At 71.9% G+C, this 55425-nt stretch carries 53 protein-coding genes (1 of these 53 only partly in view); 26 read left to right on the top strand and 27 right to left on the bottom strand.

The window, feature by feature from the left end:
* Nucleotides 1–61 precede the first annotated feature (61 nt).
* Complete coding sequence (gene ilvA / locus ACIRJR_RS07795) at nucleotides 62–1291, bottom strand: threonine ammonia-lyase (RefSeq protein WP_403775385.1); 1230 nt, start codon at nucleotides 1289–1291, stop codon at nucleotides 62–64.
* A 157-nt stretch (nucleotides 1292–1448) separates the two neighbouring features.
* On the opposite strand from ilvA, the gene ACIRJR_RS07790 reads away from it, so the two are divergent.
* A complete protein-coding gene (locus tag ACIRJR_RS07790; protein ID WP_403775381.1) occupies nucleotides 1449–1979 on the top strand; it encodes a MarR family winged helix-turn-helix transcriptional regulator in 531 nt (176 codons plus the stop codon).
* Between the two features lie 78 nt (nucleotides 1980–2057).
* Nucleotides 2058–2249: a DUF1059 domain-containing protein gene (locus tag ACIRJR_RS07785; protein WP_329232216.1), complete on the top strand. Its 192-nt coding sequence runs from the start codon at nucleotides 2058–2060 to the stop codon at nucleotides 2247–2249.
* Between the two features lie 53 nt (nucleotides 2250–2302).
* Here the strand turns inward: ACIRJR_RS07785 and ACIRJR_RS07780 are convergent, their stop codons facing one another.
* Entirely contained in the window at nucleotides 2303–3448 is a 1146-nt protein-coding gene (locus tag ACIRJR_RS07780; RefSeq protein WP_403775378.1) for a cystathionine gamma-synthase, read from the bottom strand.
* A gap of 79 nt (nucleotides 3449–3527) precedes the next feature.
* Between ACIRJR_RS07780 and ACIRJR_RS07775 the strand changes: the two genes are divergently transcribed.
* The 4 genes from ACIRJR_RS07775 (at nucleotide 3528) to msrA (ending at nucleotide 8306) form a co-directional block, all read left to right on the top strand.
* Nucleotides 3528–4631, top strand: coding sequence for a hypothetical protein (locus tag ACIRJR_RS07775; protein ID WP_403775375.1), 1104 nt, complete (start codon nucleotides 3528–3530; stop codon nucleotides 4629–4631).
* Between the two features lie 153 nt (nucleotides 4632–4784).
* Nucleotides 4785–6374, top strand: coding sequence for a M48 family metallopeptidase (locus ACIRJR_RS07770; RefSeq protein WP_403775372.1), 1590 nt, complete (start codon nucleotides 4785–4787; stop codon nucleotides 6372–6374).
* 43 nt (nucleotides 6375–6417) lie between these two features.
* A complete protein-coding gene (locus ACIRJR_RS07765) occupies nucleotides 6418–7506 on the top strand; it encodes a hypothetical protein (RefSeq protein WP_403775369.1) in 1089 nt (362 codons plus the stop codon).
* Nucleotides 7507–7595: 89 nt separating this feature from the next.
* Entirely contained in the window at nucleotides 7596–8306 is a 711-nt protein-coding gene (gene msrA / locus ACIRJR_RS07760) for a peptide-methionine (S)-S-oxide reductase MsrA (RefSeq protein WP_403775366.1), read from the top strand.
* 18 nt (nucleotides 8307–8324) lie between these two features.
* On the opposite strand, the gene ACIRJR_RS07755 is transcribed toward msrA, so the two are convergent.
* The 3 genes from ACIRJR_RS07755 to ACIRJR_RS07745 form a co-directional block, all read right to left on the bottom strand.
* The gene (locus tag ACIRJR_RS07755; RefSeq protein WP_403775363.1) at nucleotides 8325–8678 is read right to left on the bottom strand and encodes a helix-turn-helix domain-containing protein; all 354 of its coding nucleotides are present in this window, start codon (nucleotides 8676–8678) and stop codon (nucleotides 8325–8327) included.
* 101 nt (nucleotides 8679–8779) lie between these two features.
* Nucleotides 8780–10243, bottom strand: coding sequence for an RICIN domain-containing protein (locus tag ACIRJR_RS07750; protein WP_403775360.1), 1464 nt, complete (start codon nucleotides 10241–10243; stop codon nucleotides 8780–8782).
* 49 nt (nucleotides 10244–10292) lie between these two features.
* A complete protein-coding gene (locus tag ACIRJR_RS07745; RefSeq protein WP_403775357.1) occupies nucleotides 10293–11726 on the bottom strand; it encodes a pectinesterase family protein in 1434 nt (477 codons plus the stop codon).
* A gap of 290 nt (nucleotides 11727–12016) precedes the next feature.
* Between ACIRJR_RS07745 and ACIRJR_RS07740 the strand changes: the two genes are divergently transcribed.
* On the top strand, nucleotides 12017–14179 hold the full coding sequence (locus ACIRJR_RS07740) for a sigma-70 family RNA polymerase sigma factor (protein WP_403775354.1): 2163 nt from the start codon (nucleotides 12017–12019) through the stop codon (nucleotides 14177–14179).
* A 26-nt stretch (nucleotides 14180–14205) separates the two neighbouring features.
* A complete protein-coding gene (locus ACIRJR_RS07735) occupies nucleotides 14206–14583 on the top strand; it encodes a YrdB family protein (protein WP_403775351.1) in 378 nt (125 codons plus the stop codon).
* 67 nt (nucleotides 14584–14650) lie between these two features.
* Here ACIRJR_RS07735 and gdhA read toward each other — a convergent pair whose 3' ends face one another.
* The 5 genes from gdhA to ACIRJR_RS07710 all read right to left on the bottom strand — a co-directional run bounded on the left by gdhA (nucleotide 14651) and on the right by ACIRJR_RS07710 (nucleotide 20520).
* Entirely contained in the window at nucleotides 14651–16030 is a 1380-nt protein-coding gene (gene gdhA / locus ACIRJR_RS07730; RefSeq protein ID WP_403775348.1) for an NADP-specific glutamate dehydrogenase, read from the bottom strand.
* A 286-nt stretch (nucleotides 16031–16316) separates the two neighbouring features.
* Nucleotides 16317–17000, bottom strand: coding sequence for an ABC transporter ATP-binding protein (locus tag ACIRJR_RS07725; RefSeq protein ID WP_403775345.1), 684 nt, complete (start codon nucleotides 16998–17000; stop codon nucleotides 16317–16319).
* 42 nt (nucleotides 17001–17042) lie between these two features.
* Nucleotides 17043–18521, bottom strand: a complete 1479-nt coding sequence (locus ACIRJR_RS07720) for an ABC transporter permease (RefSeq protein WP_403775342.1) — start codon at nucleotides 18519–18521, stop codon at nucleotides 17043–17045.
* A 144-nt stretch (nucleotides 18522–18665) separates the two neighbouring features.
* Nucleotides 18666–19937, bottom strand: a complete 1272-nt coding sequence (locus tag ACIRJR_RS07715; protein ID WP_403775339.1) for an Ig-like domain-containing protein — start codon at nucleotides 19935–19937, stop codon at nucleotides 18666–18668.
* A gap of 181 nt (nucleotides 19938–20118) precedes the next feature.
* Nucleotides 20119–20520, bottom strand: a complete 402-nt coding sequence (locus tag ACIRJR_RS07710; RefSeq protein ID WP_403775336.1) for a hypothetical protein — start codon at nucleotides 20518–20520, stop codon at nucleotides 20119–20121.
* A gap of 108 nt (nucleotides 20521–20628) precedes the next feature.
* On the opposite strand from ACIRJR_RS07710, the gene ACIRJR_RS07705 reads away from it, so the two are divergent.
* Complete coding sequence (locus tag ACIRJR_RS07705; protein WP_403775334.1) at nucleotides 20629–20949, top strand: hypothetical protein; 321 nt, start codon at nucleotides 20629–20631, stop codon at nucleotides 20947–20949.
* A gap of 46 nt (nucleotides 20950–20995) precedes the next feature.
* Here ACIRJR_RS07705 and hutH read toward each other — a convergent pair whose 3' ends face one another.
* The 5 genes from hutH to ACIRJR_RS07680 form a co-directional block, all read right to left on the bottom strand.
* The gene (gene hutH / locus ACIRJR_RS07700; protein WP_403775330.1) at nucleotides 20996–22546 is read right to left on the bottom strand and encodes a histidine ammonia-lyase; all 1551 of its coding nucleotides are present in this window, start codon (nucleotides 22544–22546) and stop codon (nucleotides 20996–20998) included.
* Between the two features lie 58 nt (nucleotides 22547–22604).
* Nucleotides 22605–23771 carry a diguanylate cyclase domain-containing protein gene (locus tag ACIRJR_RS07695; protein WP_403775327.1) on the bottom strand — a complete coding sequence of 389 codons (1167 nt, stop codon included), beginning with the start codon at nucleotides 23769–23771 and terminating at the stop codon, nucleotides 22605–22607.
* 61 nt (nucleotides 23772–23832) lie between these two features.
* On the bottom strand, nucleotides 23833–24645 hold the full coding sequence (locus ACIRJR_RS07690; protein WP_403775324.1) for an enoyl-CoA hydratase/isomerase family protein: 813 nt from the start codon (nucleotides 24643–24645) through the stop codon (nucleotides 23833–23835).
* A 94-nt stretch (nucleotides 24646–24739) separates the two neighbouring features.
* Nucleotides 24740–25936, bottom strand: coding sequence for an adenylate/guanylate cyclase domain-containing protein (locus ACIRJR_RS07685; RefSeq protein WP_403775321.1), 1197 nt, complete (start codon nucleotides 25934–25936; stop codon nucleotides 24740–24742).
* 152 nt (nucleotides 25937–26088) lie between these two features.
* Nucleotides 26089–26958: a biotin--[acetyl-CoA-carboxylase] ligase gene (locus ACIRJR_RS07680; protein WP_403775318.1), complete on the bottom strand. Its 870-nt coding sequence runs from the start codon at nucleotides 26956–26958 to the stop codon at nucleotides 26089–26091.
* Between the two features lie 171 nt (nucleotides 26959–27129).
* On the opposite strand from ACIRJR_RS07680, the gene ACIRJR_RS07675 reads away from it, so the two are divergent.
* The 4 genes from ACIRJR_RS07675 to ACIRJR_RS07660 all read left to right on the top strand — a co-directional run bounded on the left by ACIRJR_RS07675 (nucleotide 27130) and on the right by ACIRJR_RS07660 (nucleotide 29765).
* Nucleotides 27130–28710, top strand: coding sequence for an acyl-CoA carboxylase subunit beta (locus tag ACIRJR_RS07675; RefSeq protein ID WP_403775315.1), 1581 nt, complete (start codon nucleotides 27130–27132; stop codon nucleotides 28708–28710).
* Between the two features lie 14 nt (nucleotides 28711–28724).
* Complete coding sequence (locus tag ACIRJR_RS07670; RefSeq protein ID WP_403775312.1) at nucleotides 28725–28931, top strand: acyl-CoA carboxylase epsilon subunit; 207 nt, start codon at nucleotides 28725–28727, stop codon at nucleotides 28929–28931.
* A gap of 72 nt (nucleotides 28932–29003) precedes the next feature.
* The gene (mmpB, locus tag ACIRJR_RS07665) at nucleotides 29004–29132 is read left to right on the top strand and encodes a morphogenic membrane protein MmpB (RefSeq protein ID WP_403775309.1); all 129 of its coding nucleotides are present in this window, start codon (nucleotides 29004–29006) and stop codon (nucleotides 29130–29132) included.
* 21 nt (nucleotides 29133–29153) lie between these two features.
* The gene (locus ACIRJR_RS07660) at nucleotides 29154–29765 is read left to right on the top strand and encodes a nucleoside triphosphate pyrophosphatase (protein ID WP_403775307.1); all 612 of its coding nucleotides are present in this window, start codon (nucleotides 29154–29156) and stop codon (nucleotides 29763–29765) included.
* A 12-nt stretch (nucleotides 29766–29777) separates the two neighbouring features.
* On the opposite strand, the gene ACIRJR_RS07655 is transcribed toward ACIRJR_RS07660, so the two are convergent.
* A complete protein-coding gene (locus ACIRJR_RS07655) occupies nucleotides 29778–30215 on the bottom strand; it encodes a hypothetical protein (protein WP_403776403.1) in 438 nt (145 codons plus the stop codon).
* A 378-nt stretch (nucleotides 30216–30593) separates the two neighbouring features.
* Here ACIRJR_RS07655 and ACIRJR_RS07650 point away from each other — a divergent pair, with 378 nt between their 5' ends.
* Nucleotides 30594–32348 (top strand): acetyl/propionyl/methylcrotonyl-CoA carboxylase subunit alpha, encoded by a 1755-nt coding sequence (locus ACIRJR_RS07650; RefSeq protein WP_403775304.1) that lies wholly within the window; start codon nucleotides 30594–30596, stop codon nucleotides 32346–32348.
* 93 nt (nucleotides 32349–32441) lie between these two features.
* The gene (locus tag ACIRJR_RS07645) at nucleotides 32442–33071 is read left to right on the top strand and encodes a TetR/AcrR family transcriptional regulator (protein ID WP_403775301.1); all 630 of its coding nucleotides are present in this window, start codon (nucleotides 32442–32444) and stop codon (nucleotides 33069–33071) included.
* 32 nt (nucleotides 33072–33103) lie between these two features.
* Here ACIRJR_RS07645 and ACIRJR_RS07640 read toward each other — a convergent pair whose 3' ends face one another.
* Nucleotides 33104–34072 carry a DeoR/GlpR family DNA-binding transcription regulator gene (locus ACIRJR_RS07640; RefSeq protein WP_403775298.1) on the bottom strand — a complete coding sequence of 323 codons (969 nt, stop codon included), beginning with the start codon at nucleotides 34070–34072 and terminating at the stop codon, nucleotides 33104–33106.
* Between the two features lie 121 nt (nucleotides 34073–34193).
* On the bottom strand, nucleotides 34194–35633 hold the full coding sequence (locus tag ACIRJR_RS07635; RefSeq protein WP_403775295.1) for an NAD(P)H-quinone dehydrogenase: 1440 nt from the start codon (nucleotides 35631–35633) through the stop codon (nucleotides 34194–34196).
* 253 nt (nucleotides 35634–35886) lie between these two features.
* Here ACIRJR_RS07635 and ACIRJR_RS07630 point away from each other — a divergent pair, with 253 nt between their 5' ends.
* From ACIRJR_RS07630 to ACIRJR_RS07620, 3 genes are all read left to right on the top strand, one after another.
* Nucleotides 35887–36324 (top strand): gamma-glutamylcyclotransferase, encoded by a 438-nt coding sequence (locus ACIRJR_RS07630; protein WP_033297850.1) that lies wholly within the window; start codon nucleotides 35887–35889, stop codon nucleotides 36322–36324.
* 105 nt (nucleotides 36325–36429) lie between these two features.
* On the top strand, nucleotides 36430–37254 hold the full coding sequence (locus ACIRJR_RS07625) for a purine-nucleoside phosphorylase (RefSeq protein ID WP_403775292.1): 825 nt from the start codon (nucleotides 36430–36432) through the stop codon (nucleotides 37252–37254).
* 325 nt (nucleotides 37255–37579) lie between these two features.
* A complete protein-coding gene (locus ACIRJR_RS07620) occupies nucleotides 37580–39226 on the top strand; it encodes a phospho-sugar mutase (RefSeq protein ID WP_403775289.1) in 1647 nt (548 codons plus the stop codon).
* Between the two features lie 82 nt (nucleotides 39227–39308).
* Here ACIRJR_RS07620 and ACIRJR_RS07615 read toward each other — a convergent pair whose 3' ends face one another.
* Both ACIRJR_RS07615 and ACIRJR_RS07610 read right to left on the bottom strand, forming a co-directional pair.
* Complete coding sequence (locus ACIRJR_RS07615; RefSeq protein ID WP_403775286.1) at nucleotides 39309–39977, bottom strand: hypothetical protein; 669 nt, start codon at nucleotides 39975–39977, stop codon at nucleotides 39309–39311.
* A gap of 239 nt (nucleotides 39978–40216) precedes the next feature.
* Nucleotides 40217–40855, bottom strand: coding sequence for a PH domain-containing protein (locus ACIRJR_RS07610; protein WP_403775283.1), 639 nt, complete (start codon nucleotides 40853–40855; stop codon nucleotides 40217–40219).
* Between the two features lie 124 nt (nucleotides 40856–40979).
* On the opposite strand from ACIRJR_RS07610, the gene deoC reads away from it, so the two are divergent.
* From deoC to ACIRJR_RS07595, 3 genes are read left to right on the top strand one after another with little or no spacing between them, the layout of a single operon-like run.
* The gene (deoC, locus tag ACIRJR_RS07605) at nucleotides 40980–41927 is read left to right on the top strand and encodes a deoxyribose-phosphate aldolase (protein WP_103515426.1); all 948 of its coding nucleotides are present in this window, start codon (nucleotides 40980–40982) and stop codon (nucleotides 41925–41927) included.
* Nucleotides 41928–41932: 5 nt separating this feature from the next.
* Complete coding sequence (locus ACIRJR_RS07600) at nucleotides 41933–43369, top strand: aldehyde dehydrogenase family protein (RefSeq protein WP_403775280.1); 1437 nt, start codon at nucleotides 41933–41935, stop codon at nucleotides 43367–43369.
* Complete coding sequence (locus ACIRJR_RS07595) at nucleotides 43362–44255, top strand: aldehyde dehydrogenase family protein (protein ID WP_403775277.1); 894 nt, start codon at nucleotides 43362–43364, stop codon at nucleotides 44253–44255. The genes ACIRJR_RS07600 and ACIRJR_RS07595 overlap by 8 nt, the downstream gene beginning before the upstream one ends.
* A gap of 58 nt (nucleotides 44256–44313) precedes the next feature.
* Here ACIRJR_RS07595 and ACIRJR_RS07590 read toward each other — a convergent pair whose 3' ends face one another.
* Nucleotides 44314–44739, bottom strand: a complete 426-nt coding sequence (locus ACIRJR_RS07590) for a hypothetical protein (RefSeq protein ID WP_403775274.1) — start codon at nucleotides 44737–44739, stop codon at nucleotides 44314–44316.
* Nucleotides 44740–44802: 63 nt separating this feature from the next.
* Between ACIRJR_RS07590 and ACIRJR_RS07585 the strand changes: the two genes are divergently transcribed.
* On the top strand, nucleotides 44803–45507 hold the full coding sequence (locus ACIRJR_RS07585) for a uridine kinase (protein WP_403775271.1): 705 nt from the start codon (nucleotides 44803–44805) through the stop codon (nucleotides 45505–45507).
* 207 nt (nucleotides 45508–45714) lie between these two features.
* Here ACIRJR_RS07585 and ACIRJR_RS07580 read toward each other — a convergent pair whose 3' ends face one another.
* Nucleotides 45715–46461, bottom strand: coding sequence for a SigE family RNA polymerase sigma factor (locus ACIRJR_RS07580; protein WP_403775267.1), 747 nt, complete (start codon nucleotides 46459–46461; stop codon nucleotides 45715–45717).
* Nucleotides 46462–46630: 169 nt separating this feature from the next.
* Here ACIRJR_RS07580 and afsQ1 point away from each other — a divergent pair, with 169 nt between their 5' ends.
* The 4 genes from afsQ1 to ACIRJR_RS07560 all read left to right on the top strand — a co-directional run bounded on the left by afsQ1 (nucleotide 46631) and on the right by ACIRJR_RS07560 (nucleotide 50201).
* Nucleotides 46631–47308 (top strand): two-component system response regulator AfsQ1, encoded by a 678-nt coding sequence (gene afsQ1, locus ACIRJR_RS07575; protein ID WP_015578482.1) that lies wholly within the window; start codon nucleotides 46631–46633, stop codon nucleotides 47306–47308.
* Nucleotides 47305–48840, top strand: a complete 1536-nt coding sequence (locus ACIRJR_RS07570) for an ATP-binding protein (RefSeq protein WP_403775264.1) — start codon at nucleotides 47305–47307, stop codon at nucleotides 48838–48840. Before afsQ1 ends, ACIRJR_RS07570 begins: the two co-directional genes overlap by 4 nt.
* Nucleotides 48840–49502, top strand: coding sequence for a hypothetical protein (locus ACIRJR_RS07565; protein WP_403776400.1), 663 nt, complete (start codon nucleotides 48840–48842; stop codon nucleotides 49500–49502). Before ACIRJR_RS07570 ends, ACIRJR_RS07565 begins: the two co-directional genes overlap by 1 nt.
* 66 nt (nucleotides 49503–49568) lie before the next feature.
* Nucleotides 49569–50201, top strand: coding sequence for a DUF402 domain-containing protein (locus ACIRJR_RS07560; RefSeq protein WP_403775261.1), 633 nt, complete (start codon nucleotides 49569–49571; stop codon nucleotides 50199–50201).
* Here ACIRJR_RS07560 and ACIRJR_RS07555 read toward each other — a convergent pair.
* The 5 genes in view from ACIRJR_RS07555 to ACIRJR_RS07535 are tightly spaced (at most 31 nt apart) and all read right to left on the bottom strand, a layout consistent with a single transcriptional unit that may run on beyond the window.
* Complete coding sequence (locus ACIRJR_RS07555) at nucleotides 50195–51322, bottom strand: iron-containing alcohol dehydrogenase (protein WP_403775258.1); 1128 nt, start codon at nucleotides 51320–51322, stop codon at nucleotides 50195–50197. The two genes, ACIRJR_RS07560 and ACIRJR_RS07555, sit on opposite strands and share 7 nt — an antisense overlap.
* A gap of 31 nt (nucleotides 51323–51353) precedes the next feature.
* Complete coding sequence (pgk, locus tag ACIRJR_RS07550) at nucleotides 51354–52577, bottom strand: phosphoglycerate kinase (protein ID WP_403775255.1); 1224 nt, start codon at nucleotides 52575–52577, stop codon at nucleotides 51354–51356.
* A complete protein-coding gene (argC, locus tag ACIRJR_RS07545) occupies nucleotides 52567–53667 on the bottom strand; it encodes an N-acetyl-gamma-glutamyl-phosphate reductase (RefSeq protein WP_403775252.1) in 1101 nt (366 codons plus the stop codon). Before argC ends, pgk begins: the two co-directional genes overlap by 11 nt.
* Nucleotides 53664–54755: a zinc-binding dehydrogenase gene (locus tag ACIRJR_RS07540; RefSeq protein WP_403775249.1), complete on the bottom strand. Its 1092-nt coding sequence runs from the start codon at nucleotides 54753–54755 to the stop codon at nucleotides 53664–53666. The genes argC and ACIRJR_RS07540 overlap by 4 nt, the downstream gene beginning before the upstream one ends.
* Nucleotides 54756–54757: 2 nt before the next feature.
* Nucleotides 54758–55425, bottom strand: the 3' portion of a protein-coding gene (locus ACIRJR_RS07535) for an NAD(P)-dependent oxidoreductase (protein ID WP_403775246.1). Its footprint extends 283 nt past the window's final position; the window shows 668 of its 951 coding nt (coding positions 284–951); its start codon lies beyond the right edge, outside the window; its stop codon occupies nucleotides 54758–54760.

Genomic DNA, 55425 nt, shown 5'->3' with positions numbered 1-55425 from the left:
GCGATGCACGGTAACGCGATACATCGCGACCCACAACAGGTTTGTGAGGGGACCCCGCCGCTCAGGTCCTTACCAGGTACCCTGCGGCCCGCAGGTCGGAAGCCACCTCGTCGCAGTGCTCGGGTCCCTTGGTCTCCAGGTGGAGTTCCACCTCCGCCTCGGTGAGTCCGAGCCGGGGATCGGTCCGTACGTGCTGGATGTCGAGCACGTTGGCGTCGGCGACGGTCAGGGTGGCGAGCAGCGCGGCCAGCGCCCCCGGACGGTCGGTGAGCCGGAGCCGCAGGCTCAGGTAGCGGCCCGCCGCGACCATGCCGTGCGTCAGGACGCGCTGCATCAGCAGGGGGTCCACATTGCCGCCCGACAGCACGGCGACGACGGGGCCGCGGAACGCCTCCGGATCGCTGAGGAGCGCGGCGACGGGGCTCGCCCCGGCCGGTTCGACGACCATCTTCGCCCGTTCCAGGCACAGCAGCAGCGCACTGGACAGCTCGTCCTCGGTGACCGTGCGGACCTCGTCGACCAACTCCTGGACCAGTGGGAACGTGAGGTCTCCGGGGCGTCCGACCTTGATCCCGTCGGCCATGGTCTGCACCGCGTCGAGCGCCACCGGGCGGCCGGCGGACAGCGAGGGCGGGAAGGCGGCCGCGCCCGCCGCCTGGACACCGACGATCCGGACGTCGGGGCGCAGCGCCTTCACGGCGACCGCGATCCCGGCGGCGAGGCCGCCCCCGCCGATGCCGACGACGATGGTGCGGACCTCCGGGCACTGTTCGAGGATCTCCAGGCCCACGGTCCCCTGGCCCGCGATGATGTCCGGGTGGTCGAAGGGGTGGATGAAGACGGCCCCGGTCTCCTCGGCGTACTCCTGGGCGGCGGCGAGCGTCTCGTCGACGACGTGCCCGTGCAGCCGCACCTCCGCCCCGTAGTCGCGGGTCGCCGCGACCTTCGGCAGGGGTGCGCCGACGGGCATGAAGACCGTCGAACGTACGCCGAGCAGCGAGGAGGCGAGTGCTACACCCTGCGCATGGTTTCCGGCGCTCGCGGCCACCACGCCGGACGCCCGCTCGACGGGCGTGAGGCCGGCGATCCGCACGTAGGCGCCGCGCAGTTTGAAGGAGCCGGTGCGCTGGAGGTTCTCGCACTTGAGGTGGACCGGTGCGCCGACGAGGGAGCTGAGATGGCGGCTGCCCTCCATCCCGGTCGTCCGAGCGACCCCGGACAGCATCTTCTGCGCTCCTCGGACGTCGTCGAGGATGAGCGGAGGAAAGGGGCCTGACGTACTGAAGGTCATGACAGCAAGTCTTGCAGCTCGGAGCGGTCGGGGCCGTCGCATCTCATGGCGGCCTGCGGTGGTGTCCACAGGTTTGTGCAGCGCTGGTACACGTTGCCCCGGGGCCGCGTACTCTGTCCCCCACCCATCCGACACCGCACGAAGAGAGCCCCCGGCCATGCCCCCTCAGGACATGACGACTGCTGCGTCTCCTTCCGGAGGCGCTGCCCCCGGACATCCGGGAACGGACCACCTTCTCGACGCTCTCCAGCACCAGGTGGCCGTCTTCGCCCGCCGTGCCGAGCAGACACGCCTCGGCGGTGTCGGCCAGGTCCGCAACTCGATGGACCGGGCGGCCTACCTGCTGCTCAACCGGCTCGACGTGGAAGGCCCCATGGGCGTCAAGGCGCTGGCCGCGGGCATGGGGATCGACTCCTCGACCGTGACCCGGCAGGTCGCGCCGCTCGTGGACACCGGTCTGGTGAAGCGCACCTCGCACCCGGAGGACGGGCGCGCCGTCGTGCTGCAGCTGTCACCGCGCGGCCAGGCCCGTCTGGAGGAGGTCCGTGCCTCGCGGCGTGAGCTGATGTCCCAGGTGACCGACGGCTGGAGCGAGGAGGAGCGTGACACCTTCTGCGCCCTGCTGACCAGGTTCAACGGCTCGCTGGCGGCCCGGCAGGCGGCGAACCAGCCCGCACAGGAGAGCTGACGGGCGCTCCCGGCCTGTGGGCGCTCCGTTTCGGATCTACGCTTGAAGTGCGTGCACTCGTCCATCGAGGAGGCCGCCATGACACGGAAAGTCGCCGACTGCCGCAAGTACCCGAGTGTGTCGAACTGTTCCCTCACCATTTCCGGTGAGGAGGACGAAGTCGTCCGGGCCGCCGTGGAGCACGCGGTCTCGGTCCATGAGCACCAGGACAGCCCCGAGATGCGTGAGCAGATCCGGGGTTCCCTGGAGGACGAGAAGGCAGCGGTCTGAGACCGCACGGTCCGCCCGGCGGGGATCTCCCGGCCGGGCGGACGCGCCGGCCGTCAGCCGAGCGCCTGCGTCAGGTCGGCCAGCAGGTCGTCGGCGTTCTCGATGCCGACGGACAGCCGGACGAGGTCGGCCGGCACCTCCAGCGGGGAACCCGCCGCCGAGGCGTGCGTCATGCGGCCGGGGTGCTCAAGGAGCGATTCGACACCGCCGAGCGACTCACCGAGTGTGAAGAGCTTCGCGCGGTTGCAGACCTCGACCGCCGCCTCCTCGCCGCCGGTGACGCGGAACGACACCATCCCGCCGAACGCCTTCATCTGCTTGGCGGCGATCTCGTGGCCCGGGTGGTCCGGAAGCCCCGGGTAGAGGACCTGGGTGACCTTGGGGTGCCGGGTCAGGAGGTCGGCGACCTTGGTGGCGTTCTCGTCGTGGCGGTCCATGCGGACCGCGAGGGTCTTGATGCCGCGCAGCACCAGCCACGCGTCGAACGGCCCGGCCACCGCGCCCATCGCGTTCTGGTGGTACGCCAGTTCCTCGGCCAGCTCCGGGTCGCTGACGACGAGCGCGCCGCCGACGACGTCCGAGTGGCCGCCCATGTACTTGGTGGTGGAGTGCACCACGACGTCGGCGCCGAGCGAGAGCGGCTGCTGGAGGTAGGGGCTGGCGAAGGTGTTGTCGACGACCAGCCGCGCGCCCGCCTGCCGGGCCACTCCCGCGACGGCGGCGATGTCGGTGATGCCGAGCAGCGGGTTCGACGGTGTCTCCACCCAGATCGCCTTGGTGCGCGGGGTGAGCGCCGCGCGGACGGCGCTCACGTCCGAGGTGTCGGCGACCGAGAACTCCACGCCCCAGCGCGAGGCGACCTTCGCGAACAGCCGGAACGTGCCGCCGTAGGCGTCGTTCGGGATGACCACGTGGTCGCCGGGCGTCAGCAGCGTGCGCAGGAGGCAGTCCTCCGCGGCGAGGCCCGACGCGAAGGCGAGCCCGCGGCGGCCGCCCTCCAGCGCCGCGAGGTTCTCCTCGAGCGCGGTGCGGGTGGGGTTGGCGCTGCGGCTGTACTCGTAGCCGCCGCGCAGTCCGCCGACGCCGTCCTGCTTGTACGTGGACACCTGGTAGATCGGCGGGACCACGGCGCCGGTGAGGGGATCCGCCGTGTTGCCGGCGTGGATCGCGAGGGTCTCGAAGCTGTGCTGGTCGCTCATGGGGCCCGAGCGTAGTTCGTCGGGAGCGGAGTCACAGGCCACTCGCCGCCCCGTTACCCGTCCGGGGACAATGGACCGCATGGAGATTCTGTGGTTCCTGCTCGCCCTGTGCATGCTCGTCGCCGTCGTCGGCCCGCTCATGCTGCGGCGCCGTGGCGGTATCCGCCAGGTCGCCCCCGGTTCGCCCGACGCCGCCGACCCCGACACCTACGGCTTCGCGCGCCAGGAGGAGCTGGACGTGCGGATGCCCGGTCCCGACCAGGATCTCCTCGACGTCCTGGACGTCGTGCAGGCCAGCGGTGGCTGGAAGGCCGCCTCGCAGCTGCTCGCGGGGACGCCCAAGGAGAGCGAGATCCGCTGGCAGCGGGTGCAGGCCTTCGCCGGTGCCGCGTCGCTGGAGCTGGCCCGGCAGCCCGGTGCGGGCGGGGCGTGGCTGCGGGCGTGGCGGGCGGAGGCCCCGAAGGACGCGGGCGGTGCCGCGGTGCACGCGGAGTTCCTGGTGCAGCAGGCGTGGCGTACGGGCACCGTGGGCACGGACGACTTCCGCATCATCCTGGAGGAGGCGCGCACGGTCTGCGGCGAGGCGGCCCTGCTGGCTCCGGGCGACCCCGTCCCGTACCTCGTGGAGCTTGCGGTCGCCCGTGGACTGGGCTACTCCCACGAGCAGTTCGACCAGCTCTGGGCGAAGATCATCGACCGTGCCCCCGCGCACATGGGCGCGCACATCGCGGCACTGCACTTCTGGTGCGAGAAGTGGCACGGCTCCCGGGAGGAGGCCGACCGCTTCGCGACGACGGCCGCCGCCCGCGCCCCGCAGGGCTCGCTGCTCGCCGCGCTCCCACTGTTCGCGGTGTACGAACACCTGCCCGAGGTCAATCTGGTGCAGGGCTTCTACCGGGGTGTCGTCGTGACGAAGGCGGTCGAGGGCGCGATGTTCGCGGTGCACGCGGCCCGCGCGGACGACCCGATGCTCGCGCACGTCCGGCACCTGCTGGTCCTCTTCCTCGTCCGGATGGAGCGCTGGTCGGAGGCGATGCACCAGTTCGTCCACGTCGACGGCCACGTGGGCGCGCTGCCCTGGACCCAGAACAGCGACCCGGCCGCCGAGTACACGGTGTACCGGGCGCTCGCCGTCGCCGGGTACGAGGCGAACGGCGGCAGCCCGGCGACGCTGCTCCACTAGCGCGGCACCCGGGCGGAAGCACGTTGCCGCACAGCCGTTCGGTAGGTCATACTCCGGTTCCCCCCACATGCTTCGACCTGCCCGTATTCACGCGTCGCCTCGCCCAGCACTCCGGGCGGGGCGACGTCGCCTTCCCGTGGGGGGAACCGCCCGATGGGCCCATCACTGCGTGCTGTGCGCGCACTCGTCCTGCTCGCAGGCTTCTATCTGCTCAGCCTGGTCATGCTCGCCGTCCTGGCCGCCGCCGACTGGGCCGCCGCCGTGTGGACGCCGGGCAGCGTGGCGGTGAAGATCTTCCTGGTCAGCGCCGTCCTCGCGATTCCGATCGTCCGGGGGATGTTCATGCTCCGCACGCCCAGGGGCGAGAGCATGCCGGGTGTGCGGGTCGACGACACCCAGGAGCCCGGACTCTGGCGCTCCGTACGCGACATCGCCCAGCAGGTCGGGACCCGCGCGCCCGACGAGATCCTGCTGACCGGCGATGTGAACGCCGCGGTGAGCGAGGACGCGCGCTTCCTCGGACTGGCCGGCGGCACCCGGCGCCTCTACGTGGGGCTGCCGCTGATGACCGGCCTGTCCGAGTCCCAGCTCCGTGCCGTGCTGGCCCACGAGATGGGCCACTACAGCAACGCCGACACCCGGCTTTCGGCGATCACCGTGCGCGGCCGTGTCCAGGTGATGCGCACGATCGCCCACTTCCAGGAGCGGGCCGGCCGCAAGGTGGACAAGGAGCGGGCCCGGCAGGAGGCGAAGTCCGCCAAGGCCGTCGCCAAGGGGAAGAAGGCCAAGGAGGTCGACACCACCGGCGCGGGCATCTCCTACCGCCTCATGGCGAAGGCCTACACGGCGTACGCGAAGTTCTACATGCGCGCCACCCTGTCCGGATCGCGCCGCGCGGAGCTCGCCGCCGACGTCGCGGCGGCACGTATCGCGGGCCGCGACGCGACCGCGTCGGCCCTGCGCGAGATACCGGTCCTGGACTCCGCCCACGGCTTCTACATGGACGCGTACGCCACGCTCGGCGTCGGTGCCGGGCTGCTTCCCCCGCCCGGTGAGGTCTTCGGCGGCGTGCGGCATCTGCTGGCCGCGCGCCAGGAGGAGCTGGACGGGATGCGCGCCTCCCTGCCCGAGGAGCCCTCCTCGCCGTACGACTCGCACCCGGCGATCGCCGAGCGCGTCGCCCGGATCGAGGCCCTCCCGGACGACGGGCGCGCCTCGGAGCCCGTACGGCCCTCGCTGTCGCTGCTGGCCGACCCCGGCCGGGCCCTCGCCGCGGTCGAGCAGGCGGTCCTCACGCCCGAGGCGCTGGCGATGCGCCGGGTGGACTGGCCCGAACTCGTGCACGTCTCGATGACGGCCTACACGCAGGAGTCGGCCGACGGATTCAGCGCGCTGGTACGCGAGGCCGGAGCCGGTGACGGCTCACTGCCCGCCCTCCTCGACGCGATCGACTCCGGTGGGCTGTGGCGCCTCGCCGAACGGCTGCCGAAGTCGGAGGAGGCCTCGAAGGCGACCGGGCGGGCGGCCCGCGAATTCGCCCGCCCCCGGCTCGCGTCCGGGCTGGCCCAGCTGGTCAGGTCCGCGTACGTCCGCGAGGGCCGGGCCCGCTGGGAACTGTCCTGGAGCGACTCCGCCACACTGAGGCTGCCCGACGGGCACGCGGAAGAACTGCCGGCCGCGCTGGAGGCGGCTGTGGCGGACGTCCCGGACACCACGCCCCTGCGCAAACTGCTCATCCCCTGAACGCTGCTCCCGAGCACCCTCCCCGATTGGACGGGACATCCCCGTGACGAAACTGATACCCCTCGCGCTGATCGCACTCGGCGTCTACTTCTGGCTGAGGGCACGGCGCAAGACCTCGGCGTTCGTGGAGAGGACCGGATCCCGCTCCGCGGCGAAGGCCGCCGCGGAGCTCGGCTTCCTGCCCGCCGGCGAGCTCGACACCTCCCACTCCGCCGCTCCGGACCCGCGCGCGGAGGAGATCCGTGCGCGGGCCCGCTCCGGTGACTGGCAGGCCGCGGCGGACTACCTCGCCGACGCGGGCCGCGACTGGCAGGAGCGCTACCGTCGCGGGTCCCTGCTCCAGGACGAGGCGGCGGCCGACGACACATGGCTGCTGGCCTGGCGCACGGCCCGTCCCGAGGACGCGGGAGCGGCCTTCGTCCACGCCGGGGCGCTGATCAGCGTGGCCGCGGACATCCGTGGCGCCAAGCAGGCGAAGTACACCACTCAGGAGCAGTTCGCCGGGTTCCACCGGATGATGGCGCAGGCCCGGGAGGCGTGCCACGAGGCGCAGGCCCTCGCCGGCGACGACCCGTGTCCGTACATCGCGGAGATCTCCTGCGCGCTGGGTCTCGGCTACGACCACGAGACGTTCCGCGTCCTGTGGGCGGAGGTCATGGAGCGCGACGCCCACCACCTCGCCGCGCACACGTCCGCCCTGCAGTACTGGTGCCGCAAGTGGCGGGGCTCGCACGAGCTGGCCGCCGGCTTCGCCCGGGAGGCGGCCGCGAAGGGCAGCCCCGGTCAGCTGCTCACCCTGCTCCCGCTGTACGCCGCGTTCGAGCAGGAGACGGCGGAGGACGACGACCCGGACGTCTACTACAAGAGCCCGGAGCTGGTGGCCGCGGTCGACGCCTGCCTGATCGACGTGGCGGCGGCCGACGCCGGTGACCGCCGTGTCGTCATGGTCCGCCACCTGCTGGCCTGGCTGCTGTACTGGCAGGACCGCTACCCGGAGGCGGTGGAGCAGTTCCGGCTGATCGACGGTTACATCGACTGTGCGCCGTGGACGTACTCCGGCGACCCGGTGAAGCGCTACCTGGCGGCCCGGGACTACAGCGCCGAGCGCGTCACGACGGCCGCCCGGGGCTGACCGCGCGCGTGTGTGGTGGGGGCGCCGGAATCCTGGACGCCCCCACCACGTTGTACCGGGGGAACACCGACCCCCGGAGGAGCCCCCGCATGTTCCTGACCCACCGCACCCCGCAGCTCCCCACCCCGGAGGAGGCCCTGCGCGGCCGCCCCACCCCCGAATTCACGGTGCCGGACCGCCACACCGTCCTCGGCAACCCGCTGACCGGCCCGTACCCGCAGGGCCTTGAGGTCGCGGACTTCGCGCTGGGCTGTTTCTGGGGCGCCGAGCGCAAGTTCTGGCAGACGGAGGGCGTCTGGACGACCCTCGTCGGCTACCAGGGCGGCTATACCGAGAACCCTTCGTACGAGGAGACCTGCTCGGGCCTGACCGGCCACACCGAGGCGGTCCGCGTCGTCTTCGACCCGAAGGTGGTCGGCTACGCGGACCTCCTGAAGGTCTTCTGGGAGTCCCACAACCCGACCCAGGGCTTCCGCCAGGGCAACGACGTGGGCACCCAGTACCGCTCGGCGCTCTACACCCACTCCCCCGAGCAGGCGGAGGCCGCCGAGGCCTCCCGTGAGGCGTACCAGCAGGTGCTGACGGGCGCCGGCTTCAAGGAGATCACCACGGAGATCCTCCCGGCGGAGGGCCGCACCTTCTGGCCCGCCGAGGCGTACCACCAGCAGTACCTCGACAAGAACCCCGACGGGTACTGCGGCATCGGCGGTACGGGTGCCACGCTGGAGTCCCCCTCCGAGACCAACTGGGGACGGGCCTGCCCGACGGGCATCGCGCCGGCGCCCACCGCCGCGGAGTAGCCGGCCCACGAGCCCGGCTCAGGCGGCCAATCGCACCTCGCCCATCGAGGCCCGGGCGGGGCGCGTACGGGAGGACGTGCTGCGGGCGAGCTCACGCTGGGCCAGGAACAGTACGTCGGCCAGTCCGAGCCCCAGCGAGCGGGCCGCCGCGGCGAGTACCTCGGAGGAGGCCTCCTTGCGGCCGCGCTCGATCTCGGAGAGATACGGCACGGAGATCCGGGCGGCCTCGGCCACGTCCTTGAGCGTGCGCTCCTGGGCGAGGCGCTCGCGGCGCAGGACATCGCCGACGATGTCACGCCAGAGAGGCTCCTTGGCAACGGGAGCGGGACGCAGGGGGATGACGCGGGCGCGGTTCGGCACGTGGCTGCTCATCGCCCCAGCCTAGGAACGAAGCGCCCGGCGTGGGAGGCGGAAGCCTTCCGCGCCGGGCGGATCTGCTGTCGGCAGAACGGGGACGCCCGGTGGGCTCCGGCTCAGCCGCCGATGTTGCTCTGCGGGCCGGCGTACTGCTTGAGCAGGGCGGGGACGTCGGCGGCCGGGTCCAGCGTGTAGCCGTAGTGGTCCGACGGCTTGAAGGTGGTGCCGTTGGTCTGCTGCTTGCCGGTGCAGGAGACGCAGATGCTGCCGGTCTGGGTGAGGGACGCGGCGGTGGTGTCGACGTAGTACGGGTTGGCAACGTTCTGGTAGTAGGTGTTCTCGATGACGGTCTTCGAGGCGCCGCGCGACAGGTTCCCGTACGACGTCACGTTCTGCATGTAGTTGTTGTAGAGGTGCGCGAAGGCGACGTTGTCGATGCTGGGGTTCCGCTGGCTGGTGTCGTGGATCCAGTTGTGGTGGATGGTCATCCGGGCGGTGACGTTGTCCGTCCAGCCGATGCCGAAGGCCTTGTTCTGCTCACCCATGACGTTCCAGGACACGGTGAGGTAGCTGGTGTCCTTGCGGCTGTCGATGAGCCCGTCGTTCATCCGCTCGATGCGGTTGTGGTCGATCCAGATGTGGTCGGCGGTGTCCATCTGGATGCCGTCGTAGTCGTAGTCCTTGTCGTCGGGGTCGTCCTCGGTCATCCGGGTGTCGCGGATGGTGAGGTTGCGGATGATGACGTTGTGGACGCCGGTGCCGAGGAAGAAGCCGCCGCCGACTATCTGGCCGGAGGTGCCTACGCCGATGATCGTCTTGTCGGACTTCACCGGTATCTCATGGCCGTACGGGGTGACCGTGATCGCGGCCGCGACCTTGATGACGTAGGGCTCGGAGGCGGTCGCGTACTTCGCCAGGTCCGCGTAGTTCTTGACGGTGACGGTCGTACCGGACGCACCGCCCGTGGTGCCGCCCCCGGTGGAGGCGAAGCCGTCGGCCTTGTCGGACCAGGCGCGCCCGCCGGAGACCGGCTTGAAGGCCCACTGCTTGTTGCTGTTGGCGGTGCAGGTCTCCTGGATGACCGCCGCACCGCTGGCCGTGGAGGCATCCTTGTCACTGATGCACAGACCGCTGTTGACGTTCACGATCTGATACGTGTCCGTGCCGCTCGGCGTCAGCGTCCACTGCTGGTTCGTCTGACCCGCACAGCTCCACTGCTGGAGCTGCACCCCGCTCACCTTCGAGTGGTCCGGCACGTCCACGCACTTGCCGCTCTGCTTGTTCACCAGCCGGTACTTCCCCGACCCGTCGGCCACCAGCGTGAACTGCTGCCACGCGGCACCCTCCGTACAGCCCCACTGCTGCAACAGCGCCCCGTTCGCCGAGGACCCCCCGGGAACGTCGACGCACTTCCCGCTCTTCTTCACCACCAACTGATGGACCTGGCCCGCCACCGGCAGCGCCGCCGCGCCCGCCGGGGACACCAGACCGCCGGCCAGGACCGCGCCGACGGCGAGGAGCAGTGCCGTCAGCAGGGCTCCGAGCCCCAGGGTTTTCCGCTTGTTCCTGTGTGCGCGCATGTGTGCTCGTTCCTCTCTCGCAGGGTGCGGGGCGTGGTGCGTGGCCGGGTCAGCGCACCGGGTTCCAGCCGTCCGTGCCGGCCAGGTACTTCTGCGGGGTGTAGTTCGCCGCCTGGGCGTCCGTCAGCTGCGGGCGGTTGCCGTTGACGGTCGCTCCGGCACCGGTGTTGCGGTACTCGGAGAACCGGGCGTTCTTCCAGGAGTTGCTGGACATGTCGGTCCACGGCTGGGCGGTGGCCAGCGCCGACGACAGCGAGGTCTCCCGGTACAGCACCTGGGCATCGGCCCGCCACGGTCGTCCGAGCTGGGTGGTGTTCGCCACCGTTCCCGTCACGGTGGACCGGTAGAAGAGGAAGCCGTACGCCCTCTCCGCGGGGGTGCTGGCCGCGGTGATCGGGCCGCCGGTGCTGCGCTTCTCGTGGACGGTGCAGGCGTGGAAGACCGCGATGCCACCGCCGTAGATGAAGTCCACCGTGCCTTCGATGTACGAGTCCACGACGTACGCACGCGCCTTGTTGTTGACCAGGAAGGTGTCCTGGTCACCGAGGAGCCGTACGCCGTCGAGAACGGCCCTGTCCGCGTCCAGGTAGAGGGCGAGGGCCTGGTCGCCGGTGTCGGATGTGTTCTCGTCGAAGTCGTTGGACAGCGTGAGGTCGGTGGCGTCGAAGTCGTGGCCGAGCGCGACGACGGTGGCGGAGCCCGCGGTGCCGTAGTCGCCCGCGTTGCGGTTGTTGACGATGACGACGTCGTCCGGTGAGTCGCCGAGGCCCTTCAGGGTGACGAAGGGCTTGTCGGCGGGGATCGTGACCTGCTCGCGGTAGGTGCCGGGCTTGATGGTGATGGTGACCCGGCTCGCGTTGCCGCTTCCGACGGCGTTCACGGCGGCCTGGACGGTCCGGTAGGTGCCGGTGCCGTCGGCGGCGACGGTGGCCGGGCCGGTGGCGCCGACCGGCTTGAAGGCCCACTGCTTGTTGCTGTTGGCGGTGCAGGTCTCCTGGATGACCGCCGCGCCGCTGGCCGTGGACGCGTCCTTGTCACTGATGCACAGACCGCTGTTGACGTTCACGATCTGATACGTGTCCGTGCCGCTCGGCGTCAGCGTCCACTGCTGGTTCGTCTGACCGGCACAGCTCCACTGCTGGAGCTGCACCCCGCTCACCTTCGAGTGGTCCGGCACGTCCACGCACTTGCCGCTCTGCTTGTTCACCAGCCGGTACTTCCCCGACCCGTCGGCCACCAGCGTGAACTGCTGCCACGCGGCACCCTCCGTACAGCCCCACTGCTGCAACAGCGCCCCGTTCGCCGAGGACGCCCCGGGAACGTCGACGCACTTCCCGCTCTTCTTCACCACCAACTGATGGACCTGGCCCGCCGCCGGCAGTGCCGCCGCGCCCGCCGGGGACACCAGACCGCCGGCCAGGACGCCTCCCACCGCCGCCGCGACGGCCAGGGCGCGTCGCCTTCTGTTCGGTTTCTCGGTCATCGTTCGCTCCTTCGGATAGGCCGGCGGGTGCGGTGCTGTGAGCCGCCGTGCCCAGGTAGATGCGTGGGGCGGGAGTGGATGACAGAAATCCGGAAGAAACTTTTCCTGGCCTCCGAGGGAGCGCCCATGGGGCGGGTGCGGCACGAGTGGCACAGGCGGTGGAGGTGGCAACTGCTTTACGGGTCATCGCTGTTGTGCCACGATGCCTGCCTCTGGGCCTCGGGCCGGTACGGCCGCTTCCACGGGGACGCCGGTGACCGGCCCCGAAGCGAGTGAGGAGCCGTGACGGGATGACGGACAGCGGGACCGGCCGGGCGGTGCACGACACCGCGGTGCTGGTGGGTGAGGCTCGTCGCGGCGACCCCCGGGCCATGGAGGAACTGCTCGCCTCACACCTGCCGTTGGTATACGGAATCGTCGGCCGGGCGCTCAACGGCCACGCCGATGTGGACGACCTGGTGCAGGAGGTGATGCTGCGGATCGTCCGCGCGCTGCCGTCCCTGCGGGAGCCGGACCGGTTCCGCTCGTGGGCGGTGGCCATCGCCTACCGGGAGATCCAGCAGTACCAGCGGCGTACGGCCCGCGACCGCAACCACGGCCACCAGGTGGACGACGTCGCCGATCCGCTCACCGACTTCGCCGAGCGCACCGTCGCCGAGCTCGAACTCACCGGCCAGCGACGCGATCTGGCTCGTGCCGCCCGGTGGCTGGATGCCGACGACCGGCGCCTGCTCGCCCTGTGGTGGGAGGAGGAGGCGGGCCGCCTCGGCCGGGCCGATGTGGCCCGCGCCCTCGGAGTGAACGCCAGGCACACCGCGGTCCGGGTGCGGCGCATGAAGATGCGGCTGGAGGAGGCCCGGACAGTGGTCCGCGCCCTGGCCGTCGCACCCCGCTGCCCGGGACTGGCCGATGCCGCGGAGGGCTGGGACGGCGGCACGGGCGCGCTCTGGCGCAAGCGGCTGACCCGCCACGTCAGGAACTGCCCGCAGTGCGGTGCGCAGGGGACGGGCCTGGTCCCGCCGGAGAAGCTGCTGCCCGGGCTCGGCCTGATCCCGGTGCCCGGGGGACTGGTGGACGGGGTACGCCACGCTGCCGAGGCGGCTTCCCTGCTCGGGCAGACGGCGACCGGCGGGATCCGTGGCGTGCTGCACCACGCCACGGCCAGGTCGGTCACGACGTCGGCGGCCGTGCTCGCCGTCGTCGTCGGTGGGCTGACGTATCCGGTGTGGCACTCCCCCGCCCCCTCCCCGCGCGCCGCTCCACCCGCCGCGAGCCGCCCCGCGCAGTCGGCGGCGACGGTCCCCGCCCGGCCCTCCCGGACGCCTTCCGCCTCGGCCTCACCGTCCGCTTCCCCCTCCCCGGAGGTGGTCACCGCGCGGCGGGCCGGTGCGGCGATCGGCGTGACCGGCGGGGACATCTATCTGGCGCCCGACGGCTCGGACGACGGGGACGGGAGCCGCGCGCGGCCCTTCGCCACGCTCGGCAAGGCGGCGTCCGTGGTCCGCCCCGGGCAGACGATCGCGATGCGCGGCGGGACCTATCGGCCCGCCGAAGGGGCATCCCTCACCACCGACGGCACGGCGGGGCGCCGGATCACGCTCAGCAACTACCGGGGCGAGCGGCCCGTCATCGACGCGTCCGGGCTGCCGGGCGGCACCTGGGCCGTCACCCAGGAGGCGGACCACTGGACCGTGCAGGGGCTGGAGATCCGCGGCTCGGCCAGCCACGCGTACGTCTGCCGAAGCTGCCGGAGCACCGTCTTCCGGGGCCTGTCCCTCCACGACAACGCGGAGTCCGGGCTCACCCTGCGCGACGCGGGCACCGAGAACAACACGGTGCTGGACAGCGACTTCTACGCCAACGGCCCCGGGGAGGCCGGCGGAGTCGGTCTGGCGGTCAAATTCGGCTCCGGAGCGGGGAACACGGTCCGTGGCTGTCGCGCCTTCGACAACGGGGCGGACGGGATCGATCTCGGCGGCTTCACCAGTCCGGTGACGGTGAGCGGCTCCTGGTCCTACCGCAACGGCAACGGGTTCACCCTCGGCGGCGGCCGCACCTCGGCCTCCGTCGCGCACGTGCTCACCGACGACGCGGCCTGGGACAACGCCGGGCTGGGCTTCAACGACGAGGGGAACCCCGGCGCGATCCGTCTCACCCGCAACACCTCCTACCGCAACGGCACGGGTTTCTACCTGGCCACCGCCGCCGCCGTACTGACCTCCAACGCGGCGGTGGACAGCGGCGACGGGCCGGACACCGTCCTCGCGGAGTCCTCCCGGTCCGAGGGCAACACCTGGGACGGCGGCGGGGGCGCGCCGGTGTTCACCACCACCGACCCGTCCACCGCCGAGGCCCCGCGCGCGGCCGACGCGACACTGCCCCGGACCACCTTCCTGACCCCGTCCGGCACCGCGCCGGGCGCCCGCATGACGCCCGTGGGCGAGACGTCCTGAGGGGCGCAGGCATGAGAGGACGTCACATGACCGCGAGCGGAGAGCACGGCGGGCTCACGCCCGGCCGCCCCTGGTTCGCCGCGAACGAGGTGCTCGCGTTCGTCCTGGAACTGGTCGCGATCGGCGCCCTGGCCTGGTGGGGCTTCACGGCCCCGGAGGGTGTGGCGGCGTCGGTGGTGCTCGGGATCGGGGCACCCGCGGCGGCCGTCGTACTGTGGGGCCTGTTCGCCGCGCCCCGCGCCCGCTTCTCCCTGCCGCTCGCGGGCGTACTGGCCGTGAAGACCGTGGTTCTCGGGGGCGGCGCGGCGGCGGTGTACGGGACGGGGCACCCGGTGGCAGCCGTCGTCCTCGCCGTGGTGCTGGTGGCGAACACGGGCTGCGCGGAGTACTTCAGGCGCCGGTAGCGCCTGCCGGAGGCGCTCGGGCCGCGGCGCGGGGGCGGCGAGCACCGGCCCCCGCGCTGCGGCACCGTCAGATCAGGCCCTGCGCCAGCATCGCGTCGGCGACGATCTCGAAGCCCGCGATGTTGGCGCCCACCACGTAGTTGCCGGGGCTGCCGTACTTCTCCGCCGTGGTGTGGCAGGAGTCGTGGATGTGCCGCATGATCTGCGCGAGGCGCTCCTCCGTGTGGGCGAAGGTCCATGAGTCGCGGGAGGCGTTCTGCTGCATCTCCAGCGCACTGGTGGCCACTCCGCCCGCGTTGGCCGCCTTGCCGGGGGCGAAGGCGACACCCGCCTCCTGGAAGACGTGGACGGCTTCCGGGGTGGTCGGCATGTTGGCGCCCTCGGCGACGGCCTTGACGCCGTTGCGTACGAGGGCCAGGGCGTCGGCCTCATGGAGCTCGTTCTGGGTGGCGCAGGGCAGGGCCACGTCCGCGGGGACGCTCCAGACGCCCGGGCCCTCGACGTACCGCACGTGGTCGCCGCGCCGCTCGGCGTACTCGGAGATCCGGCCGCGGCCGTTCTCCTTGATGTCCTTGAGCAGGTCGAGGTCGATGCCCTTCTCGTCCACGACGTAACCGCCCGAGTCGGAGCAGGTCACGACGGTCGCACCGAGCTGCTGGGCCTTCTCGATCGCGTAGATGGCCACGTTGCCGGAGCCGGACACCGCGATGCGCTGGCCGTCCAGGGACTCCCCGCGCACGCGCAGCATCTCGGCCGTGAACAGGACGCAGCCGTAGCCGGTGGCCTCGGTGCGGGCCTGGGCGCCGCCCCAGCCGAGGCCCTTTCCGGTGAGCACCCCGGACTCGTAGCGGTTGGTGATCCGCTTGTACTGGCCGAAGAGGTAGCCGATCTCCCGGCCGCCGACGCCGATGTCACCGGCGGGGACGTCGGTGTACTCGCCCAGGTGGCGGTGGAGTTCGGTCATGAAGGACTGGCAGAAGCGCATGACCTCGGCGTCGGACCGCCCCTTGGGGTCGAAGTCCGCGCCGCCCTTGCCGCCGCCGATCGGCATGCCGGTGAGGGCGTTCTTGAAGATCTGCTCGAAACCGAGGAACTTGACGATGCCGAGGTTGACCGAGGGGTGGAAGCGCAGTCCGCCCTTGTAGGGGCCGAGCGAGCTGGAGAACTCGACGCGGAAGCCGCGGTTGACGTGGATGTCGCCGGCGTCGTCCGACCACGGCACCCGGAAGATGAGCTGGCGTTCGGGCTCGCAGACCCGCTCGATGATGCGGGCGTCGACGAGCTCCGGGCGCTGCGCCAGCACGGGGCCGAGGGTTTCGAGGACCTCGCGCACCGCCTGGTGGAACTCGCCCTCGCCCTGGTTGCGCCGCAGGATCTCCGCGTAGAGGGGTTCGATGACGCGGTTCCCGGCGGTGCGCGGGGTCAGGATTTCGGAACTGGCCGGCATCTGATCAAGACCTTCCGTGGGTGGGCTCGTGCGCGTCGGCGCCCCCTGTCCCCGGAGGCGCCTACGGCCCGTGCGGGCCGTTGCACCCGGCAAGTCTCGCAGCGCGAACCGGCCTTGCCCGGGCGACATCCACGGAAGGGACGGGGTTGTTCGCCCTGGTAGGCACCTTTATGCCCCGTAAGCCCGTCCGTGCGGGGCCTTGCGGCGCCCGCGTCGCGGAGCCGTACGGGTGGCGAACCTCACAGCCGGAGGGGGACGTCCGTGAGGTTCGCGCGCCACCGCGGATTCAGGCCGCCGCGTTCTCCGTCACCGTGACCTTCCCCTTGCGGATGGTCGCCACCCGGGGTGCCTTGCGGGCGAGTGAGCTGTCGTGGGTGACCATCACGAAGGTCAGTCCGTGCTCCTTCCACAGCCCGTCGAGGAGGTCCATGATCTCGTCGCGCATGGACTCGTCGAGGTTGCCGGTCGGTTCGTCGGCGAGCAGGACCTTCGGCCGCTTCACCAGCGCCCTGGCGATCGCGACGCGCTGCTGCTGGCCGCCGGACATCTCGCTCGGCAGGTGGGTGGGCCGGTCGCCGAGGCCGACCGACTCCAGGGCCTCCGCCGCACGTTCGCGGCGGGCCTTCGCGCCGAGGCCGAGGGGGACGAGCGCCGTCTCGACGTTCTCCTGGGCGGTGAGCGTGGGGATCAGGTTGAAGCTCTGGAAGACGAATCCGATGGACTCGGCCCGTACCTTGGTGAGCCGGGACTCGGGGAGCCCGGCCAGGTCGACACCGTCGAGTTCGATGGTGCCGGCGGTGGGCCGGTCCAGTCCGCCGAGCATCTGGAGGAGCGTCGACTTGCCGCCTCCGGTGGGCCCCTGGATGACGAGCCGTCCACCGTCCTCGATGGTCAGATCGACACCGGCGAGCGCGTCGACGGGGTTCTTGCCGCGCATGTAGCGCTTGGTGACGCCCTTGAGCTGGTACACGTGTGGACTCCTGCTGTACGTACGAGAGGGGTGGGGCGGGTGTTACGCGACGCGGCGCAGCGCGTCGGCCGGACGCAGCCGCGATGCCCGCCAGCCGCCGAAGGCTCCCGCGATCAGCCCGCCCGCCACGGCCAGGCCGACGGCGACGAGGATCGTGGTGAGGGAGACCGGTGCGGTCAGGGCGATGTCGAGGGTCTTGGACGCGGTCTGACGGCCGGGGCCGCCGCCGCCCATCGGGCCGCCGCCCATGCCGCCTCCGCCCATGCCTCCGCCGCCGCCCGTGGAGCCGAGCTGCGCACTGAGGGTGGGGCTGACGGCGGTCACGGCGTAGGCGCCGGCGAGTCCGACGGCGATGCCGAGGACACCTCCCATCAGGCCGTTGACGAGGGCTTCGCCGACGACCTGGCGGGTGACACGTCCGCTCTTCCAGCCGAGGGCCTTGAGGGTGCCGAACTCGCGCACGCGGCGGCTGACCGCGGAGGAGGTGAGCAGACCGGCGACGAGGAACGCGGCGGCCAGGACGGCGATGGAGAGCCACTTGCCGACACTGGAGGCCAGGTCGGAGGCGGTGGAGAGGGAGCCGGAGACCGTGTCGGCGAGGTCGGCGGAGGTGGTGACCGTCGTGCCGGAGATGTTCTTCTGGATGGCGGCCTTGACGGTGTCGATCTGCTGGGAGTCGGCGGCCTTGACGTAGACCGTGGTGACCTTGTCCTTGGAGTCGGCGAGGGTCTGCGCCTGCTTCAGCGGGATGTAGACGTTGGCGGCCGCGTCACCGCTGTCCGCCGTGGAGATGCCCACGATCGTGTACTTCGTGCCGGAGACAGTGACTGTCTTGTCGACCGCGAGGGACTTCTCCTCGGCGTAGGCGGAGTCGACGACCGCGACCTCGGCGTCGGTCTCGGCCGCCTTGAAGGTCCGCCCCTTGGTGATCCTGGAGGAGGTCAGCGGGCCGAGGTCCTGCTGGGTGACGTCGGTGCCGTAGACGGTGAAGGAGTTGACGTCGAAGGATGCCCCGCCGCCCTCGACCCGCCCCTGCGGCTGGCCGCCGCCCTGGCCGCCACCGGGGCCGCCCTGGCTCTGGCCCGAGCTCTCGTCCTGCTTGAACTCGCCGCGCTTGAACTGGCCGTCGACCTTCATGACCGTCAGGCTCAGTCCGCCGACGGCGTCCGCGACGCCGTCCTGCCCGCCCACCTTGCCGACGGTGCTGGAGGCCAGCGTCTGGAAGCCCTGGACCATGACCCGGTCGGTGCTCTGGGTCTCGTCCTCGTCGTCCTTGGCGTCGAACTCGAACCGGGGGCGTCCGGTGGAGCCGGAGCCCTGGGCGGCGGCCGCCTTGGTCACCGTCATGTCGGTGCCGAGGCCGTACAGCGATTCCAGGACCTTGTCCTGGGCCTTGCTCATGCCCGAGGAGACCGAGCTGACGATGATGACCAGCGCAATGCCGAGGGCGAGCCCCGAGGCGACGACGAGCGCCGCCTTTCTGCGGCGGCGCAGCTCGCGCCGGAGGTAGGTGAAGAACATGGCGTGAAGCTATGGACCGGGTGTGATGAGGAGTTAAGGGCCCGATGAGAGCCGCATGAGAACCCGTGCGCCCCGCGCACGCCGAAGGCGGCGGCGCCCGGAGGAGTCCGGGTGCCGCCGCCTTCGGAGGGGAAAGGGCGGGGATCAGGCTTCGGAGCCCGCCGTCCACTCCGACCAGTTCATGTTCCAGCCGTTGAGGCCGTTGTCGGGGGCGATGGTCTTGTCCGGGGAGTTCGTGACCACGACCACGTCGCCGACCATGGAGTTGTTGTACAGCCAGGCGGCAGGCGTGTCGGGGTCGTCCGCGCCCTTCGTGTCGGACAGGCCGACACAGCCGTGGCTGGTGTTCGCGCTGCCGAAGATCGACTTCGCGCCCCAGTAGTTGCCGTGGATGAAGGTGCCCGACGTGGACAGCCGCATGGCGTGCGGGACGTCCTTGATGTCGTACTCGCCCTTGCCGTCGTCGTCCGTGAAGCCGACCGTCGAACCGTCCATACGGGTCTCCTTGAACTTCTCGGAGATCACCATCTGGCCGTTGTACGTCGGGTTGTCGGAGGACCCGGCGGAGATCGGGATCGTCTTGACGGTCTTGCCGTCACGGGTGACGGTCATGGTGTGCGCCTTGGCGTCCACGGTCGAGACCTGGTTGCGGCCGATCTTGAAGGTGACCGTCTTCTGCTGGACACCGACGACGCCGTCGGCGCCCTCGACGCCGTCCAGGGCCAGCTTCAGGGTGACGGTGGAGCCGCCCTGCCAGTAGTCCTCCGGGCGCAGGTCCAGGCGCTGGTTGTTGAACCAGTGGCCGACGACTTCCTGGCCGCTGCTCGACGTCACCTTGATGCCGTCCTGGACGGCCTTCTTGTTGGTGATCGCCTTGTTGAAGTTGATCGACACGGGCATGCCGACGCCGACGGTGGAGCCGTCCTCGGGCGTGAAGTTCCCGATGAAGCTGTTCTCGGGCGACACGGTGGTGAAGGAGCTGTTGGCGTGTGCCTCGCGGTCCTTCGAGTCGGACGCCGTGGCGCTGATCTTGTACGTCGTCGAGCGCTCGAGCTGGCCGCTGGGCTTCCAGCTGGACCCGTCGGAGGCAAGGGTGCCCTCGACGGCTTCACCCTCGGCCGTGGTCATGGTGACCTCGGTCAGCTTGCCCTTGGCGACGGTGACCATGGCGGCGTTGTTGATGCTCGCGTTGGTCGCCCCGTTCTTCGGCGCGATCGTTATCTGCGCCTCGGAGGCGTCCTTGGCCGCGGCCTCGTCGACCTGCGCCTGTGACGTCTTCGAGCTGTCGGCACTCGCGCCCGTGCCGCTGCCGCCGTCGTCGCTGCAGGCCGAAAGCACCAGTACACCGCCGAGCAGTGCGGACGCGGCCATGAGGCCCTTGCGCCGCTTGCTGTCCGTGATCACACGCTTCTCCATCGTTGCCGATTCCCCAAGATCCCCGGACAGGGTCGCCCGACGGCGATACCCCGTCAATGTTCCAAGAACACCGTGGCCGGGTCTTCCGTTCCACATCCACCCGAGATGTGGGGAACACCACTCATCGACGCACCCGGGACCACGGCGGTTCCCGCCACCTCTGAGGAGTGTCCCGCGGGCGTCAGCGTTCCGTATGTCCGCCGCCTTCTTCGTCGTCCGTGTCATTGTCCTCGATCCCGTAGTACGCCTCGTCCCCGTCCTCTCCGGCGGCCCAGTCCTCGGCGTCGGGGTCGTAGTCGATGGTCTCGCTGCTCCAGGAGGCCTGGGCGAGCTCGACCCCGGGCACCTGGCTGACCAGATCGAACGGGTCGATCAGCGAGGCGAGGGCTTCCGCTGCGTCTTCCCTGACCGTCTCCTCGGCATGCGTGCGTTCCTCGGCCGACTCGTCCGCGGAGGCGCCGGAGGCGGTGAAATCGGCGGCGATGCTCTCCAGCGCGGTTCCTGTCAGGGCGTCGAGGTCGCCGATCTCCAGCACCATCTCCACGCGAAGCCGAACAAATGCGGGTGTCTCCGAAGTGCTCATACGCCGGAGCGTAAGGCCCCCGGGACCTGTGACTTTCCACCGACCCGCTGCTTTGCTTAGCATCGGCCCACGGGGCTAACTGATGGCTGTCGCAAGGGGATCGATTCTGTGTCCATCGCTCGTCGCATGCTGCTGACCACCACGGCGGCAGGCACTCTGCTCTGCGCTCTCTGGTTCGTCCCCTCCGCCAACGCGACCGGCGAAGCCGGGGTGCGGGACGGGGCCTCCGGGTCGTCCGCCGGGTCCTCCACCGGGGTCCGGCAGGCCTCCGCCACGAGTGGGTTCACCTCTCAGGACAGACTGGCCGAAACAGGTGCGGGCATCGACACGACTCCGTACGTGATCGGCGGAACGGCCTCACTGTGCCTCGGCGCGGGATTCGTCGTGTACTCGGTGCGCCGGGGCAACACGGCGGCTCTCGGCCGCTGAGGAGGCCGGGCTGCCGCACCCGTGCCGGGTGCGGCAGCCCTCCGGCTCAGGCCAGCGGGCCGGTCACCGCCTCCACGGCCGCGACCAGCTTCCCCTCCCGCACGAACGCGTCCGCGGCGGCCAGGTCCGGGGCGAGGAAGCGGTCGGGACCTGGCCCCTGGACTCCGGCGTCCCGCAGCGCCCCGATGACGGCGAGCGACGCGGGCCCGGGCGTCAGCCCCTCGGCGGCACGCAGCTCCACGCCGCGCGTGGCGGCGTACAGCTCGACCGCCACGATCCGTGCGAGGCCGGTGACAGCGGTGCGGAGCTTCCGCGCGGCCGACCAGCCCATGGAGACGTGGTCCTCCTGCATCGCGGAGGACGGGATCGAGTCGACCGACGCCGGGACGGCGAGCCGCTTCAGCTCGCTGACCAGGGCGGCCTGCGTGTACTGGGCGATCATCAGGCCGGAGTCGACCCCGGCGTCGTCGGCGAGGAACGGCGGCAGCCCGTGCGAGCGGTTCTTGTCCAGCAGCCGGTCGGTGCGCCGCTCGGTGATCGAGCCGAGGTCGGCGGCGACGATCGCCAGGAAGTCGAGGACGTACGCCACGGGGGCGCCGTGGAAGTTGCCGTTGGACTCTACGCGGCCGTCGGACAGCACGACCGGGTTGTCGACGGCAGAGGCGAGCTCGCGGCCGGCGACGAGCTCCCCGTGCGCGAGGGTGTCGCGCCCGGCTCCGTTGACCTGGGGTGCGCAGCGCACGGAGTAGGCGTCCTGGACCCGGGGAGCGTCGTCCTGATGGTGGCCCGTGAGGCCGGACCCGGCGAGCACCCGGAGCATGTTGTCGGCGGAGATGCCCTGGCCGGGGTGCGGGCGGATGGCGTGCAGCTCCGGGGCGAGGACCTTGTCCGTACCGAGGAGCGCCTCCAGGGAGAGCGCGGCGGTGATGTCCGCGCTGGTGTAGAGGTTCCTCAGGTCGGCCAGGGCCATCACGAGCATGCCCAGCATGCCGTCGGTGCCGTTGAGGAGGGCGAGCCCCTCCTTCTCCCGCAGTTCGACGGGGGTGATGCCGTGGGCCGCGAGGAGCTCTCCGGCGGGCCGCACGGTGCCGTCGGGGCCTTCCGCGTCCCCCTCGCCCATCAGGGTCAGGGCGCAGTGCGACAGCGGGGCGAGGTCGCCGGAGCAGCCGAGCGAGCCGTACTCGTGGACGACGGGGGTGATGCCCGCGTTGAGCACGTCCGCCATGGTCTGCGCGACCTCGGGGCGTACGCCGGTGTGGCCCGAGGCCAGGGTCTTGAGCCGCAGGAACATCAGCGCACGGACGACCTCGCGCTCGACGTGGGGGCCCATGCCCGCCGCGTGCGAGCGGACGATGTTGCGCTGCAGCTGCGCCCGCAGACCGGGGCCGATGTGACGGCTGGCGAGGGCGCCGAAGCCGGTGGAGACGCCGTAGACCGGCTCGGGCTTGGCGGCGAGCGCGTCGACGATCTCCCGCGCGGCGGCGAGCGCCTCGACCGCTGCGGCGGAGAGCTCGACCCGTGCGCCCCGGCGGGCCACGGCGATGACGTCGGCGGCGGTGGTACCGGACGTCCCCACCACGACTGTATGCATATTCATATTCAGAAGCCTACGGACTGAAACACGCCATGTCACCAGTGGTCGTGCGGTTGACCCCTTACCGATCGCCCGGGGGCGGGTTGCCGCGCAGCCCGCGGCGGTCGTGGGGGGACCTGGGCGGGGAGTCGGCGAGCCGGATCACGTCACCGTCCCGCCCGGCGACCACCGGCCGCCGGGAGTGTGCCGCCTTGGCCTGGTACTGGGCGGCGTCCGCGAGCCGGAAGAGCCGCCGCGCGGACCGGACCGGGCCGATGTCGTCGCCCGTGGACGCGACACCGCAGGCGACACCGTCGCCGAGCTCCATGGCGACGGCGCGCGCGCAGAGCTCCTCGGAGACACGGACCACGTCGTCCGACGGGGGCCCCACGGTCAGCAGACAGAACTCGTCCCCTCCCAGCCGCGCGGACAGCGCCCCTTCGAGCATCGCGCCGCAGAGCGAGAGCACGGAGCCGAAACGTTCCAGCAGTCGGTCACCGACCGCGTGGCCGTGTGTGTCGTTGACCCCCTTGAGGCCGTTCAGATCGCAGACGACGAGGCTGACCACGGCCCCCTCGGTGCGGTGCAGGTCGAGCGCCTCGTCGAGGCGGAGGTCCACGGCCCTGCGGTTGGCGAGGCCGGTCAGCGGGTCCGTGAAGGCCAGCTTGCGGACCTCCTCCAGCCGCTCGGTCTGCGCGATGCCCGCCGCGACGACGGCGGCCAGTACGGTCGCGAAGTCCGCGTCGTCCCGGTCGAACACCGGGGCCCCCGCCGGACGGGCCACGTACAGCTCGCCCCACGCGCGCCCGTGCAGCACGATCGGCGCCACCACGCAGCACCCGCGCCCCCGCCGGCGCAGCGCCGCCACCCGCTGGTGGCAGTACGGGCGGGCGCCCCGGGCCGGGCCGCCGGCGCCGGGACCCCCGTCGGCGGTCTCCACCCAGGCGTCGGGCTCACCGCCGCCCGCCCAGCGCTCGTGCAGGAATTCGGTGATCTCCGGGAACTGGTGCACGGGGTAGGACTCAGCCTCGGGGAACTCCTCCTCCCCCTCGGCCCGCTCCCCCGCGTTCACCAGGACGCGCAGCCTGCCCTGCTCCCGCTCCCACGCGGAGAGGGCCGCGAAGCTGCCGCCCAGCGCCTCGCACGCCCCGACCGCCGCGGCGTGCCAGGACTCGCGCGGGGTGTAGGCCGCCGCCATCGTCTGTGCCAGCGCAACCACGGCGCGCAGCCGCGCATCATCACCGCCCATCTCCACAGTTTAGGTAGGTCAGTGGCGGTTTGATCAGTTGACGGCGCTGATGATCTTCAGATCACTCCCCGGGCCAGCTGGGCTTCCGCTTCTCGTTGAACGCGGCCACGCCCTCGGCCCGGTCCCCCGAGAAGGCCACGGAGCGCCAGGCCGCGTCCTCCACCTCGAGCCCGGCCCGCAGGTCGAGCCCCTGCCCCAGGCGCAGGGCCCGCTTGGCGGCCCGGAGTCCCACCGGGGAGTTCGCCGCGATCCGGCCTCCGAGGGCCAGCGCCTCCTCCCTGTCCCGGCCCTCCTCGACCAGCTCGTCGACCAGGCCCAGCTCGCGCGCCTCGGCCGCCTCCACCCGCCGTGCCGTGAAGACCAGCTCGGCGGCGCGTGCCGCGCCGACGCGGCGGGGCAGCAGCTGCGTACCGCCACCGCCCGGGATGACACCGACGGACACCTCGGGCAGGCCGACCACGGCCGTGCGGTCGGCCACGATCACGTCGCAGGCCAGCGCGAGCTCGAAGCCGCCGCCGAGGGCGAAGCCGTGCACGGCGGCGACGACCGGCATGGGCAGCTCCAGCACACCGGTGTACGCGGCCCTCGCCGTGGGCCGCTGGCGCACGAGCTCGGCGTCGGTGAAGGAGTTCCGCTCCTTGAGGTCCGCGCCCACGCAGAAGGCCCGGTCGTGGCTCGAGGTGAGCACCGTCGCCCGCACCCCCTGGTCGGCGCCGAGCGCGGCGCAGGCCTCGGCGATGGACCGCGCCATCGCGGTACTCACGGCGTTCATCGCCCTGGGCCGGTCGAGCACCAGCTCGGCCACGTGCTCCTGGCCCTCGTGCCGCCGTACGACGACGAACTCCCCGAACCTCTGCTCCGACGTGACACCCATGGCTGCACCCCTCCGGTTAACGAGCGTTACCGGAATCCTAGAGGTGGGTCCGGGGCCCCCGGCCCCGGCCCGTGGCCCCGGACCGCGGCCCCGGTCAGGACGCCGGCTTGCCCCGCCGGGCCAGCAGCCAGGGCTCCACCACGCCCAGTCCCCGGACCGGCCGCTGCCACATCGGCTGCAGCCCGAAGCGGTACGCCGGCAGCGGGGGCTCCTCGTCCTGGCGGCCCTCCTTCTCCGCGAGCCGGGCCCGCTCGGCCGCCGCCAGGGCCTCCTCGGCCGCCTGCGCCTCGGAGGCGGGGGCGTCGCCGTTCCTGATCAGCTCCGCGGCGAAGGCGCCGTCCACCAGCACCGCGTCCTTCGGCGCTATCGAGGTGAGCCGGCTGGCCAGGTTCACCGTCGTGCCGAACACGTCGCCCATGCGCGTGGTGACCGTGCCGAAGGCGATGCCGACCCGCAGCGAGGGCATGGTCGTGTCCTGGGCCATCGCCTCGACCAGCCGGAGCGCTATCTCGCCCGCCGTGCCCGCGTCGTCCGCGGCGAAGAGGACCTCGTCGCCCAGGGTCTTGATGAGCCGGCCGCCGTGGGCGGCGACCAGGTCGGCGGAGGTCGTCTCGAAGGCTTCGACGAGTTCGCCGAGCTCCTCCTCCTCCAGCCGCCGGGTCAGCCGGGTGAAGCCGACGAGGTCGGCGAAGCCCACGGCGAGCCGCCGGTCGACCATCTCCTCGTCGTCCCCGGTCTGCACGACCCGGCCCGTCGCGGCGGCCAGCTGGCGCCGCCAGACGTACACCAGGAATTCCTGCAGCTCGGGCAGGAGCAGCTCGATCAGCGGATACGTGACCTCGGTGCGGGTCATCCCCGGCTCGGGAGGCTCGGTCAGCCCCGCCAGGAAGGAGTCGATCTGCCACTCGGCGAGCCGGGCGGTGGTCTGGCCGGTGGACCGGGCCACCTGGATCGCCATCGGCTCGCTGAGCAGCCCCGCCTCCACGAGGCCCGCGAGGCGGCGCAGCGCCAGGACGTCGGCCTCGGTGAGCGCCTTGGCCTGACCGATGTCGGCGAAGCCCATGGCCCGCCAGAACCGGGACGCCAGGTCCATGGAGACCCCGGCCGTCCTGGCCGCCTGGAACGGCGTGTAACGGCGGTCGGCCCCGAGGATCAGGGCCTCCAGCCGGATGGCCAGGGGGTCGTCGGTCGGCTCCGCCGTGTGGTCGACCTCGTGATGCGGTGTCGAGTGGACCGACGCCCCCGACGAGGGCTCCACGCCGTCGTCGGAGTTCGTGTCGTCGACGGTCACCGGCCGCCTCCTGCCCGTTCCCTGCGCACTGCCCTGCCGATCTGTCGCTGGATCGCCTCAACGATACGGCAGGTGTGCCCTGGCTCACGTCCCTGGTGACGTGGTTCCGTATCCGTCATACGTGACATCACCCGTATGTGCGGGGTGCCTGATCAGGTCAGGCCGCCCTCCTCCCCGCGCAGGTGGACGATGTCTCCGGCCGACACCGGCTCCTGGAGCCCGTCGCCCGTCGCCAGCACGAGCCGCCCGTCGCCGTCGATCGCGACGGCCTCGCCGACGACGGACCTGTCGCCGGGCAGCTCCGCCCTCACCGTCCGGTCGAGGGTGGCGCATCCCGCCGCGTAGGCGGCCTGGAGCCCGCTCTCGGCGGCGTCGCCGTTCGCGTCCCGCCACTGCCCGTACCACTGTTCAAGTGAACGCAGGACGGCCCGGAGCAGGGTCTCGCGGTCGGTGGAGACGGCTCCGGCGAGCGCGAGCGAACCGGCGTGCGGGGCGGGCAGCTCGGCGGCGCGCAGCGACACGTTGAGGCCGATGCCGACGACGACGCCGTCCCCGGCGCGCTCGGCGAGGATGCCGCCGGTCTTGCGTTCCGTACCGTCGATCGTCACCAGGAGGTCGTTGGGCCATTTCAGTGCCATGTCGACGCCCGCGGCCTGGGCGAGGCCGGTGGCGGCGGCGACACCGGTCAGCAGCGGCAGCCATCCCCACCGCTCGGCGGGCACCGCGCCGGGGGTCAGGTAGACGGAGAGGAAGAGGCCGGAGCGGGGCGGCGCCGTCCAGGTCCGGTCGAGTCGTCCGCGGCCCGCGGTCTGCTCCTCGGCGACGAGGACCGTGCCTTCGGCAAGCCCTCCTCCGGCTGCCCTGGCGGCGAGGTCGGAGTTGGTGGAGCCGGTCGCGTCGACGACGTCGACCGAGGCCCACAGACCGTCGGGCCTCAGCAGCCCGCGGCGCAGCGCAGCGACGTTCAGGGGCGGCCTGTCGAGGTCCGACCAGCGGTTGTGCGGCGCATCGGGAGGTGTCATGCAACCCACACTAGGTGTGGCCAACGACGCACTGACGAACCGTATGGGCGCCGATACGCTACGGGTCAGTAGCTAACGCCGACGGGCCAGTCGCCGTCGGGCACCCACCGGTCCAGCAGTCCGACCGGATGTACCAGCCGTCCCCGTGACCAGGCAGGGAGCCGCCACCCGATGTCCGAGCCGCAGAGCGACATCCACACGACCGCGGGCAAGATCGCAGACCTGCAGCGCCGTATCGAAGAGGCCACACACGCGGGTTCCGCCCGTGCCGTCGAAAAGCAGCACGCGAAGGGCAAGCTGACCGCCCGTGAGCGGGTCGAGCTCCTGCTCGACGAAGGTTCCTTCGTGGAACTCGACGAGTTCGCCCGGCACCGGTCCACCAATTTCGGCATCGAGAAGAACCGGCCGTACGGAGACGGTGTCGTCACCGGCTACGGCACGGTCGACGGCCGCCCCGTCTGCGTGTACTCGCAGGACTTCACCATCTTCGGCGGCTCGCTCGGCGAGGTCTACGGCGAGAAGATCGTCAAGGTCATGGACTTCGCGATGAAGACCGGCTGTCCGGTGATCGGGATCAACGACGGCGGCGGTGCGCGCATCCAGGAGGGTGTGGCCGCGCTCGGGCTGTTCGCGGAGATCTTCCGCCGCAACGTCCACGCCTCCGGGGTCGTCCCGCAGATCTCGCTGATCGTCGGGCCGTGCGCGGGCGGTGCGGTCTACTCCCCCGCCATCACCGACTTCACGGTCATGGTCGACCAGACCTCGCACATGTTCATCACCGGCCCGGACGTCATCAAGACGGTCACGGGTGAGGACGTCGGCTTCGAGGAGCTGGGCGGCGCCCGCACGCACAACACGACGTCCGGCGTGGCCCACCACCTGGCGGGCGACGAGAAGGACGCCATCGAGTACGTCAAGTCCCTGCTGTCCTACCTCCCGTCGAACAACCTCTCCGAGGCCCCGGCCTTCCCGGAGGAGGCCGATCTGGAGACCACGGACGAGGACCGCGAGCTCGACACCCTCATCCCGGACTCGGCGAACCAGCCGTACGACATGCACACCGCCATCGAGCACGTCCTCGACGACGGCGAGTTCCTGGAGACCCAGGCCCTGTTCGCGCCGAACATCATCACCGGCTTCGGGCGCGTCGAGGGTTTCCCGGTCGGCATCGTCGCCAACCAGCCGATGCAGCTGGCCGGATGCCTGGACATCGACGCGAGCGAGAAGGCCTCACGCTTCGTGCGTACGTGCGACGCGTTCAACGTGCCGGTCCTCACCTTCGTCGACGTGCCCGGTTTCCTCCCGGGCGTCGACCAGGAGTACGGCGGCATCATCCGGCGCGGCGCCAAGCTGATCTACGCGTACGCGGAGGCCACCGTCCCGCTGATCACGGTGATCACGCGCAAGGCGTTCGGCGGGGCGTACGACGTCATGGGGTCCAAGCACCTGGGCGCCGACCTGAATCTGGCCTGGCCGACCGCGCAGATCGCGGTGATGGGCGCGCAGGGCGCGGTGAACATCCTGCACCGCCGCACCATCGCCGCCGCGGAGGATCAGGACGCCACCCGCGCCGAGCTGATGGCCGACTACGAGGACGCGCTCCTCAACCCGTACGTAGCGGCCGAGCGCGGCTACGTCGACGCGGTGATCATGCCGTCGGACACCCGGGCCCACGTCGTGAAGGGCCTGCGCCAGCTCCGGACGAAGCGCGAGTCGCTGCCGCCGAAGAAGCACGGCAACATCCCCCTCTAACACCGGGAGCCACCATGATCAAGGTCGTACGGGGCAATCCGACGCCGGAGGAGCTCGCCGCGGCCCTCGCCGTGGTCCGGGCGCGCGCGGCGGCGGTGGCCGACGTCCCCTCGGGCGTCCCGCTGCCGCCCGAGCAGTGGTCCGACCCGGGCCGGATCGCCCGCCGGGGCGCGCTCCGGCCGGGTCCCCGGTCGTGGGCGCGGACGTACTGGCCCTCCTGAGTCAGGCCGTCGAGCGGCGCTTGAGTACCTGTACTCAGGCGCCGCAGCCGTGTCCGGAGCACCATCGGAACCATGCTGTGGTCCGACCCCGAGAACAAGCCGCCGAAGGAACTGCGCGACGCCCAGGACATGATGCGTCGCGTGGGACTGCTGCTGGCGCTGGCCATGGTCGTGGCCATGTTCGTCCTGGCGCCCCGCTGAGACCCGGCCGCCCCGCCTACGATGGCGGGTATGACTGATCAGCGCCGCCTCGTGCTCGCCTCCGCCTCCCCCGCCCGCCTCGGCCTCCTGCGGCAGGCGGGCCTCGCCCCCGAGGTGATCGTCAGCGGTGTGGACGAGGACGCGATCACCGCTCCGACCCCGGGTGAGCTGGCACTCGTCCTCGCGGAGGCGAAGGCCGCCGCGGTGGCCGCACGGCCGGAGGCCGCCGGCGCGCTCGTCATCGGCTGCGACTCGGTGCTGGAGCTGGACGGCGAGGCGTACGGCAAGCCCGCCGACGCCGAGGAGGCCACCGCCCGCTGGAAGTCCATGCGCGGCCGGCCGGGCATCCTGCAGACGGGGCACAGCGTCATCGACACGGCCACCGGGCGTACGGCGTCGGCGACCGCCTCCACCGTCGTCAGGTTCGGCGAGCCGTCGGACGCCGAGGTGGCGGCCTACGTCGCTTCGGGCGAGCCCCTCCACGTGGCCGGAGCGTTCACCCTGGACGGCCGCTCGGCGCCGTTCGTCGAGGCGATCGAGGGCAGCTACGGGAACGTCATCGGGCTCTCGCTGCCCCTGCTGCGCCGGCTGCTCGGCGAACTGGGCATCTCCGTCACCGACTTGTGGAGCTGAGCGGCGGACGGCTCACACCGCGACCGGGGCCTTCTCCTCGCCCGTCGCACCTGCCGCCGGCTCACGCCGGTCGAACGCCACCAGGGTCAGCACGATCAGGGCCAGGACGGCCATCAGGAACGCGAAGGCGGCCCAGCCGATCAGCCCCACCGCCAGCGCGCCCAGCACCCCGTGCACGACCGCGCACGCGATGAGGGCGATCCGGCCGAAGCGGCCCGGGGCCCGGTCGCGTATCCCGGCCAGCAGCGGTATCAGCCCGCAGAGCACCAGCAGGGCGCCGGAGACACCGCCCATCACCCATGTGCCGGTGACCATGGCGTCAGGATCCATCCCGGCCAGGGACATGCTCTGGTTGCCGGCGACCGTCGCGAGGACACCGTTGACGAGCACGATGCCCACGGCCTCCACGAACAGAACGATCGCGGTCACGAAGGCCACTGGTCTGCGCACCACGGCGCCACCCCCTGTTACCTGTAGTACGTGCGGTAGCGGGGACCCTACTAACCGGTAATGCTCCGGACAAGGGGAAGCGCACGGCCCGTGCCCGCGGCGCGCCGCCCCGCGCCCGACGCAAAGAATCCCTCGGCCGTTCGTAGGGAGTCCACAAAGAAACGCCGCGCGGCGTTGACCGTCCGGACAGAGACTTGGGCCACACTTCGTGGCTACTGTGCGGTTGAGGAACCCGGCGTACCGTGGTGCGACAAGGGATTTCGCGACTCGAGCAAGCCTCGAATCACACTCCGTGTGGGCAAGTTCACTACTGGGGACGGGTCGTACGGCCGTGTCGGTAGTCCCTAAACTCAGCTTGTTCTCAAGGAGGGAGTCATCGTGCGCAAGGTGCTCATCGCCAACCGTGGCGAAATCGCTGTCCGTGTTGCTCGGGCTTGCCGGGATGCCGGAATCGCGAGCGTGGCCGTCTACGCCGATCCGGACCGGGATGCTCTGCATGTGCGCGCGGCCGACGAGGCGTTCGCTCTGGGCGGTGACACCCCGGCCGCCAGCTATCTGGACATGGCCAAGGTGCTGCAGGCCGCGAAGGACTCCGGGGCGGACGCGATCCACCCCGGCTACGGGTTCCTCTCGGAGAACGCGGAGTTCGCCCAGGCCGTGCTGGACGCGGGCCTGACCTGGATCGGTCCGCCGCCGCAGGCGATCCGGGACCTCGGTGACAAGGTCGCCGCCCGTCACATCGCCCAGCGCGCCGGCGCCCCGCTCGTGGCCGGCACGCCCGACCCGGTGTCCGGGTCGGCCGAGGTCGTGGAGTTCGCCGAGAAGAACGGCCTGCCGATCGCGATCAAGGCCGCCTTCGGTGGCGGTGGCCGCGGCCTGAAGGTCGCCCGCACGCTCGAGGAGATCCCGGAGCTGTACGACTCGGCGGTGCGTGAGGCCGTCGCGGCGTTCGGCCGCGGGGAGTGCTTCGTGGAGCGCTACCTCGACAAGCCCCGGCACGTCGAGACCCAGTGCCTGGCCGACACGCACGGCAACGTCGTCGTGGTGTCCACCCGTGACTGCTCGCTCCAGCGCCGCCACCAGAAGCTGGTGGAGGAGGCCCCGGCGCCGTTCCTGTCCGAGGCGCAGAACGCCGAGCTGTACGCGGCGTCCAAGGCGATCCTGAAGGAAGCCGGCTACGTCGGCGCGGGCACCGTCGAGTTCCTCGTCGGCGTCGACGGCACGATCAGCTTCCTCGAGGTCAACACCCGCCTCCAGGTCGAGCACCCGGTCACCGAGGAGGTCACCGGCCTCGACCTCGTGCGCGAGATGTTCCGCATCGCCGACGGCGAGGAGCTCGGCTACGGCGACCCCGCCGTGCGCGGCCACTCCTTCGAGTTCCGCATCAACGGCGAGGACCCGGGCCGCGGCTTCCTGCCCGCCCCCGGCACCGTCACCCTCTTCGCCCCGCCCACCGGCCCGGGCGTCCGCCTCGACGCGGGCGTCGAGTCCGGCAGCGTCATCGGCCCGGCGTGGGACTCGCTGCTCGCCAAGCTGATCGTGACGGGCGCGACCCGTGAGCAGGCCCTTCAGCGCGCCGCGCGTGCGCTGGCCGAGTTCCAGGTCGAGGGCATGGCCACCGCCATCCCCTTCCACCGTGCGGTCGTCGCGGACCCGGCGTTCACCTCCGACCCGTTCCGGATCCACACCCGGTGGATCGAGACCGAGTTCGTCAACGACATCAAGCCCTACACGGTCCCCGCCGAGCAGGACGCCGACGAGGAGTCCGGCCGTGAGACCGTCGTCGTCGAGGTCGGCGGCAAGCGCCTCGAAGTCTCCCTGCCTTCCTCGCTCGGGATGAGCCTGGCCCGCACCGGCCTCGCCGCCGGGGCCAAGCCGAAGCGCCGCGCCGCGAAGAAGACCGGCTCCGCCGCCTCCGGCGACACCCTCGCCTCCCCGATGCAGGGAACCATCGTCAAGATCGCCGTCGAAGAGGGCCAGGAAGTCAAGGAGGGCGACCTCATCGTCGTCCTCGAAGCGATGAAGATGGAACAGCCCCTCAACGCCCACCGCTCGGGCACCGTGAAGGGTCTGGCGGCGGAGGTCGGCACGTCCGTGTCGTCCGGCGCCGCGATCTGCGAGATCAAGGACTGAGCGCCCGCTCCGCTCTCTCCCACTGGGGCCCGGCACCTGCCGGGCCCCAGTGGCATCCTTGGGACGCGGAGCGGACACCAGGAGGACAGGGCGATGGCGATGAGCACGGCACCGACACCGGCCCGGCCGATGCGCGCCGACGCGCGCCGCAACTACGACCGGCTGCTCAGCGAGGCCCGTGCGTCCTTCGCGGACCGGGGCACGGACGCCTCGCTGGACGACATCGCCCGGCGGGCGGGCGTCGGCATCGGCACGCTGTACCGGCACTTCCCGAACCGTCAGGCCCTGATGAACGCGGTGTTCCAGGAAGCCCTGACCGCACTGCTCGCCCGCTCCCGCGAACTGGCCGAGGCCGACCGGCCGTGCACCGCGCTGGTGGAGTGGCTGGGTGCGCTCGTCACCCACGCGGGCGAGTACCGAGGCCTCGCGCAGGCACTCATGTCGGCGTCGGGTGACGAGACTTCGGCGCTGACGTCGTGCCATGTGCCACTGCGTCAGGCGGGGGCGCGGCTGCTGGACCGGGCGCAGTCGAGCGGCTCGGTGCGGGCGGACGTGTCGATCGACGACCTGTTGCAGCTGACGAACGCGATCGCGCTGGCCGCGGAGCAGACACCGGCCGACCCGGCCCTCGCCGAACGTCTGCTGCGGCTGACACTCCGCGGCCTGAAGGCCGATCCGGCCGACCGCGCCCCCTCAGGCCGACGTCGTCCCCCCGGCGACTGAGCACGAGGGCCGGACGGGGCCCGTGAGGCCGCTCAGCGGCGACGCAGATCCGCGACCCGGCCCACCGGCCCCTCGGCCAGGGCCGCCGCGCTCCGCAGCTGCGGACCGAGACCAGCAGGCCCCCCGTGACCGCCCTGGGTGCGCCGCTGGCCCGGCAGCGGCATGTCCTGCCGCGCCTGCCGTCCCGGCGGCAGCGCGTCACCGGCGGCGGGCTCCGCGCCGGGCCCCGCCACCGTGATCTCCACACCCTGGTCGGCCAGGGCCTGGAGCTCGGTGGCCGCACGCTCGTCGTGGACCGGCGGCTCGTCCGTCACCAGACGGGTGATGAGGTCCGTGGGCACGGTCTGGAACATGGTGTCGGAGCCGAGCTTCGTGTGGTCCGCCAGGACGACCACCTCGGCCGCGGCCTGCACCAGCGCCCGGTCGACGCTCGCGGAGAGCATGTTGGACGTGGACAGTCCGCGCTCCGCGGTCAGCCCGCTCCCGGAGATGAACGCACGGCTCACCCTCAGCCCCTGGAGGGACTGTTCGGCACCACTGCCGACGAGTGCGTAGTTGCTCCCGCGCAGGGTGCCGCCGGTCATCACCACCTCCACCCGGTTGGCATGGGCCAACGCCTGGGCGACGAGCAGCGAGTTGGTGACCACGGTCAGGCCGGGAACACGTGCGAGCCGGCGGGCCAGCTCCTGCGTGGTCGTGCCGGCGCCGACCACGATGGCCTCGCCCTCACCGACCAGCCCGGCCGCCAGGTCGGCGATGGCCGTCTTCTCCGCGGTGGAGAGATGGGATTTCTGCGGAAAGCCGGACTCCCGCGTAAAACCGCCCGGCAAGACCGCACCGCCGTGCCGGCGGTCGAGGAGTCCTTCTGCCTCCAGTGCCCGCACGTCCCGCCGTACGGTCACTTCGGAGGTCTGGACGACGCGGGCGAGCTCACGGAGCGATACCGCCCCGTTGGCGCGCACCATTTCGAGGATCAATTGACGACGTTCTGCAGCGAACACGAAACTGACAGTAACCTGGCCGTACGTTGCTTTTCAGCAGTTTGCGCCGAATAAGCGAAGTTGTACACAGGCGGGGCCCCCTGGTGGTATAGGGGGCCCCGCCTGTGTACGAACCTTCGTGTCACGCCTCGCCGGTGCTCTTACGGGTGTGCAACTGCCGGGCCACTTCGGCGATCGAGCCGGACAGGGACGGGTACACGGTGAAGGCGTTGGCGATCTGCTCCACCGTCAGGTTGTTGTCGACGGCGAGCGAGATCGGGTGGATCAGCTCGCTGGCCCTCGGCGCGACGACGCAGCCGCCGACCACGATGCCTGTACCGGGGCGGCAGAGGATCTTGACGAAGCCGTCCCTGATGCCCTGCATCTTGGCCCGCGGGTTGCGCAGCAGCGGCAGCTTCACGACACGGGCGTCGATCCTGCCGGAGTCGACGTCGGCCTGGCTGTAACCGACGGTGGCGATCTCGGGGTCGGTGAAGACGTTCGCGGAGACCGTCTTCAGGTCCAGCGGGGCCACCGCGTCGCCGAGGAAGTGGTACATGGCGATGCGGCCCTGCATCGCCGCGACCGAGGCCAGGGCGAAGATCCCGGTGACGTCACCGGCCGCGTACACGCCGGGGGCGCTGGTGCGGGAGACCCGGTCGGTCCGGATGTGCCCGGACTCCTTGAGCTGCACCCCGGACTCCTCCAGGCCCATGCCCGCGGTGTTGGGGATCGCGCCGACCGCCATCAGGCAGTGGGTGCCGGAGATGACGCGGCCGTCGGCCAGGGTGACCTCGACGCGGTCGCCGACACGCTTGGCGGACTGGGCCCGGGAGCGCGCCATGACGTTCATGCCGCGGCGGCGGAAGACGTCCTCCAGCACGGCGGCGGCGTCCGGGTCCTCTCCCGGGAGCACCCGGTCGCGGGAGGAGACGAGGGTCACGCGCGAGCCCAGCGCCTGGTAGGCGCCGGCGAACTCGGCGCCGGTGACGCCCGAGCCGACCACGATGAGCTCCTCGGGGAGCTCGTCCAGGTCGTAGACCTGGGTCCAGTTCAGGATGCGCTCACCGTCGGGCTGGGCGTCCGGGATCTCCCGGGGGTGGCCACCGGTCGCGATGAGCACCGCGTCGGCGGTGAGCCGCTCCTCGGTGCCGTCGGCGGCGGTCACGACGACCTGGCGGGACCCGTCTGCGGCCTGGAGGCCGTCCAGCCGGCCCCGGCCGCGCATGACCCTGGCGCCCGCGCGGGTCACGGAGGCGGTGATGTCGTGGGACTGGGCGAGCGCGAGGCGCTTGACGCGTCGGTTGACCTTGCCGAGGTCGACACCGACCACCCGGGCGGCCTGCTCCAGGTGCGGGGTGTCGTCGGCGACGATGATGCCGAGTTCCTCGTACGAGGAGTCGAAGGTGGTCATCACCTCGGCCGTCGCGATCAGGGTCTTGGAGGGCACGCAGTCGGTCAGGACCGACGCGCCGCCGAGGCCGTCGCAGTCGACGACGGTCACCTCCGCGCCGAGCTGGGCGCCGACCAGTGCCGCCTCGTAGCCGCCGGGGCCGCCGCCGATGATCACGATCCGGGTCACGAAAAGTCCGCCTCGCGTGGTGTCATCCCACGGCCGTCTGCCGCCCCGGCCGGGGGTCCGGGGGGTCGCCCCGGCGTATGCAGTACGTAGTTCATTGTCCCGCACGCGCCAAGCTGCTTCGCCCCGGGGCCCTCCATACGGGGACGGGCCTCGCCGGGCCATGGCCTCCGGGCTCCGCGGGCCGCCCCCGGCCGGGCGGTCTTCCGCTCCGGGAAACGGCGTGCTCCGCGCCGCCTCACGTACCCTCGACCGCATGTCGCTCTACGCCGCGTACGCCGGCAACCTCGACGCGCGGCTGATGACGCGCCGCGCACCGCACTCCCCGCTGCGCGGCACGGGCTGGCTCAACGGCTGGCGGCTGACCTTCGGCGGGGAGCAGATGGGGTGGGAGGGCGCGCTGGCCACGGTGGTGGAGGCGCCCCGTTCCCAGGTGTTCGTCGCGCTCTACGACCTGGCCCCGATGGACGAGGACTCCATGGACCGCTGGGAGGGTGTCGGCCTCGACATCTACCGGCGCATGCGGGTGCGCGTGCACACGCTGGACGGCGAGGAGCCGGCCTGGATGTACGTCCTCAACGGTTACGAGGGCGGGCTGCCCTCCGCCCGCTACCTGGGCGAGGTGGCGGATGCGGCCGAATCCGCGGGCGCGCCGCACGACTACGTGATGAATCTCCGCAAGCGTCCCTGCTGAGCGGCACCCCTCGTACCGCTTCTGTACGAAGATACGAACACGACCGGCCAGACTCTCCACGGACGCATCTACGCGCGTAGGGAATCAGCGGTTACCCTCATCCGCGTGAACGCATCTGTTATTCCGGACCACATCCAGGGCGACCCGCGCGTCGCCGCTGCCGACGCCGCCGCCCGCCTGCGCGAGCTGACCGGCGCCGAGACCCACGACGTCGCTCTCGTGATGGGCTCCGGGTGGGCCCCCGCGGGCGATGCGCTCGGCATCCCGGAGGCCGAGTTCCCCGTCACCGCGCTGCCCGGATTCCCGGCCCCGGCGGTCGAGGGCCACGGCGGCACGATCCGCTCGTACAAGATCGGGGAGAAGCGCGTCCTGGTCTTCCTGGGCCGCACCCACTACTACGAGGGCCGCGGCGTCGCGGCGGTCGCGCACGGAGTCCGCACGGCCGTCGCCGCGGGCTGCGGAACCGTCATCCTGACGAACGGGTGCGGGGGGCTCCGCGAGGGCATGCGCCCCGGCCAGCCGGTCCTCATCAGCGACCACATCAACCTCACGGCGGCCTCGCCGATCGTGGGCGCGAACTTCGTGGACCTGACCGACCTGTACTCGCCGCGGCTGCGCGCACTGTGCAAGGAGATCGACGAGACCCTCGAAGAAGGCGTCTACGTCCAGTTCCCCGGCCCGCACTACGAGACCCCGGCCGAGATCAACATGGTCCGCGTCATGGGCGGCGACCTGGTCGGCATGTCCACGGTCCTCGAGGCGATCGCGGCCCGTGAGTCGGGCGCCGAGGTGCTGGGCATCTCCCTGGTCACGAATCTGGCCGCCGGCCTGAGCGGGGAGCCCCTCAACCACGAGGAGGTCCTCCAGGCGGGCCGCGACTCGGCCACCCGTATGGGCTCGCTGCTGGCACGGGTGCTGGACCGGGTCTGAGCGACGGCACTCCCAGCCCTCTCAGCCCGGCCGGCGCCCAGGAGCCACGTCCGGCGCCCCCGGCGCACCGGGAGCCGCACCCCCAGTCCCGCCGGCGTACCCGGAGCCACCCCCAGCCCCACCGGCGCCCAGGGAGCCGCACCCCCAGCCCCGCCGGCGTTCGAGGCGCGGGGGTCCGGGGGCGGAGCCCCCGAAGCGGGTCCGGGCGGAGCCCGGTTCCGGGAAGGGGCGAGTAGGGGAACAGTCCGCCGCAGGCGCACCCGCACCCCCGGCACCCCGCACCCCCGCACCGCCCCACCACCACACCCGCAGAAAGGCGGACACCGTGCAGCAGGACCAGGACCTCCTCACCCGTGCCAGGACCTGGCTCGCCGAGGACCCGGACCCCGAGACCCGGGCGGAGCTCGAAAGGCTCATCGAGACCGGTGACGAGCCCGCGCTCGCCGACCGCTTCGCCGGCACGCTCCAGTTCGGGACCGCCGGCCTGCGCGGCGAGATCGGCGCCGGACCGATGCGGATGAACCGGTCCGTGGTGATCCGCGCCGCCGCCGGACTCGCCGCGTACCTGCGAGCGCGGGGACAGGGCGGCGGGCTCGTCGTCATCGGATACGACGCCCGCTACAAGTCCGCCGACTTCGCCCGCGACACCGCGGCCGTGATGACCGGCGCCGGACTGCGCGCGGCCGTGCTGCCCCGCCCCCTGCCCACCCCCGTCCTCGCGTACGCCATACGGCACCTGGGGGCCGTCGCGGGCGTCGAGGTCACCGCCAGCCACAACCCGCCGCGCGACAACGGCTACAAGGTCTACCTCGGCGACGGCTCGCAGATCGTGCCCCCGGCCGACGCGGAGATCGCCGCGGCGATCGAGGCCGTGGGCCCGCTCGACGGCGTACCCCGCCCGGAGGCGGGCTGGGAGACGCTCGGCGACGAGGTCCTGGACGCCTATCTCGCGCGTACGGACGCCGTCCTCGGCTCCGGTTCGCCCCGCACCGCGCGGACCGTCTACACGGCGATGCACGGCGTCGGAACCTCCGTCCTGACGGCCGCCTTCGCCCGCGCCGGTTTCCCCGAGCCCGTACTCGTGGCCGAACAGGCCGAGCCCGACCCGGCGTTCCCCACCGTCGCCTTCCCCAACCCGGAAGAGCCCGGAGCCATGGATCTCGCGTTCGCGACGGCGCGCCGGACACAGCCCGACGTCATCATCGCCAACGACCCGGACGCCGACCGCTGCGCCGTCGCGGTACCCGACGCGACGGCCGACGGCGGCTGGCGGATGCTGCGCGGCGACGAGGTCGGCGCTCTGCTCGCCGCGCACCTGGTGGACCGGGGCGCGACCGGTGTGTTCGCCGAGTCGATCGTGTCCTCGTCCCTTCTCGGCCGGATCGCGGAGAAGGCGGGTCTCGGCTACGAGGAGACCCTGACGGGCTTCAAGTGGATCGCCCGCGTCGACGGCCTGCGGTACGGGTACGAGGAGGCGCTCGGCTACTGCGTCGACCCGGAAGGGGTCCGCGACAAGGACGGCATCACGGCCGCCCTGCTGATCGCCGAACTCGTCTCCGTACTCAAGGAGAAGGGCCGCACCCTCCTGGATCTGCTGGACGGTCTCGCCCTGGAGCACGGCCTACACGCCACGGACCAGCTGTCGGTCCGTGTCGAGGACCTCTCGGTCATCGCGGACGCCATGCGCCGCCTGCGTGAGTCCCCGCCGACCGCCCTCGCGGGCCTCCCGGTCACCTCGGCCGAGGACCTCTCCCGGGGCACGGAGTCACTGCCGCCCACGGACGGCCTGCGCTACCACCTGGCGGGCGCCCGGGTCATCGTCCGCCCGAGCGGCACGGAGCCCAAGCTCAAGTGCTACCTGGAGGCCGTGGTCCCGGTCGGATCGGCGGAGGAGCTGCCCGCGGCCCGCGCACGGGGTGCGGAACTGCTGGCCGGCATCAAGCGGGACCTGGCGGCCGCGGCGGGGATCTGAGGGGTGGCAGGCGCGTGCGGCGGGCGTACCCCGGGACCGCCGCACCCGTCCGGCGGCCCCTGCCGCACGAGGCGGTCCGAGGTCAGGGCAGTCGGATGTTGTCGTACCTGGTGTTCGGCTCTCCGCCGGCGTGGACGCGCGGGGAGGTGAACACCCCGGCCAGCTCCTTCTCGGCGATCGCCCTGCGGGGAAGGCTCAGCCCGTAGTGCTCGCCCATCAGCCGGTACACGTCCCGGATGGGCGGGATGTGCAGCCCCCACTCGTCCGGCTCGTCGGGGAAGTCGGGATCCGGGTCGACGCCGCCGAGCCCGATCTCGGCGGTCATCCGCCGGGTGAGGGGATGATCCGCCCTGACCGCCTCGTGCACCTCGCCGTCGAAGTAACTCCAGTCCAGCTCTCCGTCCACGATCACGCCGACCGCGGGCGGGTCCATGGTGGTGTCCGTGACGGTCAGCCATGTGCGGCCCTCCCACAGGTCCTTCACGTGGTCGCGGCGCTGCATGAAGAAGCCGTCGCCGCCGCCGCACAGGGCGAACGCCCACCCCGCGTGCTCGCCCAGCCTGGCCCAGTCCGGGACGTCGACGGAACGGTGCAGCACTGTGTTGAACGTTTCGGGCGGCATGACGCCGAGGCCGGGATCCGCGCCCCTCATCGCCGCCAGCTCCTCGACGTCCACGCCTTTGACCATCACCAGGTGGAAGCCCCAGGAGCCGAGGTCCTGCTGTATCCACTCGAATCCGTCATCGCTCATGACCGGGAGTGTGGCAGCGGGGTCCGACAGCCCGGGACCGTGACCTGAACCCGCACCGCACCGCACCGCACCGACTGCCGTGTCGCGAGAGGTGGTGTCCCTTCGGTCGCGGGTGGAGCCGCGCCGTCGTCCCCCGGGACGCTGCCCCGCGAGGACGATCCTGTCGTTCACACCGGGGCTAGAGTCGGCAACGTGTACGTGCAGGAGCGGGCGGACGTACGACGGGCTCCCGCCACCGCTCAGCCGATCGCGAGCAGCACCACGAGCAGCACCGCGCCGACGACCGCCGGGGCGATCACCTCGTAGGCCCAGCGCGCGGACGCGGTGACGGTGCCGCCTTCCTTGCGGGCGGCGGCGCGCTCGGCCAGCTCCCGCAGGTCGCCCACCGTCTGATCGGCGGCGGCCGCCCGGGCCTGGGAATCGCGGACGTCGGCGTGCACGGAGGTCCGGCCGTACGGGTCGTCGTGCGCCTGCTGGCCGGCCCTCCTCGCCGCACGCTTGCGCTCGCGCAGCGAGACGGGGACCGCCCACAGCTGGTACTTGTCACCGGCGTGGGTGAAGAGCTCGCTGGAGTACGCGGCACGCACGGTGGAGACGTCCGCCCAGGGCAGCACGATCGTGCGGAAGGGGTTGCGGATCCGGATCCGCGCCTCGTCGGCGAACACGGCCGGCCGCAGGGTGAACGCCACGATCAGCGGGATCGCGGTCAGCAGCGCGGCCAGCGCGAGCCACGGCACCCGCCCCTCGCCCCGGAACACCGCGTCCAGCCCGATCCAGCCGACCAGCAGGATGAGCAGCGCGCCGCTGACCAGCGCGGCGCCCGACCGGTAGGTCCGGTCGGCGTGTGCGGGCTCGGCGGGAGGTGTGGGGCTCGTCATGGTCCCGATTCTGCCTGAAGGGGCACGGGGGACGGGGCGCGGCCTCGCCAGGCCCGTGGAGGGGTCGAAACGGTGAGGCCCCTGTACAGGTCGCTACGCGCGTAGATATGCTCATGTGGTGACCATGCCCACCACTGCTCCCGCATTTGCCGACGCGACGGCGTCCGAGGGTGCGCTGCGCCGCTTCCTGCACGGGCTGCCCGGCGTCGACACCGTCGGCCTCGAAGCGCGTGCCGCCTCCCTCGGTACCCGATCGATCAAGACGACCGCCAAGGCGTACGCCATCGATCTCGCCATCTCGATGATCGACCTGACGACGCTGGAAGGCGCGGACACCCCCGGCAAGGTCCGGGCCCTGGCCGCCAAGGCGGTCAACCCCGACCCCACCGACCGCACGACCCCGCGCACCGCGGCGGTCTGCGTCTACCCCGACATGGCGGCGACCGCCGCCGCCGCGCTGGCCGGCTCCGGGGTGAAGGTGGCGTCCGTCGCGACGGCCTTCCCCGCCGGACGTGCCGCGCTGGACGTCAAGCTCGCGGACGTCCGCGACGCCGTGGCGGCCGGGGCCGACGAGATCGACATGGTGATCGACCGCGGCGCCTTCCTCTCCGGCCGCTACCTCAAGGTCTACGAGGAGATCGTCGCCGTGAAGGCCGAGTGCGGCTCCGCACGGCTGAAGGTGATCTTCGAGACCGGCGAGCTCTCCACGTACGACAACATCCGCCGGGCCTCCTGGCTCGGCATGGTGGCGGGCGCGGACTTCATCAAGACGTCGACCGGCAAGGTCGGCACGAACGCCACTCCGGCGAACACGCTGCTGATGCTGGAGGCCGTACGCGACTTCCGGGAGCAGACCGGCGTGCAGATCGGCGTGAAGCCGGCCGGCGGCATCCGCACCTCCAAGGACGCCATCAAGTTCCTCGTCCTGGTGAACGAGACGGCGGGTGAGGACTGGCTGGACAACCACTGGTTCCGCTTCGGCGCCTCCAGCTTGCTGAACGACCTGCTGATGCAGCGCCAGAAGCTCAGCACCGGCCGTTACTCCGGCCCCGATTACGTGACGGTGGACTGATCCCCATGGCATCTGCATTCGACTACGCACCGGCTCCGGAGTCCCGCTCCGTCGTCGACATCGCGCCCTCGTACGGCCTGTTCATCGACGGCGAGTTCACCGAGGCCGCCGACGGCAAGGTCTTCAAGACGGTCAGTCCGTCCACCGAGGAGGTCCTCTCCGAGGTCGCCCGGGCCGGCGCGGAGGACGTGGACCGGGCCGTGAAGGCGGCCCGCCGGGCGTTCGAGAAGTGGTCGGCGCTGCCCGGCTCCGAGCGCGCCAAGTACCTCTTCCGGATCGCCCGGATCATCCAGGAGCGCTCCCGTGAGCTCGCCGTCCTGGAGACCCTGGACAACGGCAAGCCCATCCGGGAGACCCGCGACGCCGACCTCCCGCTGGTCGCCGCGCACTTCTTCTACTACGCGGGCTGGGCGGACAAGCTGGACCACGCGGGGTACGGCGCGAACCCCCGCCCCCTCGGCGTGGCCGGCCAGGTCATCCCGTGGAACTTCCCGCTGCTGATGCTGGCCTGGAAGATCGCCCCGGCCCTCGCCACCGGCAACACGGTGGTGCTGAAGCCCGCGGAGACCACTCCGCTGTCGGCGCTGTTCTTCGCCGACGTCTGCCGGCAGGCCGGTCTGCCCAAGGGCGTCGTCAACATCCTGACGGGGTACGGCGACGCGGGTGCGGCGCTGGTCGAGCACCCCGACGTGAACAAGGTCGCCTTCACGGGGTCGACCGCCGTCGGCAAGGCCATCGCCCGGAGCATCGCCGGTACGGACAAGAAGGCCACGCTCGAACTGGGCGGCAAGGGCGCCAACATCGTCTTCGACGACGCCCCGGTCGACCAGGCCGTCGAGGGCATCGTCACCGGCATCTTCTTCAACCAGGGCCAGGTCTGCTGCGCGGGCTCGCGCCTCCTCGTGCAGGAGTCCGTGCACGACGAGGTGCTGCACTCCCTCAAGCGCCGGCTGTCCACGCTCCGCCTCGGCGACCCGCTGGACAAGAACACCGACATCGGCGCGATCAACTCCGCGGAGCAGCTCTCCCGGATCACCTCGCTCGTCGAGACCGGCGAGGCCGAGGGCGCCGAGCGCTGGACCGCGCCGTGCGACCTGCCGTCCTCGGGCTACTGGTTCGCCCCGACCCTCTTCACCGGCGTCACCCAGGCGCACACCGTCGCCCGCGACGAGATCTTCGGCCCGGTGCTCTCGGTGCTGACCTTCCGTACGCCCGACGAGGCGGTCGCCAAGGCCAACAACAGCCAGTACGGCCTCTCCGCGGGCATCTGGACGGAGAAGGGCTCCCGCATCCTCGCGGTGGCGAACAAGCTCCGCGCCGGCGTGGTGTGGGCCAACACGTTCAACAAGTTCGACCCGACCTCGCCGTTCGGCGGATACAAGGAGTCGGGCTTCGGCCGCGAGGGCGGCCGTCACGGTCTGGAGGCCTACCTCGATGTCTGACGGGCGACTCAGTGTCTTCAAGACCTACAAGCTGTACGTCGGGGGCAAGTTCCCCCGCTCCGAGAGCGGCCGGGTGTACGAGGTGACGGACTCGAAGGGCAAGTGGCTGGCGAACGCCCCGCAGTCCTCCCGCAAGGACGCGCGTGACGCGGTCGTGGCCGCGCGCAAGGCGTTCGGCGGCTGGTCGGGGGCGACCGCGTACAACCGCGGGCAGGTCCTCTACCGCGTCGCGGAGATGCTGGAGGGCCGCCGGGAGCAGTTCGCGCGGGAGGTGGCGGACGCCGAGGGGCTGTCGAAGTCCAAGGCGGCGGCCGTCGTCGACGCGGCGGTCGACCGCTGGGTCTGGTACGCGGGATGGACGGACAAGATCGGCCAGGTCGTGGGCGGGGCGAACCCGGTCGCGGGCCCGTTCTTCAACCTGTCCACCCCGGAGCCGACCGGCGTGGTCGCGGTCCTGGCGCCGCAGGAGTCGTCGTTCCTGGGCCTGGTCTCGGTGATCGCCCCGGTGATCGCCACGGGCAGCACGGCGGTCGTCATCGCCTCGGCCGCCGCGCCGCTGCCCGCGCTGTCGCTGGGCGAGGTCCTGGCCACCTCGGACCTGCCGGGCGGCGTGGTGAACATCCTGTCGGGAGGGACGGCCGAGCTCGCGGCTCCCCTCGCCTCCCACCAGGACGTCAACGCCATCGACCTCACGGGAGCCGACGCCGGCCTCGCGAGGGAACTGGAGGCCGCGGCGGCCGACAACCTGAAGCGCGTCCTGCGTCCACAGCCTGTGGACGAGGACTGGTCCGCCGGTCCCGGCACCCGGCGCCTGACGGCCTTCCTGGAGACCAAGACGGTCTGGCACCCCACGGGTGCACTGGGAGCCTCCGGCTCCTCGTACTGATCCCGGGCATGCGTGCGGGGCCGCCTCCGGGCGGCCCCGCACGCGTGTCCGCGCGTGGTCAGCCGGTGATCAGGCCGGTCACCTCTCCGATCACGGGCAGGTCGCCGAGCGCGGCGCCACTGGTCAGCGGGTCGGTGACCAGCGCCGTGGTCACCGGCTTGAAGTCCGCGATCTGGGCGCCCACGGCGTTGTCCAGCGGATCCACACCCGTCCCGGCCAGCGGGTCGAGCTGCAGATCGGTGATGGGCTTGACGGCCCCGGCGAGGCCGTAGCCGAGCGCGCTGGTCAGTGCGGGCGCGGCGGCGTCACCTACCGCCCCCAGGGTGCTGTCCGCCGTGTCCGAGCCGGTGGCGGGCGCCGCGGGCAGCGGCGCCGCCTGAGCGGCCGCGCCTCCCGCACCGAGCGCCGCGCCCAGCGCGGTGAGGGTCAGGCCGGCTCGCAGCAGCGCGCGGTTCCGGGGCTTGGACAGTGCATGACGTGCCATGTTTTCCCACCTGATCGGGACGTGTCGGGTAATCACTCGTACACGCAGAGTAGTTGAGGTGTGATGCTCGATACCAACAGGACCTCCCGGGGATCCCCTACGCGGGTCAATGCCTCACACTTCTGTTCTGTGAGTTCCCAACCGATCCCCACGCGCGTCGTACTGCTCGCCGGTCCCTCCGGCTCCGGCAAGTCGTCCCTCGCGGCCCGCAGCGGTCTGCCGGTGCTGCACCTGGACGACTTCTACAAGGAGGTCAACGATCCGACACTGCCGCGGGTCACCGGCAGCGCGGACATCGACTGGGACTCGGCCCTGTCCTGGGACGAGGACAGCGCGGTCGCGGCCATAGCGGAGCTGTGCCGCACGGGGCGCACGTCCGTTCCCCTGTACGACATCGCCACGAGCTCACGTACGGGCCGCGAGACGCTCGACATCGAGCGGACCCCCCTGTTCGTGGCCGAGGGGATCTTCGCCGCGGACATCGTGGAACGCTGCCAGGAACTGGGCCTGCTCGCGGACGCGCTGTGCCTGCGCGGCCGGCCGTCGACGACGTTCCGTCGCAGGCTGGTGCGGGACCTGCGCGAGGGCCGGAAGTCGGTGCCGTTCCTGCTGCGCCGCGGCTGGCGGCTGATGCGGACCGAGCGGCGCATCGTGGCCCGCCAGACGGCCCTGGGCGCCCATCCCTGCGCCAAGCAGGAGGCCTTGGGCCGCCTGGCCGCCGCGGCGGCGGGACGGTGCCGGACCCCGCGGAGCCGGGTCGCGAAGTAGGGAGGGGGACGGGCCGACGGCCCGCCCCCTCCCCGGCGCACGCGGCGGGGGCGGACAAGACCCCCCGGCCTGTCCGCCCCCGCTGTGCGCTTCCCCCGTGCCGCCGTCTCCCCCGAGACCGCGGCCGTTCCCCCTGTTTCCCCCGTGCCACCGTCTCCCCCGAGACCGCGGCCGTTCCCCCCTGTTTCCCCCGTGCCCCCGCAGACCTCAGGCCACCAGCTCGCCGAAGGACTCCTCCTCGTCACGGCCGAAGCTGAGGACCTCGTCCTCGCGCAGCCGGCGGAGCGACCGCCAGATGCTCGACTTCACCGTGCCGACACTGATGTCGAGGATGGACGCGATCTCCGGGTCCGTGCGACCCTCGTAGTAGCGGAGCACCAGCATCGTGCGCTGGAGTTCCGGCAGCCGCGCCAGCGCCTGCCAGAGCACCGCCCGCAGTTCGGTGCCCCGCATCGCGTCCGTGTCGCTCACCGTCTCCGGGAGCTCCTCGGTCGGGTATTCGTTGAGCTTGCGCCTGCGCCACGCGCTGATGTGCAGGTTGGTCATGGTGCGGCGGAGGTAACCGCCGACGGCCGCCTTGTCGCTGATCCTGTCCCACGCCCGGTACGTCGAGAAGAGGGCGCTCTGGAGCAGGTCCTCGGCCTCGAACCGGTCGCCGGTCAGGTGGTAGGCGGTCGCGTACAGGGAGGCGCGGCGCTCCTGGACGTAGGCGGTGAACGCCGTTTCGGCGTCCTGTGCCCCGTCCGCGGCGGTCCGCTCCCCCGTGACCTCCCCGTACGCGCTCCCCCCGTCCTCCCCCGTGGGCGCGTCGACCATCGCCAGGTACGACGAGTGCGGACGCCCGGCGCCACGTACGCGCCCCCGCCCGACGACGCCGGACTTCTCCGGGCTCCGCCCGATGTCGTGAAGGCGCGTGACAACTGCGCTTGAGGTGGTGCTGTGCAGTGCGTTCATCTGGCGCCCCCCATCGGTGGAGTCCGTTCGATCCGTGTGCCATTGAGCTTGCCGGGCCAGTTTCATGGCCCTGTCCCCCGACTGTCACAGACCTGTCACAGGGCATGTCGAGCGGTCAAGTCGGGGGGATTGTCGAAACGTGGCTGCACCATGGGCCAGAATGACCCCCGTGCCTTTCCTGTTGCTGATCGAGGACGACGACGCCATCCGCACAGCCCTCGAACTCTCCCTGTCACGCCAGGGCCACCGTGTGGCCACCGCGGCGACGGGAGAGGACGGCCTGGAGCTGCTCCGGGAGCAGCGGCCGGATCTGGTTGTGCTGGACGTGATGCTGCCCGGGATCGACGGTTTCGAGGTGTGCCGGAGAATCCGGCGTACCGACCAGCTGCCGATCATCCTGCTGACCGCGCGCAGCGACGACATCGACGTCGTGGTGGGACTGGAGTCCGGCGCGGACGACTATGTCGTGAAACCCGTGCAGGGCCGGGTGCTCGACGCCCGGATCCGCGCGGTCCTGCGCCGCGGGGAGAGGGAGTCCACCGATTCGGCGACGTTCGGGAGTGTCGTCATCGACCGTTCGGCGATGACCGTCACCAAGAACGGGGAGGACCTGCAGCTCACGCCGACCGAGCTGCGGCTCCTGCTCGAACTGAGCCGCCGGCCGGGACAGGCCCTGTCCCGGCAGCAGTTGCTGCGCCTGGTGTGGGAGCACGACTACCTCGGTGACTCTCGGCTGGTGGACGCCTGTGTGCAGAGGCTGCGGGCGAAGGTGGAGGACGTGCCGTCCTCGCCGACCCTGATCCGCACCGTGCGCGGTGTGGGCTACCGGCTGGACTCGCCTCAGTGAGCGATTCCGCGAAGCGCTCCATACTCGCGGGTCTTCGCTGGACCAGCCTGCGGCTGCGGCTCCTGATCGTGTTCGCGCTGGTGGCCCTGACGGCGGCCGTGTCGGCGTCGGGCATCGCGTACTGGCTGAACCGTGAGGCCGTTCTGACGCGTACCCAGGACGCCGCGCTGGGCGACTTCCGCCGTCAGATGCAGAACCGGGCGGCCTCGCTGCCGCTCCAGCCCACGGCGGTCGAACTCCGTGACACCGCCGAGCAGATGGCGAGCAGCAGCCCCGGCTACCACGTGCTGCTGATCGGCACCCAGGACGGCAAGCCCGTCACCGGGTCCTCCGACATCGACGCCTTCACCAAGCTCGACGTCCCCGCCTCGCTGCAGAAGCAGGTGAACAAGAAGCAGCCGCTGACGTCGAGCAATCCCTTTGAGTACCACCTGTTCTGGCAGCGCACGACGCTGGGCGGCACTCCTCACCTGGTGGCCGGCACGAAGATCATCGGCGGCGGTCCCGCCGGGTACATGCTGAAGTCGCTCGACCAGGAGCGCGAGGACCTCAACTCGCTGGCCTGGTCCCTCGGGATCGCCACCGCGCTGGCCCTCGTCGGCTCGGCACTCCTCGCGCAGGCCGCGGCGACGACCGTGCTGCGGCCGGTGCAGCGGCTCGGCGACGCGGCCCGCAAGCTCGGCGAGGGCAAGCTCGACACCCGCCTCGTGGTCTCGGGAACCGACGAACTCGCCGATCTCTCCCGTACGTTCAACAACGCCGCGAGCTCCCTGGAGAAGAAGGTCGCGGACATGAGCGCCCGGGAGGAGTCGAGCCGGAGGTTCGTCGCCGACATGTCCCACGAACTGCGCACCCCGCTGACCGCGATCACCGCGGTCGCCGAGGTGCTGGAGGACGAGGCGGACAGCCTGGACCCGATGATCGCCCCGGCCGTCCACCTGGTGGTGAGCGAGACCCGGCGGCTGAACGATCTGGTCGAGAACCTCATGGAGGTCACCCGCTTCGACGCCGGTACGGCCCGCCTCGTCCTGGACACGGTGGACGTCGCCGACCAGGTGACCGCCTGCATCGACGCCCGTGCCTGGCTCGACGCGGTCGATCTGGACGCGGAGCGCGGCATCATGGTGCGCCTCGATCCGCGCCGGCTCGACGTGATCCTGGCGAACCTGATCGGCAACGCGCTCAAGCACGGCGGATCGCCGGTCCGGGTGTCCGTACGGACCGACGAGGACGAACTGGTCATCGAGGTGCGCGACCACGGGCCCGGCATCCCCGAAGAGGTCCTGCCCCATGTGTTCGACCGCTTCTACAAGGCGAGTGCCTCCCGCCCGCGCTCCGAGGGCAGCGGTCTCGGCCTGTCCATCGCGGTGGAGAACGCCCACATCCACGGCGGCGACATCACGGCCTCCAACCTGCCGGACGGCGAGGGCGCGGTGTTCGTGCTGCGCCTCCCCCGGGACGCGGAGCGGCTGGCCGGCGCCGCGGACGGTGACGGGAGCGATGACGTGAACGAGGAGGGCGGCACGACGTGATGCGCGGCAGAGACGTGTACGGCACACGCCGCCCGGCAGGAGCGCGCGGACGCGGGGGCCGGGGGTGGCGTCCCGCGCGGGCGGTCACCGCCGTCCTCGCCGTCACCGTCTGCGCGGTGCTGGCCGCCGGGTGCGGGATCAGGAGCACGTCGGTGCCGGTCGACGCCGGGGCGGCCCCCTCCCGCGTGCCCTGCCGGGCGTCCGGTACGGACGTGGGGAACCACCCGGCCGGATCGCTGACGGTCCAGGTCTACCTGCTCTGCGCCTCCCGACTGCTCGCGGTGGAACGCGTGGTGGAGATGGACGAGTCGGAGTCCGACCGGCTCGGGGTGGCGCGGTCGATCCTGGCCCAGGTGCAGCAGCGGCCGTCCGCCGACGAGCGGCGTGAGGGCTTCTCCACACGCGTACCGGAGGGGCTCACCGTCACCGAGGGGCTCCGGGACGACCCGGAGGGCACTCTGCGGCTGAGCGAGTACCCCGACGACCTGCCGGCCGGCGCGTTGGCGCAGTTGGTGTGCTCCTTCGCGGAGAGCGACGGCTCCGGTGACCCGGTGCTGCTGGGGGGGCCGGGTGAGTACCGGGCCCGGAGCTACGCGTGCACGCCGGAGACGAGAGCGCGTCCGGCCGACGGGGTGGGCAGCGGCGTGGCCGCCACGCCCTGAACACCGCCCGGCCGGGCGGGACCCGGCGTCCCGGCCCGTGCGGCCGTCTCCGTAGGATGTCGGCCCATGGGGTCACGTTTCCGTGCGGGTGAGGTCATCGTCCGAAGAGAAGTCCTGGACGGCCGTGAATGGCTGGTCTATCCGGTCACGGTGGCGGGCGACGACGGGCGCACGCTGGCCGTGTACCTGGCGCAGGGCACTCCGCTCTCGTTCGGGTGGGGCGATTTCCGCTGGGGGCTGCACCCCTGGACCGAGTTCGCCCACGCGTGGCAGTCCTCCGGGGTGCTGCAGTTGCAGCGGGCCGGCGAGGCCTACTCCGTGTGGGGCCGCTGGGACGACGAGGCACTGGTCGAGTGGTACGTCAACTTCCAGGCGCCGCTGGCGCGTACGGCACGGGGCTTCGACACCCTCGACCACGAACTGGATCTGATCATTCCCGGTGACGGCTCGCCGTACCGCTGGAAGGACGTCGATCACTTCGAGGAGCGTGTGCGGACGGGCGGCTTCACGCCCGGCGAGGAGGCCACCGTACGGGCCGCGGCCCGCGAGGTCGAGGCTCTGATCGGCAGGGGCGAGTGCTGGTGGGAGGAGTGGCGCCACTGGCGCGCTCCCGCGGCCTGGGCCGTGCCGGGCCCCGTCGCGATCGGGGACGGCCCGGCGGCGGACGTGTCCGCCGGGCCGCCGTCCGTCCTTCAGTAGGACTCGGCGTAGAGGGTGCGCAGGTAGTCCTGGCCGGCCTGCCCCGCGGGATCGTTGTCCAGGTTTCCCGTCACCGAGACGACGAACCGGTCCAGGTCGTCCCGGCCCACCCCGTGGTCGCGCAGCCTGCCGTTCAGGCCCGCCGAGGTGCGGAGACGGTCCACCGCGTCGTGGACGGTGGGGCCGCCGAGCAGTTCGGCGACCGCGGCGAACGCGTCGGGTGCCAGCGGCTCGGTGTGCCGCAGCCAGCTCGGATACAGGATCGCGAGGCCTCTGCCGTGCGAGATGTCCAGCCCCGGGACCGCGCCCATGGCCTGCTGGAGCCGGTGGGGCAGGCAGGTGCTGACGTGGGCGACGTTCGATCCGCCCAGCAGGGCCGCCCTGCACAGTGCCTCGCGCGCCTCCGGCGACACGTCGCCGTCCAGTGCGCCGGGCAGGTGGGCGGCGATCAGCTCGATGGCCAGGTGTGCCCGGCCCCGGCTCGCCTCGTCCGCACGGGCGGCCACACAGCCCTCGACGGCGTGGGCGAACGAGTCGAAGACCGTGTCGGCCATGACCTGGCGCGGGACCGAGGCGATCAGGTCCGGGTCGACGACCGCGACGCGCGGGGCGACCGCGGGGCCTCGGACGCCGGCGCGGAACATCCGCACCGTGTCCGTGATGATCGCTCCCCTGGTGACCTCCGAACCGCTGCCGGCGGTGGTGGGGACGGCCACCAGGGGGAGGGCGGGCGCGTCCGGGGCCAGCGTCCCCCCGATGAGGTCCCGGATCGTACCCCCGTGCGGCACGGCGACCGCGACGCCCTTGGCCGCGTCGAGGGCACTGCCTCCGCCGAGGCCCACGACGAGGTCGCAGCCCCGGGACCGCGCCAGGGCCGCGGCCTCGTCCACCTCGTGCGAGGCCGGGTTCGCCGAGACGCCGTCGAAGACCGTGACGCGCAGGCCCGCCTTGCCGAGCGAGGTGACGATCCGGTCGAGATAGCCGTTCGCCCTGGCCGCCGTCCGTCCGGTGACGACCATCGCGTGCTCCCCGCAACCGGCGGCGTGGACGCCGGTGCGGTCCAGTTCACCGCGGCCGAACTCGACGCGGGTGGAGACGTCCAGGTCCATGTCCAGCTTCATCTGATCACTCCATCGGTAGCGGCGTGGCGGGTCACGCGCGCGAGGTGTCCTGGCCGGGCCGGGCGGCGTTGTCCCTGAGCGCGTCCAGGACCGCGCAGGTGCCCGTGGACAGCAGGTGGAGAGCCGATCCTCCGCCCGTCGACACCGGTCCGTCCCAGGGGAGTTCGGCCACGGTGTCCCCTCCGAGCAGGAGGGTCCTGCCGGGGGCGGCTGCCAGGGCCGAGAGGATCGCGTCGGAGGACCCGCGGTGGCCGTCGAGGTAGCGGGACGGTGTTCCGGCGACCACCGTCCTGGACATGCGCGCGAGCATGCGGGCGGCCCAGGGTTCCAGTGCGAAGTCCACGATCGCGTGGCCCGGCGGTACGCCGTCGGCGACGGCGACCGGCGTGGCGGCGCCGGTGATCCTCCTGCCGTTCACGGGCGCGGCCCGGACGGTGGCCGGAACGTGCAGCCGTGCCCGGCCCCCGGTCCGCAGCGCGGTGCGCGCCGCGTCCAGGCACGCCTCGGGGTGACTGCCGGTGTCGGACGCCCCGATCTCGTGGCCGAGGGCGCGCAGCACGGTGTTGAGCACCACTCCGCCCGGGACGACGAGTGCGCAGGTGCGCAGGGCGTGTACCAGCCCCACGCACGTCTTCTCCTTCTTCCGGCCGCCCAGCACGGCGGCCGACGGGCCCGGGGAGCCGCCGTCGCACCAGGGAGCCATGAATCGCACGTCCGCCACCAGACTCCGGGCGGCGTAGCCCGGCAGCCGGCGCAGCAGACCGGTGTTCGAGGCGTGCGCCCGGTGCGCCTTGGAGAAGCCGCCGACCGCGACCCGGTCTCCCAGCAGTGCGAACCGGCGCGCGAGGTCGTCGTCCCCGCGTTCCTCGCCCGCGTGGTGCCTGGTGTTGCCGAACAGGGCGATGTCTCCGGGGCGCAGCCGGCGGGCCTCCTCCACGGCGGCGTCGGAGGCGTTCTCGGGTACGTACCGCACCGGCCGGTCCAGTCGCCGGGACAGGTACGCGGCGATGTGGTCCAGGGCGGTCGCGCTGCCGTCCCGGTGGCTGCCCTGGTGGGAGAGGACAGCCACCCGGGCGCCGGCGTCGGACAGCAGCCGCAGGTCGTCGAGTTCGCTGTCGACGCGGCCGGTGCTGGCGAGGTCCGGCCCCACGTTGAAGCCGGCGGAGTGGATCCACCGCTCGCCCGGGGCCACGGTCCGGTCGGCGAGCAGGGGGACGCCGGCGAGCGGATCGCCCCGCCGGGCGTCAGAGACCATAACCGCGGAGTCCGGCCGTCTCGTCGAGGCCGAACATCACGTTCATGTTCTGTACGGCGGACCCGGCCGCCCCCTTGACGAGGTTGTCCGTGACCGCGACCACCTTGGCGATACCGCGGCGGACGTCGTAGTCCAGCCCGATGTGGCAGAAGTTGGAGCCGGTGACTCCGGCCAGGCCGGGATACCTTCGGTAGTCCTTGTCCGTGAGGCCGCCGGTACCGGACTCCGTGTTGACCCGGACGAAGAACTCGCCCTCGGAGCCGGCGCCGTAGCGCTCGGTGTAGAGGTCCAGGAGCATGCTCCGCGAGACCTCCTCGCGCATCTCCTCGCGGACGCGGACGCTCGCCTGGATGTAGATCCCACGGGCGAAGGGGCCGTGCGCGGTACTGAGGTCGACCGTGACCGGGCCGCCCGGCCCGCCGGGGAGGCGGTCCTCGAGCTCCGGCGCGTGCCGGTGTCCCTGGAGGCTGTAGGGCAGCATCGAACCGTGGACCTCCGCGTGCAGGGTCTCGGTCCGCGGCTTGATCCCCGCGCCCGTCGTCCCGTTGACCGCGGCGATGTGCAGCGGTGCCCCCGGCTCGGCGAGCCGTGCGGACAGGAGCGGTTCGAGTCCCAGCAGGGCGGTGATGACGTAGCACCCCGGATTGGCGACGAGGCGCGCCCCCGCCAGCAGGTCGCGGTGCCACTCGGTGACCCCGTACACGGCCTCCGGGAGCAGCTGGGGGGCGGTGTGCTCCCGTCCGTGGGCGGCGCGGTAGGCCAGGGGGTCGGAGAACCTGAAGTCGGCGCTGAGGTCGATCACCCGCGCCCCGGCGTCGAGCAGCGCGGGCGCCCGCCGCATGGCCTCGCCCGAGGGGGTGCACAGGAACACGACGTCCAGGGAGGAGGCCTGGGCCTCGATGTCCTCGGCGTCGTGGAAGCGCAGTCCCGATCCGAGGAGGTTCGGATGGACGCGTTCGAAGGACTCGGTTCCACGGGACGTGGGCAGGATCTCGGACACCTGCGGATGTCCGAGGAGCAGGCGGCACGTCTCGCCGCCCGTGTAGCCGGTGCCTCCGATGACCGCCGCCCGTATGCCGTCGTCGCTCATGCGTTCCATCCGTTCGTGAACTCGTCCGGGTCGGTGCTCACATGGATCATGATCTTGCCCGTGGGTACGTCGGGCCGGTCCATCAGGCGAAGCGCCGACGCGGCGTCGTCGAGTCCGAAGTGGTGCGTGATCATCGGGAGCACGTCGACGGAGCCGGTCGCGAGGTGTTCGATCACCTCGTCGAAGTCCCGGGGTGTGGACAGGGCGGAGCCGCGCACGGTCAGCTCGCGGCCCACGAGGGAGTTCAGGTCGACCGGGTGTGGGCCGTCGAAGTAGCTGACGATCACGACGACGCCTCCGGGGCGGACCGCCCCGATCGCGTGGTCGGTGACCCCGGGATAGCCCGAGGCGATCACGACCACGTCGGCCGGTCCCCCCAGGGCGTCGCGGACTCCGGCGACCGGATCCCCCTCCCCGGCGTCGACGTAGGCGTCGGCACCGAGTCCTCGCGCCGTCTCGCCCTTCGCCGCGCCGAGGTCCACGCAGGCCACGGTGGCCCGGCCGAGCGCGCGGGTGGCGACGAGGCAGCTGAGCCCGATGGTGCCGGATCCGAGGACGGCGACGCGGCGGTCCGCTCCGTCCACGTCGGCGAGCCGCATCGCGTGCCGGCCGATCGAGAGCGGTTCGACCAGCGCCCCGGCCAGCGGGTGCGTTCCGGGCGGCAGCCGGTGGGCCATGTTGGGGTGCAGGACCACCAGATCCGCGAACGACCCGGTCCAGTCGAGGTGGCTGAGGTTGCGCTTGCGGGAGCACAGGTGCGGGGCCTCGCCCTCGCACTCCGCGCAGGAGCCGCAGTGGGAGAACGCGGCAGAGCAGACCAGGTCACCGGGGGCGAACCCGGTCACCTCCTCGCCGACACGGACCACGGTCCCGGAGAACTCGTGTCCCAGGACCGCGGGCGCCTTCTTGTACGGGTGCGTCCCCCGGTAGGCGGCGAGGTCGGAGCCGCAGATCCCGGTGGCCGCCACCCGGACGAGCAGTTCGCCCGGGCCGGGTTCGGGCGCGGCGGTCTCCCGGTACACCAGGGACCGTTCAGCGGTCAGGACGGCGGCACGCATGGTGGCGGGTGCTTCCGGTGCGGTCGTCATGGTCAGCACACCCTGTTCGTCGCGTCCGCGCCCGTCAGGACGGACCGGAGTTCCTCGACGAGCAGGCGGCCGACCCGTTCCTGGGCGTCGGTACTGGTCGCACCGATGTGGGGGGTGAGCACCACGTTGTCGAGGGCGCCGAGGTCCGGGGTGCCGGACTCCCGGCCGTGTACGTCGAGTCCGGCGCCGGCCAGGGCTCCCGAGGTCAGGGCGGCCAGCAGCGCCTCCTCGTCCACCACGCCGCCCCGGGACACGTTGATGAGGTAGGACCGGGGGTGCATCCGTGCCAGTTCCGCCGCGCCGACGAGGTTCTGCGTGCCCGCGGTGAGCGGTACGGCGAGGCACACGATGTCCGAGCGGCCCAGCAGGTCGTCCAGGTGCACCCGTTCGATGTCCCGCAGCCGCAGTTCCTCGTCGCGTTCCGGAGTGGGCCGCTCGACCGCGGCCAGGACGCGCATCCCGAGGGCGAGGCCGAGGCCCGCGATGTGGGAGCCGATCGGTCCCAGGCCCACCACGCCGAGGACCCGCCCGTGGAGGACCGGGCCGGCGAGCTGGGGCTTGTTCCACTCGCCCCCGCGCACCTGCCTGTCGGCGAGGGCGATGTTGCGGGTGACCGCGAGCATCAGGCCGAGAGCCAGCTCCGCCACCGCGGGCGCGGAGACGCCCGGCA

The organism is Streptomyces sp. NPDC102402, assembly GCF_044765765.1.
Lineage (GTDB): Bacteria > Actinomycetota > Actinomycetes > Streptomycetales > Streptomycetaceae > Streptomyces.
Note: the sequence above shows the minus strand (reverse complement) of the source record. Positions and strands in the feature narration are given on the sequence as shown.

Bases quoted from the DNA above. Each gene is read 5' to 3' on its own strand.
- ACIRJR_RS07775 (WP_403775375.1), top strand. From the start codon at position 3,528: ATGGAGATTCTGTGGTTCCTGCTCGCCCTGTGCATGCTCGTCGCCGTC.
- mmpB (WP_403775309.1), top strand. From the start codon at position 29,004: ATGCTGTGGTCCGACCCCGAGAACAAGCCGCCGAAGGAACTGCGCGAC.
- ACIRJR_RS07595 (WP_403775277.1), top strand. From the start codon at position 43,362: ATGTCTGACGGGCGACTCAGTGTCTTCAAGACCTACAAGCTGTACGTC.
- ACIRJR_RS07695 (WP_403775327.1), bottom strand. From the start codon at position 23,771: ATGGGCGGTGATGATGCGCGGCTGCGCGCCGTGGTTGCGCTGGCACAG.
- ACIRJR_RS07710 (WP_403775336.1), bottom strand. From the start codon at position 20,520: ATGAGCACTTCGGAGACACCCGCATTTGTTCGGCTTCGCGTGGAGATG.
- ACIRJR_RS07645 (WP_403775301.1), top strand. From the start codon at position 32,442: ATGGCGATGAGCACGGCACCGACACCGGCCCGGCCGATGCGCGCCGAC.
- ACIRJR_RS07630 (WP_033297850.1), top strand. From the start codon at position 35,887: ATGTCGCTCTACGCCGCGTACGCCGGCAACCTCGACGCGCGGCTGATG.
- ACIRJR_RS07675 (WP_403775315.1), top strand. From the start codon at position 27,130: ATGTCCGAGCCGCAGAGCGACATCCACACGACCGCGGGCAAGATCGCA.
- ACIRJR_RS07755 (WP_403775363.1), bottom strand. From the start codon at position 8,678: ATGAGCAGCCACGTGCCGAACCGCGCCCGCGTCATCCCCCTGCGTCCC.
- ACIRJR_RS07585 (WP_403775271.1), top strand. From the start codon at position 44,803: ATGCTCGATACCAACAGGACCTCCCGGGGATCCCCTACGCGGGTCAAT.
- ACIRJR_RS07600 (WP_403775280.1), top strand. From the start codon at position 41,933: ATGGCATCTGCATTCGACTACGCACCGGCTCCGGAGTCCCGCTCCGTC.
- ACIRJR_RS07790 (WP_403775381.1), top strand. From the start codon at position 1,449: ATGCCCCCTCAGGACATGACGACTGCTGCGTCTCCTTCCGGAGGCGCT.
- ACIRJR_RS07540 (WP_403775249.1), bottom strand. From the start codon at position 54,755: ATGACGACCGCACCGGAAGCACCCGCCACCATGCGTGCCGCCGTCCTG.
- msrA (WP_403775366.1), top strand. From the start codon at position 7,596: ATGTTCCTGACCCACCGCACCCCGCAGCTCCCCACCCCGGAGGAGGCC.
- ACIRJR_RS07580 (WP_403775267.1), bottom strand. From the start codon at position 46,461: ATGAACGCACTGCACAGCACCACCTCAAGCGCAGTTGTCACGCGCCTT.
- ACIRJR_RS07660 (WP_403775307.1), top strand. From the start codon at position 29,154: ATGGCGGGTATGACTGATCAGCGCCGCCTCGTGCTCGCCTCCGCCTCC.
- ACIRJR_RS07690 (WP_403775324.1), bottom strand. From the start codon at position 24,645: ATGGGTGTCACGTCGGAGCAGAGGTTCGGGGAGTTCGTCGTCGTACGG.
- ACIRJR_RS07780 (WP_403775378.1), bottom strand. From the start codon at position 3,448: ATGAGCGACCAGCACAGCTTCGAGACCCTCGCGATCCACGCCGGCAAC.
- argC (WP_403775252.1), bottom strand. From the start codon at position 53,667: ATGAGCGACGACGGCATACGGGCGGCGGTCATCGGAGGCACCGGCTAC.
- ACIRJR_RS07735 (WP_403775351.1), top strand. From the start codon at position 14,206: ATGACCGCGAGCGGAGAGCACGGCGGGCTCACGCCCGGCCGCCCCTGG.
- pgk (WP_403775255.1), bottom strand. From the start codon at position 52,577: ATGGTCTCTGACGCCCGGCGGGGCGATCCGCTCGCCGGCGTCCCCCTG.
- ACIRJR_RS07555 (WP_403775258.1), bottom strand. From the start codon at position 51,322: ATGAAGCTGGACATGGACCTGGACGTCTCCACCCGCGTCGAGTTCGGC.
- ACIRJR_RS07740 (WP_403775354.1), top strand. From the start codon at position 12,017: ATGACGGACAGCGGGACCGGCCGGGCGGTGCACGACACCGCGGTGCTG.
- ACIRJR_RS07720 (WP_403775342.1), bottom strand. From the start codon at position 18,521: ATGTTCTTCACCTACCTCCGGCGCGAGCTGCGCCGCCGCAGAAAGGCG.
- ACIRJR_RS07610 (WP_403775283.1), bottom strand. From the start codon at position 40,855: ATGACGAGCCCCACACCTCCCGCCGAGCCCGCACACGCCGACCGGACC.
- hutH (WP_403775330.1), bottom strand. From the start codon at position 22,546: ATGAATATGCATACAGTCGTGGTGGGGACGTCCGGTACCACCGCCGCC.
- deoC (WP_103515426.1), top strand. From the start codon at position 40,980: ATGCCCACCACTGCTCCCGCATTTGCCGACGCGACGGCGTCCGAGGGT.
- ACIRJR_RS07680 (WP_403775318.1), bottom strand. From the start codon at position 26,958: ATGACACCTCCCGATGCGCCGCACAACCGCTGGTCGGACCTCGACAGG.
- ACIRJR_RS07745 (WP_403775357.1), bottom strand. From the start codon at position 11,726: ATGACCGAGAAACCGAACAGAAGGCGACGCGCCCTGGCCGTCGCGGCG.
- ACIRJR_RS07590 (WP_403775274.1), bottom strand. From the start codon at position 44,739: ATGGCACGTCATGCACTGTCCAAGCCCCGGAACCGCGCGCTGCTGCGA.
- ACIRJR_RS07560 (WP_403775261.1), top strand. From the start codon at position 49,569: ATGGGGTCACGTTTCCGTGCGGGTGAGGTCATCGTCCGAAGAGAAGTC.
- ilvA (WP_403775385.1), bottom strand. From the start codon at position 1,291: ATGACCTTCAGTACGTCAGGCCCCTTTCCTCCGCTCATCCTCGACGAC.
- ACIRJR_RS07785 (WP_329232216.1), top strand. From the start codon at position 2,058: ATGACACGGAAAGTCGCCGACTGCCGCAAGTACCCGAGTGTGTCGAAC.
- ACIRJR_RS07615 (WP_403775286.1), bottom strand. From the start codon at position 39,977: ATGAGCGATGACGGATTCGAGTGGATACAGCAGGACCTCGGCTCCTGG.
- gdhA (WP_403775348.1), bottom strand. From the start codon at position 16,030: ATGCCGGCCAGTTCCGAAATCCTGACCCCGCGCACCGCCGGGAACCGC.
- ACIRJR_RS07670 (WP_403775312.1), top strand. From the start codon at position 28,725: ATGATCAAGGTCGTACGGGGCAATCCGACGCCGGAGGAGCTCGCCGCG.
- ACIRJR_RS07770 (WP_403775372.1), top strand. From the start codon at position 4,785: ATGGGCCCATCACTGCGTGCTGTGCGCGCACTCGTCCTGCTCGCAGGC.
- ACIRJR_RS07750 (WP_403775360.1), bottom strand. From the start codon at position 10,243: ATGCGCGCACACAGGAACAAGCGGAAAACCCTGGGGCTCGGAGCCCTG.
- ACIRJR_RS07565 (WP_403776400.1), top strand. From the start codon at position 48,840: ATGCGCGGCAGAGACGTGTACGGCACACGCCGCCCGGCAGGAGCGCGC.
- ACIRJR_RS07715 (WP_403775339.1), bottom strand. From the start codon at position 19,937: ATGGAGAAGCGTGTGATCACGGACAGCAAGCGGCGCAAGGGCCTCATG.